Annotated in this window: 56 protein-coding genes, 1 tRNA gene and 1 pseudogene (1 of these 58 running past the window's edge); 26 read left to right on the top strand and 32 right to left on the bottom strand. The window is 66.1% G+C overall.

What is annotated here, in order from left to right; translation table 11 throughout:
• The 3 genes in view from B7L05_RS08985 to B7L05_RS08975 are tightly spaced (at most 39 nt apart) and all read right to left on the bottom strand, a layout consistent with a single transcriptional unit that may run on beyond the window.
• Nucleotides 1-192: the 5' portion of a twin transmembrane helix small protein gene (locus B7L05_RS08985; protein ID WP_085809936.1), read on the bottom strand. Its footprint begins 45 nt before the window's first position; only the first 192 of its 237 coding nucleotides appear in the window; its start codon is at nt 190-192; the stop codon falls past the left edge of the window.
• Nucleotides 193-201: 9 nt separating this feature from the next.
• On the bottom strand, nt 202-1107 hold the full coding sequence (gluQRS, locus tag B7L05_RS08980; protein ID WP_085809935.1) for a tRNA glutamyl-Q(34) synthetase GluQRS: 906 nt from the start codon (nt 1105-1107) through the stop codon (nt 202-204).
• A gap of 39 nt (nt 1108-1146) precedes the next feature.
• Complete coding sequence (locus B7L05_RS08975; protein ID WP_085809934.1) at nt 1147-1962, bottom strand: enoyl-CoA hydratase/isomerase family protein; 816 nt, start codon at nt 1960-1962, stop codon at nt 1147-1149.
• Between the two features lie 100 nt (nt 1963-2062).
• On the opposite strand from B7L05_RS08975, the gene B7L05_RS08970 reads away from it, so the two are divergent.
• From B7L05_RS08970 to ppc, 3 genes are all read left to right on the top strand, one after another.
• Nucleotides 2063-2632, top strand: a complete 570-nt coding sequence (locus B7L05_RS08970) for an HNH endonuclease (protein WP_085809933.1) — start codon at nt 2063-2065, stop codon at nt 2630-2632.
• A 19-nt stretch (nt 2633-2651) separates the two neighbouring features.
• Complete coding sequence (locus B7L05_RS08965; protein WP_085809932.1) at nt 2652-3068, top strand: EF-hand domain-containing protein; 417 nt, start codon at nt 2652-2654, stop codon at nt 3066-3068.
• A gap of 62 nt (nt 3069-3130) precedes the next feature.
• Nucleotides 3131-5788: a phosphoenolpyruvate carboxylase gene (gene ppc, locus B7L05_RS08960; protein WP_085809931.1), complete on the top strand. Its 2658-nt coding sequence runs from the start codon at nt 3131-3133 to the stop codon at nt 5786-5788.
• 55 nt (nt 5789-5843) lie between these two features.
• Here the strand turns inward: ppc and B7L05_RS08955 are convergent, their stop codons facing one another.
• From B7L05_RS08955 to B7L05_RS08940, 4 genes are read right to left on the bottom strand one after another with little or no spacing between them, the layout of a single operon-like run.
• Entirely contained in the window at nt 5844-6236 is a 393-nt protein-coding gene (locus tag B7L05_RS08955; RefSeq protein ID WP_085810083.1) for a thioesterase family protein, read from the bottom strand.
• Nucleotides 6233-6793 (bottom strand): DedA family protein, encoded by a 561-nt coding sequence (locus tag B7L05_RS08950; RefSeq protein WP_085809930.1) that lies wholly within the window; start codon nt 6791-6793, stop codon nt 6233-6235. Before B7L05_RS08950 ends, B7L05_RS08955 begins: the two co-directional genes overlap by 4 nt.
• Nucleotides 6790-7287, bottom strand: a complete 498-nt coding sequence (locus B7L05_RS08945; RefSeq protein ID WP_085809929.1) for a hypothetical protein — start codon at nt 7285-7287, stop codon at nt 6790-6792. The genes B7L05_RS08950 and B7L05_RS08945 overlap by 4 nt, the downstream gene beginning before the upstream one ends.
• Nucleotides 7284-9356 carry a S9 family peptidase gene (locus B7L05_RS08940; protein ID WP_085809928.1) on the bottom strand — a complete coding sequence of 691 codons (2073 nt, stop codon included), beginning with the start codon at nt 9354-9356 and terminating at the stop codon, nt 7284-7286. Before B7L05_RS08940 ends, B7L05_RS08945 begins: the two co-directional genes overlap by 4 nt.
• Nucleotides 9357-9631: 275 nt before the next feature.
• Here B7L05_RS08940 and B7L05_RS08935 point away from each other — a divergent pair, with 275 nt between their 5' ends.
• A complete protein-coding gene (locus B7L05_RS08935) occupies nt 9632-10561 on the top strand; it encodes a DUF808 domain-containing protein (RefSeq protein WP_085809927.1) in 930 nt (309 codons plus the stop codon).
• A gap of 22 nt (nt 10562-10583) precedes the next feature.
• Here B7L05_RS08935 and B7L05_RS08930 read toward each other — a convergent pair whose 3' ends face one another.
• Complete coding sequence (locus tag B7L05_RS08930) at nt 10584-11504, bottom strand: ABC transporter ATP-binding protein (RefSeq protein WP_085809926.1); 921 nt, start codon at nt 11502-11504, stop codon at nt 10584-10586.
• A gap of 67 nt (nt 11505-11571) precedes the next feature.
• Here B7L05_RS08930 and B7L05_RS08925 point away from each other — a divergent pair, with 67 nt between their 5' ends.
• The 3 genes from B7L05_RS08925 to tldD all read left to right on the top strand — a co-directional run bounded on the left by B7L05_RS08925 (nt 11572) and on the right by tldD (nt 13615).
• Nucleotides 11572-11802, top strand: a complete 231-nt coding sequence (locus B7L05_RS08925) for a zinc-finger domain-containing protein (RefSeq protein WP_085809925.1) — start codon at nt 11572-11574, stop codon at nt 11800-11802.
• Nucleotides 11803-11941: 139 nt separating this feature from the next.
• Nucleotides 11942-12136 (top strand): hypothetical protein, encoded by a 195-nt coding sequence (locus B7L05_RS08920; RefSeq protein WP_144037207.1) that lies wholly within the window; start codon nt 11942-11944, stop codon nt 12134-12136.
• A 54-nt stretch (nt 12137-12190) separates the two neighbouring features.
• The gene (gene tldD, locus B7L05_RS08915) at nt 12191-13615 is read left to right on the top strand and encodes a metalloprotease TldD (protein ID WP_085809923.1); all 1425 of its coding nucleotides are present in this window, start codon (nt 12191-12193) and stop codon (nt 13613-13615) included.
• A 127-nt stretch (nt 13616-13742) separates the two neighbouring features.
• Here tldD and B7L05_RS08910 read toward each other — a convergent pair whose 3' ends face one another.
• Together B7L05_RS08910 and B7L05_RS08905 are read right to left on the bottom strand one after the other, a co-directional pair.
• Nucleotides 13743-14039 carry a CcdB family protein gene (locus B7L05_RS08910; protein ID WP_085809922.1) on the bottom strand — a complete coding sequence of 99 codons (297 nt, stop codon included), beginning with the start codon at nt 14037-14039 and terminating at the stop codon, nt 13743-13745.
• Nucleotides 14039-14284: a type II toxin-antitoxin system CcdA family antitoxin gene (locus B7L05_RS08905; protein WP_085809921.1), complete on the bottom strand. Its 246-nt coding sequence runs from the start codon at nt 14282-14284 to the stop codon at nt 14039-14041. The genes B7L05_RS08910 and B7L05_RS08905 overlap by 1 nt, the downstream gene beginning before the upstream one ends.
• A gap of 52 nt (nt 14285-14336) precedes the next feature.
• Here B7L05_RS08905 and B7L05_RS08900 point away from each other — a divergent pair, with 52 nt between their 5' ends.
• From B7L05_RS08900 to B7L05_RS08885, 4 genes are all read left to right on the top strand, one after another.
• A complete protein-coding gene (locus B7L05_RS08900; RefSeq protein ID WP_085810082.1) occupies nt 14337-14891 on the top strand; it encodes a pyridoxamine 5'-phosphate oxidase family protein in 555 nt (184 codons plus the stop codon).
• 95 nt (nt 14892-14986) lie between these two features.
• Nucleotides 14987-15187, top strand: coding sequence for a DUF2007 domain-containing protein (locus B7L05_RS08895; protein ID WP_085809920.1), 201 nt, complete (start codon nt 14987-14989; stop codon nt 15185-15187).
• Nucleotides 15188-15328: 141 nt separating this feature from the next.
• Nucleotides 15329-15667, top strand: a complete 339-nt coding sequence (locus B7L05_RS08890; RefSeq protein WP_085809919.1) for a P-II family nitrogen regulator — start codon at nt 15329-15331, stop codon at nt 15665-15667.
• A gap of 11 nt (nt 15668-15678) precedes the next feature.
• The gene (locus B7L05_RS08885) at nt 15679-17148 is read left to right on the top strand and encodes an ammonium transporter (protein ID WP_085809918.1); all 1470 of its coding nucleotides are present in this window, start codon (nt 15679-15681) and stop codon (nt 17146-17148) included.
• A gap of 125 nt (nt 17149-17273) precedes the next feature.
• Here B7L05_RS08885 and B7L05_RS08880 read toward each other — a convergent pair whose 3' ends face one another.
• From B7L05_RS08880 to B7L05_RS08835, 10 genes are all read right to left on the bottom strand, one after another.
• Nucleotides 17274-18596 (bottom strand): cystathionine gamma-synthase family protein, encoded by a 1323-nt coding sequence (locus B7L05_RS08880; protein ID WP_085809917.1) that lies wholly within the window; start codon nt 18594-18596, stop codon nt 17274-17276.
• A 123-nt stretch (nt 18597-18719) separates the two neighbouring features.
• Nucleotides 18720-19136: a hypothetical protein gene (locus B7L05_RS08875; protein WP_144037206.1), complete on the bottom strand. Its 417-nt coding sequence runs from the start codon at nt 19134-19136 to the stop codon at nt 18720-18722.
• Nucleotides 19137-19174: 38 nt separating this feature from the next.
• Nucleotides 19175-19912, bottom strand: a complete 738-nt coding sequence (gloB, locus tag B7L05_RS08870) for a hydroxyacylglutathione hydrolase (RefSeq protein WP_085810080.1) — start codon at nt 19910-19912, stop codon at nt 19175-19177.
• Nucleotides 19896-20336 carry a VOC family protein gene (locus B7L05_RS08865; protein ID WP_218776001.1) on the bottom strand — a complete coding sequence of 147 codons (441 nt, stop codon included), beginning with the start codon at nt 20334-20336 and terminating at the stop codon, nt 19896-19898. The genes gloB and B7L05_RS08865 overlap by 17 nt, the downstream gene beginning before the upstream one ends.
• Nucleotides 20336-20791, bottom strand: coding sequence for a VOC family protein (locus tag B7L05_RS08860; protein WP_085809915.1), 456 nt, complete (start codon nt 20789-20791; stop codon nt 20336-20338). The genes B7L05_RS08865 and B7L05_RS08860 overlap by 1 nt, the downstream gene beginning before the upstream one ends.
• A 13-nt stretch (nt 20792-20804) precedes the next feature.
• Nucleotides 20805-21518, bottom strand: coding sequence for a tetratricopeptide repeat protein (locus tag B7L05_RS08855; protein ID WP_085809914.1), 714 nt, complete (start codon nt 21516-21518; stop codon nt 20805-20807).
• Complete coding sequence (locus B7L05_RS08850) at nt 21515-22273, bottom strand: alpha/beta hydrolase (RefSeq protein WP_085809913.1); 759 nt, start codon at nt 22271-22273, stop codon at nt 21515-21517. Before B7L05_RS08850 ends, B7L05_RS08855 begins: the two co-directional genes overlap by 4 nt.
• A gap of 60 nt (nt 22274-22333) precedes the next feature.
• Complete coding sequence (locus B7L05_RS08845; RefSeq protein ID WP_085809912.1) at nt 22334-22876, bottom strand: GNAT family N-acetyltransferase; 543 nt, start codon at nt 22874-22876, stop codon at nt 22334-22336.
• A gap of 16 nt (nt 22877-22892) precedes the next feature.
• The gene (locus B7L05_RS08840; protein WP_085809911.1) at nt 22893-23147 is read right to left on the bottom strand and encodes a DUF6356 family protein; all 255 of its coding nucleotides are present in this window, start codon (nt 23145-23147) and stop codon (nt 22893-22895) included.
• 22 nt (nt 23148-23169) lie between these two features.
• Complete coding sequence (locus B7L05_RS08835; RefSeq protein WP_085809910.1) at nt 23170-24579, bottom strand: glutamate ligase domain-containing protein; 1410 nt, start codon at nt 24577-24579, stop codon at nt 23170-23172.
• Nucleotides 24580-24664: 85 nt separating this feature from the next.
• On the opposite strand from B7L05_RS08835, the gene B7L05_RS08830 reads away from it, so the two are divergent.
• Complete coding sequence (locus tag B7L05_RS08830; RefSeq protein ID WP_179187172.1) at nt 24665-25492, top strand: LD-carboxypeptidase; 828 nt, start codon at nt 24665-24667, stop codon at nt 25490-25492.
• Here the strand turns inward: B7L05_RS08830 and B7L05_RS08825 are convergent.
• Nucleotides 25489-26244 carry a folate-binding protein YgfZ gene (locus tag B7L05_RS08825; RefSeq protein ID WP_085809909.1) on the bottom strand — a complete coding sequence of 252 codons (756 nt, stop codon included), beginning with the start codon at nt 26242-26244 and terminating at the stop codon, nt 25489-25491. The genes B7L05_RS08830 and B7L05_RS08825 overlap by 4 nt on opposite strands.
• Before the next feature lie 63 nt (nt 26245-26307).
• Here B7L05_RS08825 and pyrC point away from each other — a divergent pair, with 63 nt between their 5' ends.
• On the top strand, nt 26308-27345 hold the full coding sequence (gene pyrC, locus B7L05_RS08820) for a dihydroorotase (protein WP_085809908.1): 1038 nt from the start codon (nt 26308-26310) through the stop codon (nt 27343-27345).
• Between the two features lie 113 nt (nt 27346-27458).
• On the opposite strand, the gene B7L05_RS08815 is transcribed toward pyrC, so the two are convergent.
• Entirely contained in the window at nt 27459-28262 is an 804-nt protein-coding gene (locus B7L05_RS08815) for an EipA family protein (RefSeq protein WP_085809907.1), read from the bottom strand.
• A gap of 169 nt (nt 28263-28431) precedes the next feature.
• On the opposite strand from B7L05_RS08815, the gene B7L05_RS08810 reads away from it, so the two are divergent.
• The 3 genes from B7L05_RS08810 (at nt 28432) to terL (ending at nt 30985) form a co-directional block, all read left to right on the top strand.
• A tRNA-Ser gene (locus tag B7L05_RS08810) sits at nt 28432-28521 on the top strand.
• A gap of 581 nt (nt 28522-29102) precedes the next feature.
• Complete coding sequence (locus B7L05_RS08805; RefSeq protein WP_085809906.1) at nt 29103-29522, top strand: DUF5681 domain-containing protein; 420 nt, start codon at nt 29103-29105, stop codon at nt 29520-29522.
• Nucleotides 29519-30985 (top strand): phage terminase large subunit, encoded by a 1467-nt coding sequence (terL, locus tag B7L05_RS08800; protein WP_085809905.1) that lies wholly within the window; start codon nt 29519-29521, stop codon nt 30983-30985. The genes B7L05_RS08805 and terL overlap by 4 nt, the downstream gene beginning before the upstream one ends.
• 22 nt (nt 30986-31007) lie before the next feature.
• Here the strand turns inward: terL and B7L05_RS08795 are convergent, their stop codons facing one another.
• The gene (locus tag B7L05_RS08795) at nt 31008-32471 is read right to left on the bottom strand and encodes a DNA modification methylase (RefSeq protein WP_179187171.1); all 1464 of its coding nucleotides are present in this window, start codon (nt 32469-32471) and stop codon (nt 31008-31010) included.
• A gap of 182 nt (nt 32472-32653) precedes the next feature.
• Nucleotides 32654-33310: a hypothetical protein gene (locus B7L05_RS08790; RefSeq protein ID WP_144037205.1), complete on the bottom strand. Its 657-nt coding sequence runs from the start codon at nt 33308-33310 to the stop codon at nt 32654-32656.
• A 69-nt stretch (nt 33311-33379) separates the two neighbouring features.
• On the opposite strand from B7L05_RS08790, the gene B7L05_RS08785 reads away from it, so the two are divergent.
• The 3 genes from B7L05_RS08785 to B7L05_RS08775 are packed head-to-tail and all read left to right on the top strand — an operon-like array spanning nt 33380 to nt 34646.
• Nucleotides 33380-33583, top strand: a complete 204-nt coding sequence (locus B7L05_RS08785) for a helix-turn-helix domain-containing protein (RefSeq protein ID WP_085809902.1) — start codon at nt 33380-33382, stop codon at nt 33581-33583.
• Nucleotides 33584-33633: 50 nt separating this feature from the next.
• A complete protein-coding gene (locus tag B7L05_RS08780) occupies nt 33634-33831 on the top strand; it encodes a hypothetical protein (protein ID WP_085809901.1) in 198 nt (65 codons plus the stop codon).
• 38 nt (nt 33832-33869) lie between these two features.
• Nucleotides 33870-34646: a S1/P1 nuclease gene (locus tag B7L05_RS08775; protein WP_144037204.1), complete on the top strand. Its 777-nt coding sequence runs from the start codon at nt 33870-33872 to the stop codon at nt 34644-34646.
• Between the two features lie 651 nt (nt 34647-35297).
• On the opposite strand, the gene B7L05_RS16920 is transcribed toward B7L05_RS08775, so the two are convergent.
• The gene (locus tag B7L05_RS16920) at nt 35298-36872 is read right to left on the bottom strand and encodes a lipopolysaccharide biosynthesis protein (protein WP_179187170.1); all 1575 of its coding nucleotides are present in this window, start codon (nt 36870-36872) and stop codon (nt 35298-35300) included.
• 361 nt (nt 36873-37233) lie between these two features.
• Here B7L05_RS16920 and B7L05_RS08755 point away from each other — a divergent pair, with 361 nt between their 5' ends.
• On the top strand, nt 37234-39339 hold the full coding sequence (locus tag B7L05_RS08755; RefSeq protein WP_179187169.1) for an acyltransferase family protein: 2106 nt from the start codon (nt 37234-37236) through the stop codon (nt 39337-39339).
• Between the two features lie 3 nt (nt 39340-39342).
• On the opposite strand, the gene B7L05_RS08750 is transcribed toward B7L05_RS08755, so the two are convergent.
• Entirely contained in the window at nt 39343-41229 is a 1887-nt protein-coding gene (locus B7L05_RS08750) for an acyltransferase family protein (protein WP_179187168.1), read from the bottom strand.
• 295 nt (nt 41230-41524) lie between these two features.
• Here B7L05_RS08750 and B7L05_RS17425 point away from each other — a divergent pair, with 295 nt between their 5' ends.
• The 3 genes from B7L05_RS17425 to B7L05_RS08740 all read left to right on the top strand — a co-directional run bounded on the left by B7L05_RS17425 (nt 41525) and on the right by B7L05_RS08740 (nt 44339).
• A complete protein-coding gene (locus tag B7L05_RS17425; protein WP_179187167.1) occupies nt 41525-41680 on the top strand; it encodes a hypothetical protein in 156 nt (51 codons plus the stop codon).
• Complete coding sequence (locus tag B7L05_RS08745) at nt 41677-42867, top strand: glycosyltransferase (protein WP_085809896.1); 1191 nt, start codon at nt 41677-41679, stop codon at nt 42865-42867. The genes B7L05_RS17425 and B7L05_RS08745 overlap by 4 nt, the downstream gene beginning before the upstream one ends.
• A gap of 344 nt (nt 42868-43211) precedes the next feature.
• The gene (locus tag B7L05_RS08740; protein WP_179187166.1) at nt 43212-44339 is read left to right on the top strand and encodes an O-antigen ligase; all 1128 of its coding nucleotides are present in this window, start codon (nt 43212-43214) and stop codon (nt 44337-44339) included.
• Here the strand turns inward: B7L05_RS08740 and B7L05_RS08735 are convergent.
• Nucleotides 44260-45474, bottom strand: coding sequence for an acyltransferase (locus tag B7L05_RS08735; RefSeq protein WP_085809894.1), 1215 nt, complete (start codon nt 45472-45474; stop codon nt 44260-44262). The two genes, B7L05_RS08740 and B7L05_RS08735, sit on opposite strands and share 80 nt — an antisense overlap.
• 390 nt (nt 45475-45864) lie before the next feature.
• Here B7L05_RS08735 and B7L05_RS08730 point away from each other — a divergent pair, with 390 nt between their 5' ends.
• Nucleotides 45865-46971, top strand: a complete 1107-nt coding sequence (locus B7L05_RS08730) for a glycosyltransferase family 4 protein (RefSeq protein WP_256926681.1) — start codon at nt 45865-45867, stop codon at nt 46969-46971.
• A 98-nt stretch (nt 46972-47069) separates the two neighbouring features.
• Nucleotides 47070-48293 carry a polysaccharide lyase family 1 protein gene (locus B7L05_RS16915; RefSeq protein ID WP_179187165.1) on the top strand — a complete coding sequence of 408 codons (1224 nt, stop codon included), beginning with the start codon at nt 47070-47072 and terminating at the stop codon, nt 48291-48293.
• Nucleotides 48294-48816: 523 nt separating this feature from the next.
• On the opposite strand, the pseudogene B7L05_RS17870 reads toward B7L05_RS16915, so the two are convergent.
• Nucleotides 48817-49771 (bottom strand): annotated as a pseudogene (locus B7L05_RS17870) (transposase).
• 71 nt (nt 49772-49842) lie between these two features.
• Between B7L05_RS17870 and B7L05_RS08720 the strand changes: the two are divergent.
• Nucleotides 49843-50820: an NAD-dependent epimerase/dehydratase family protein gene (locus tag B7L05_RS08720; protein WP_085809893.1), complete on the top strand. Its 978-nt coding sequence runs from the start codon at nt 49843-49845 to the stop codon at nt 50818-50820.
• 36 nt (nt 50821-50856) lie between these two features.
• On the opposite strand, the gene B7L05_RS08715 is transcribed toward B7L05_RS08720, so the two are convergent.
• From B7L05_RS08715 to B7L05_RS08700, 4 genes are all read right to left on the bottom strand, one after another.
• Nucleotides 50857-52023, bottom strand: coding sequence for a nucleotide sugar dehydrogenase (locus B7L05_RS08715; RefSeq protein WP_085809892.1), 1167 nt, complete (start codon nt 52021-52023; stop codon nt 50857-50859).
• A gap of 327 nt (nt 52024-52350) precedes the next feature.
• Complete coding sequence (locus B7L05_RS08710; protein WP_375601255.1) at nt 52351-53763, bottom strand: L,D-transpeptidase family protein; 1413 nt, start codon at nt 53761-53763, stop codon at nt 52351-52353.
• Nucleotides 53764-53891: 128 nt separating this feature from the next.
• On the bottom strand, nt 53892-54392 hold the full coding sequence (locus B7L05_RS08705) for a ferritin-like domain-containing protein (RefSeq protein WP_085809890.1): 501 nt from the start codon (nt 54390-54392) through the stop codon (nt 53892-53894).
• A gap of 617 nt (nt 54393-55009) precedes the next feature.
• Nucleotides 55010-55447: an acetyltransferase gene (locus B7L05_RS08700; protein ID WP_085809889.1), complete on the bottom strand. Its 438-nt coding sequence runs from the start codon at nt 55445-55447 to the stop codon at nt 55010-55012.
• Nucleotides 55448-55775: the final 328 nt, after the last annotated feature.

The raw sequence follows: 55775 nt of genomic DNA, 5'->3' as shown, positions 1-55775 counted from the left end.
CGCCAGCGCCTGGAACAGAATGCGCTGCTGCATCATGCGGTTCGACTTGAGCTGGCTCGCGCTCGGGCCGCCGGTGTTGATACCGTGCGCCTCGTCGCTCGCGCTTTTCAGGAAAGCGACGATGCCGCGGATCAGGGCAACGAGCGTCGCGATCATGGCTGCGACGAGGAGGATCACCAGAAACGTCTGCATGCGCCCTATCTAGGCGTCGTCGACGGGGTTTGAAAGCCGTCCGCAGCGAAGATCGTCGGCGACCGCCCGGCCATCGACGCCGCGTGCGCGCAGGTCGGCGAGTGCGGGGGCGCCGTCGCGCTTGGCGAGCCGGCGCCCGTTGGGGCCGAGCAGCAGCGGATGATGATGGTAGGCCGGGGTCGGCAGGTCGAGCAGCGCCTGGAGCAGGCGATGGACGTGAGTGGCGGCGAACAGGTCCACACCGCGGATCACGTCGGTGACGCCCTGCCACGCATCGTCGATCGTGACGGCGAGGTGATAGCTCGCCGGCGCATCCTTGCGCGCGAGGACGACGTCGCCCGCCGCGAGCGGATCGGCGCGGATCGTTTCGCCGTGATCGGTCCAGGCGAGCGGGCCCGCCTGCGTGGCGGCAGCGGCCATGTCGAGCCGCCAGCAATACGGGCGTTCGGGGTCGTCGGCGCGCTTCCGGCACGTGCCCGGATAGACCGGCTCGGCACCGTGCGGGGCGGCAAGGCTGGCGGCGGCGATCTCTGCCCGCGTGCAATAGCAGCGGTACAGCAGCCCCGCGCCGCGCAGCCGGTCGAGCGCGGCGGCGTAAGCGGCGAGCCGCGCGGACTGGAACACGATCTCGCCATCCCACGCGAGTCCGAGCCAGGCGAGATCGTCGAGGATCGTTGCAACATGCTCGGGGCGGCTGCGCGTGCCGTCGATATCCTCGATCCGGACGAGGAAGCGCCCATCGTGCGTGCGCGCGTGATCGTGCGCCAGGATCGCGCTGTACGCGTGGCCGAGATGCAGCCGCCCGGTGGGCGAGGGAGCGAAGCGGGTGACGATCACGCCCACGATGTGCGGCCCGGCGGGGGTGGCGGCAAGAGGCGCGCGGGCTGTCTCGCGCCGCGCGCCCCGCAGCGTCATCGACGCGAAGCGGCGGGGAGCTGCCTCCGCCCTCGCCCGTCAGCGGCCGCTGAACCGCGGCTCGCGCTTCTCCATGAAGGCAGCGACCCCCTCCTGGTGGTCCTCGGTCGCCATCAGGCGGCGGATCGTCTCGATCGCCCAGCCGCCGAGCTCGCGCGCGTCGCCGTACGCCGCGCGGCGCAGCCCCTCCTTCATGTAGCGCAGCGCGAGCGGCGGGTTGGCGGCGATCCGCCCGGCAAGCTCGCGTGCGCGCGCCATCAGCGCGTCGTGCGGCACCACCTCGCGCACCAGCCCGACGCGCGCCGCTTCGGCCGCGTCGATCACGTCGCCGGTGAAGAGCAGCTCGGCGGCCTTCGCTGGCCCGACGATCGCGGGCAGGCGGTAGAAGCCGCCGACGTCGCACACCAGCCCGCGCTTGATGAACAGCTCGGCGAACTTCGCCCTGTCCGACGCGATGCGGATATCGGCGTAGAGCGCGAGCTCCATCCCCCAGCCGACCGCCGCGCCGTTGACTGCGGCAATCACCGGCTTGTCGCATTCGAGCGCGGCGATCGCCGCCGGCGTCGGCTGGTGGCGCACGACGGGCGGGGCCTTGCGGCTGGCAAAGGCATCGGGGCCGGCCATGATCTCGCCGACATCGTCGCCCGAGCAGAAGGCGGGATCGGCGCCGGTAACGATGACGCAGCGCGCGTCCTCGTCGGTCACGGCGCGGCGGAACGCGGCCTCGAGCTTGGCGTAAGCGTCCCAGTTCAGCGCGTTGCGGCGGTGCGGGCGGTTGAGCGTGATCGTCGCGACGTGATCGGCGACGGCGTAGGTCACGCTTTCGCCCGCGGCGCCCTGGCTCGTGTCGGTCATTGCATCCTCTCCCCTTGACCCGGCGTTTTGCCGGCTGTCATCATGGCGTCACCGCCGGGCGCGACATGCACCGGCGACACGGTATCGAAGGGGAGCGCGCTTGTTCCATCCCGATCTGATCCGCCACCCGGAGGCGTGCCCGACGCTCGTTCTCAACGCCGATTACACGCCCCTGTCCTATTATCCGCTCAGCATCTGGCCGTGGCAGACCGCGGTCAAGGCGGTGTTTCTCGATCGCGTCGATATCGTCGCGCATTACGAGCGCGAGGTGCGCAGTCCCACCCACGCGATGAAGCTGCCGTCGGTGATCGCGCTGAAGCAATATGTGAAGCCGTCGCAGTTCCCTGCGTTCACGCGCTTCAACCTGTTCCTGCGCGATCGCTTCGCCTGCCAATATTGCGGCACCGACCAGCGTGATCTGACGTTCGATCATGTCGTGCCGCGCGCGCAGGGCGGGCGCACGACGTGGGAGAACGTCGTCACCGCGTGCGCGCCGTGCAATCTTAAGAAGGGCGGGCGCACCCCCAGGCAGGCGGCGATGCCGCTGCACGTCGAGCCGATCCGCCCGACGAGCTGGCAGCTGCAGGAGCACGGGCGCAGCTTTCCGCCCAATTATCTCCACCAGACGTGGCACGATTGGCTGTATTGGGACGTTGAGCTGGACGCGTAACGACAGGAGGAATGCGTCCATGCGGGGGTTGATCGTGCTGGCGGGAATCGTGCCGCTGGTCGCCGGATGCGGCACGGGTACGACAAGCGCCGACGAGAATGCCGCCGCCGCCAATTACCGTCCCCCAACGGTCACCTCGCGGCTCGACTTCGGCGGCTCGATCGAGCGGCGGTTTCACCGGCTCGACAAAGATGGCGACGATCGGCTGGTGCGTGACGAGCTGCCGCCGCGGCTGCGCGGCGCGTTCGACCGCTACGATGCCGACGGCAACGGCAGCCTCAATTCGGACGAATGGGGCAAGCTGATGCTCGATCGCTTCGACCGCATGGACGCCAACCGCGACGGCACGGTGACGAGCGAAGAGCGCGATGCGGCGCGCGCCGCCGCGCGGGCTGCACGCGCCGCTACTGGCGGCGCTGCGTCGGCCGGCAGTTGACGGGCGGCGGGGCGCGCGGCGGGCGCGTTGACGATGCCTCTGGTGCGGTGCAGCATGACGCGATGAGCGCGCTTCCTCCAGTCACCAACAACGACGATATCCGCTATCTAGGTCGCATCCTGGGCGACGTGATCCGTGATCTGGGCAGCCCGCGATTGTTCGAGGCGACCGAGGCGATCCGTGCCGCGTCGGTCGAGCGGCACCGCGGCGGCGGCGCGCCCGTCGATCATCACCTCGACGCACTGAGCCTCGACGAAACGCTCGATTTCGTGCGCGGCTTCATGCTCTTCTCGATGCTCGCCAACCTCGCCGAGGACCGACAGGGGATCGCGGCGGAGGAGGGCGCGGACCTCGCGAGTGCGCTCGAGCGGCTGGCCGACGAGGGCATCGACAAAACGGCGGTCGCGAAGCTGCTCGATCACGCCCTCATCGCACCGGTGCTCACCGCGCATCCCACCGAGGTGCGCCGCAAAAGCATGATCGATCACCGCAACCGCATCGCCGCGCTGATGGCGCTGCGCGATGCCGGTGCGCGCGAGACGCCCGAGGGCGATCTGATCGACGAGGCGATCGTGCGGCAGGTCGCGCTGCTGTGGCAGACGCGCGTGCTGCGCCGCGAGCGGCTCTACGTCACCGACGAAGTGGAGACCGCGCTCAGTTATCTGCGCGACGTGTTCCTCCCCGTGATCCCCGCACTCTACCAGCGCTGGGACCGCGCGATGGGTGCGCGCGTCCCGGGCTTCCTCCGGCCCGGCAGCTGGATCGGCGGCGATCGCGACGGCAACCCGTTCGTCACCGCCGACTCGCTCAAGACCGCGCTCGCCAAGGCGTCCGCTGCCGCTATCGGCTTCTACCTCGATCAGCTCCACGCGCTCGGTGCCGAACTGTCGATCTCGGCCGATCACGCCGCGGTCGACGCGGCGGTGATCGCGCTGGCCGAGGCGAGCGGCGACGATGCCGAGAGCCGCCGCGACGAGCCGTACCGACGCGCGCTGTCGGGCATCTACGCGCGTACCGCCGCGACCTACGCCAAGCTGACCGGCACGCCGCCGCCGCGCCCGAGCCGCGCCGCCGAGCCCTATGCCAACCCAGACGATCTGCGCGCCGATCTCGTCACGATCGCGCGACCGCTCGGCAATGGCCCGCTGGCGAGCGGCGGCGCGATCGGCCGGCTAATTCGCGCGGTGGAGGTGTTCGGCTTCCACCTCGCGACGCTCGACCTCAGGCAGAACAGCGCGGTGCACGAGAGGGTCGTCGCCGAACTGCTCGTGCACGCCGGGGTGTGCAACGACTATGCCGCGCTCGACGAGGCGGCGCGCGTCGACCTGCTGACACGAGAACTCGCGACCGCGCGGCCGCTGACCAGCCGCTTCATCGACTATAGCGAGGAAACGGCGGGCGAGCTCGCGATCGTTGCGGCGGCGGCGGACGCGCATGCCGCCTACGGGCCGGCGTGTATCCGCCAGTATATCGTATCGATGTGCAAATCGGTCAGCGACCTGCTCGAGGTGCATCTGCTGCTCAAAGAGGTCGGCCTCTACGTACCCGGCGATCCGGCGACCGCGACGGTGATGGCAGTGCCGCTGTTCGAGACGATCGAGGATCTCGAAGCCGCGCCGAACATCATGACCGACTGGTTCGCACTGCCCGCGGTGGCGGCGATCGCCGGTGCGCGCGGCCATCAGGAAGTGATGATCGGCTATTCCGATTCGAACAAGGATGGCGGCTACCTAACCTCGACGTGGCAATTGTCGAAGGCGTCGACCGCACTGAAGCCGGTGTTCGAGGCAGCGGGCGTCGGCATGCAGTTGTTCCACGGGCGCGGCGGCGCGGTGGGGCGGGGCGGCGGATCGGCGTTCGCCGCGATCCGTGCGCAGCCGCCGGGCACGGTGCAGGGCCGCATCCGGATCACCGAGCAGGGTGAGGTGATCGCGGGGAAATACGGCACGCGCGAGAGTGCGACGACCAATCTCGAGGCAATCGCGTCCGCCACCCTGCTCGCCAGCCTGTCGCCCGCGCCGCTCTCCAATGCCGAGAACGAGAGCTTCGCAGCGGCGATGGACCAGCTGTCCGGCGCGGCGTTCCACGCCTATCGCGATCTCGTCTACGGCACGGAGGGGTTCCGCACCTTCTTCCGCCAGATGACGCCGATCGCGGAGATTTCGGGGCTCAAGATCGGCAGCCGCCCGGCTAGCCGCAAGAAATCGAACCGGATCGAGGATCTGCGCGCGATCCCCTGGGTATTCAGCTGGGCGCAGGCGCGCGTGATGCTGCCGGGATGGTATGGCGTCGGCCAGGCGATCGCCGGGTTCGCCGACAAGGGTCTCCTCGCCGAAATGGCGCAAGGCTGGCCGCTATTCGCCGCGACGCTCGCCAACATGGAGATGGTGCTCGCGAAATCGGACATGGGGATCGCCGAACGCTACGCAGGCCTGGTCGAGGACGAGAAGCTGGGCGCACGCATCTTCGGCCGGATCAGGGACGACTGGCAGCAGACGCACGACGGGCTACTCGCCGTCACCGGCCAGTCACGTCTGCTCGAAAAGCATCCCGCGCTCGACGCGTCGATCCGGCTGCGGCTGCCCTATATCGAGCCGCTCAACCTGCTGCAGATCGAGCTGATGCGGCGCCACCGCGCGGGCGAGGAGGATGCGCGGATCGGCGAGGGTATCCTCCTGTCGATCAACGCGATCGCGACGGGCCTGCGCAATTCGGGATAGCGCCGCCGCGACTGCGTCGATCCGATAATCGCGGTGCGACTAGCGTGTCGCGGGGCTAGCGTTCCAGGAACGGGGCCGCCACGTCGGGGCGGACGCGCAGAAGGCGGCCGGTGGCGCGATCGAGCAGCGCCCAGGTGGTGACGCCTTCGACCAGCGTCTTGCCGGCGGCATCGGTGAAGCGGAAGTGGCGATCGAAGCGCGCGCCGCGCGGCGCCTCCGGCACCCAGGTCTCGCCGGTCGCCGTCTCGCCGGGGCCGAGGTTGCCGCGATAGTCGATCGCATGGCGCGTCACGACCCAGACATAGGCGTCGCGATGCGCCGCCGGCGCGACATGCTCCCAATGCGCTACCGCCAGTTCCTGCACCCAGCGCACCCAAACGGCGTTGTTGACGTGGCCGAGCTCGTCGATGTCGTCCGGCGCGGCGGTGAACGGTTTGGTGAAGCTCATCGCGCGCGCCACCAGCGGATCAGCTGGAACAGCGCGAAGCCGCCGGCGAGAACGGCGACGCCAACGAGCAGCGTGTGGCGGCTGGGGCGCAGGCGGCCGGCGAATTCGGTCACCGCCTCGCCGAACCAATAGCCGAGCGCGGTGAACAGCGCGGCCCACAGCACCGCCGCGGCGGCGTTGATCGGGAGGAAGGTCGCGGTGGGGACTTGGCTGGTGCCGATCGCGACAGGACTGACGGTGCGGAAGCCGTAGAGGAAGCGGAACGCGAAGATGAAGCCGATCGGATAGCGTTCGAGCAGCTGCAGCGCCTTGGCGAAGGCGCGCTTCTTCACCCAGCGTTGGACGAACGCGCGGTCGCGGTAACGCCGCCCGGCGGCGAAGAACGCCTGATCGGCGAGGAACGAGCCGACCGCGGCGGCGACGAAGGCGAACGGCCAGGCGATCAGCCCCTGGTGAGCGAGCAATCCGCCGGCGACCACCGCAGTCTCGCCCTCCAGCATCGCGCCGGCGAACACGGCGGCGATGCCCCAGCGCGCGACGATCGCCTCAATGCTCATTTACACAGCTTGCCGGTATCGCGGCAGAAGGCGGCAGCGACGTCCTTCTTGAAGTCGAGCGTGCCGAGCGACGCGATCGCCTCCGCCATCACCATCGGCTGCACTGCGCGCAGCCGCTGCTGCTCATGGCGCTCGGCCGCGGCGACGAGCGCGGTGAGCTCGCCGGGCGTCAGCCGCTTGGCGTAGGCGGTGCCGAACGCTGTCTCGATCCGCGCCATGCCGGCGGCGAGCGTCGTGCGCGCCGTCGCGCGCAGCCGCGCCTGCTCGGTCGGCGACAGGTCGGGATGCGCCGCGACGAGATCGTCGGTGTCCTTGGCCGCGACGAGCGGCAGCAGCGCCATGATCGAGCCGGTACGTGCCAGCCTTGCCCCCATCACCACTGCCGCGGGTGATGGCGCGGACGTGACCGCTGGCGCCGGAGCCTGCGCCGGGGTGCGCGCAGAATCTGCGGCCGGTGCCGCCGCACCCTGCATGAGCAGGGTGAGCAGGATCATGCCTCGACGCCCAGCTGCCACAGCACGAAGGCGTGCTCCTCGGCCGCCTCGCGCAGGCTCTCGAACCGGCCCGACTTGCCGCCGTGGCCCGCGCCCATGTTGGTTTTGAGCAGCAGGACGTTATCGTCGGTCTTGGTCGCGCGCAGCTTGGCGGCCCATTTCGCCGGTTCCCAATAGGTGACGCGCGGATCGTTGAGCCCGCCCGAGATGAACAGCGGCGGATAATTCTGCGCGCGCACGTTGTCGTACGGGCTGTAGCTGCGGATCAGCTGGAACGCGGCGGGATCGGTGATCGGATTGCCCCATTCGGGCCACTCGCCCGGGGTGAGCGGCAGGCTTTCGTCGAGCATGGTGTTGAGCACGTCGACGAACGGCACGTCGGCGATCACCGCGCCCCACAATTCGGGATCGGAATTGACCACCGCGCCCATCAACTCGCCGCCCGCCGAGCGTCCGGCGATCGCGATCCGCCCCACGCTGGTCCAGCCCTGCGCGATCAGCCCGCGCGCAACGTCGACGAAATCGTTGAAGGTGTTGGTGCGCTTGTCGAGCTTGCCGTCGTGATACCATTGCTGGCCGAGATCGTCGCCGCCGCGGATATGCGCGATGGCATAGGCGAAGCCGCGGTCGAGCAGCGAGAGCCGCCCGGTCGAGAAGCCCGGCGGGATCGCGTGGCCGTACGCACCATAAGCGTAGAGGAACAGCGGGCGGCTGCCGTCGCGCGGGAAGTCTGCCGGATAGACGATCGAGACTGGGATCTGCGTGCCGTCGCGCGCGGCGATGTGCAGCCGTTCGGTGCGATACTTGGCCGCATCGTAGCCCGAGGGAATCTCCTGCACCTTGAGCGTCGCCAGCGTCTTCGTCGCAGTGTCATAATCGTAGACGGTGCCCGGCGTGACCATCGATTCGTAACCGAGCCGGATGACCGTCTGGTCGTATTCGGGATTGTCGCCGCTGCCGGCGGCGTAGCTCGCCTCAGGGAAGGCGATGCGCTCGGCGACCGTGGGCGCGTCGTAGCGGTGGATCGCGACCTGATCGAGCCCGTCCTCGCGCCCCTCGACGATGAAGAAGTCGCGGTAGCATTCGACGCCGGTCATGTAGAAATGCGCCGACGGGCCGATCAGCTCGGTCCACTCGCCCGGGGTGGCGATCGGCGCGGTGACGAGGCGCCACATCGGGTTCACGTCGTTGGTGTGGATGAACAGCGTGTCGCCGTGCGTGTCGACGTCATATTCGCGCCCCGGCTGGCGCGGCGCGACGAGAATCGGCGCCGCCTGCGGATCGTTCGCGGGGTAGAGGCGCACCTCACTCGTCACGTGATCGCCCGTCGCGATGACGATCCACCGCCGGTCGCTCGTTTCCGATACGGCGACGCGATAGCCCTCGTCGTCCTCGTGATAGAGTTCGACGTCGGTGGCGGGATCGGTGCCGAGCACGTGCAGCCGCGCATTGTCGGTGCGCCATTCCTTGTTGGCGAGGCCGTAGAGGAACGCCGAATCGTCCGCGGTCCACACGATGTCGGACAGCATGCCGGGGATCGTGTCGGGCAGCAGCGCGCCGGTGGCGAGATCCTTGACGTAGATGGTGAAACGCTCGGACCCGTTGTCGTCGATCGCATAGGCGAGCAGCCGCGCGTCGTTCGACACGGCGAACGCGCCGAGGCGGAAATACTCCTTACCCTCGGCGAGCGCCGGTTCGTCGAGCAGCAGCACATCGGCGCTACCGTCGTCGGGCGCGCCGACGGGGCGGCGCCACCATTTGCGATACTGGCCGCCAGTCTCGTACGCCGTCCAATACAGCCAATCGCCGTCCTTCTGCGGCACCGAGGATTCGTCCTCCTTGATGCGCGCCTTCATCTCCTCGTACAGCCGGTCGACGAGCGGGCGGTGCGGGGCCATCATCGCCTCGAAATAGGCGTTTTCCGCCTCGAGGTAGGCGAGCACGTCCCTGTCGCCAACGTCGGGGTAGTCGGGATCCTTCAGCCAGGCCCAGGGATCGGAGATGGAGACGCCGTGGCGTTCGAATTGGTGCGGACGGGTGGCGGCGATCGGCGGGGTCGGAAGCGTCATGACGCCCGTCTTACGTCCTGCTCCAGATAAGTCGATGCGCAGGCAAGATTGCACAAAATGCAATTCACTTCGTTTTTTTTGCAATTGCGGCGAATCATGCTGCGTCGCACAAGGATCAGGCCTTTCAGGCATCCTCTCCTAAAAACTTTTCCGGCCGATCCTTTTCGTAAGGGTCGGCCTTTTTTTCGTGTTCGGCCGCGGAACGCGTGCGCTTGCCCGCGCGCTCGGCGTCCAGCAAGGACGGTCTGCACCGTTCGCAATAGGGGAATGACCGCATGGCCGGAGGCCTAGTCGCGCTGCTCGACGATATCGCAGCGATCGCCAAGCTCGCCGCGGCGAGCCTCGACGATGTCGCGGCGGCCTCCGCGAAGGCGGGATCGAAGGCGGTCGGCGTGGTGATCGACGATACCGCCGTCACGCCGCGCTACGTCACCGGGCTCAGCCCCGCGCGCGAACTGCCGATCATCTGGAAGATCGCGCTCGGATCCCTTCGCAACAAGCTGCTGTTCCTGCTGCCCGCTGCGCTGCTCCTATCCGCGTTCGCGCCCTGGGCGATCACGCCGATCCTGATGATGGGTGGGGCCTATCTGTGTTTCGAGGCGAGCGAGAAGATCCTCGAAGCGTTCACCGGCGGCCACCACGACGAGGCGGCGGCCGAGATCACCGATCCCAAGCAACTGGAGGATCGCCAGGTCGCGGGCGCGATCCGCACCGATCTGATCCTGTCGGGCGAGATCATGGCGATCGCGCTCGCCGAACTCGCCGACCAGAGCCTCGTCAACCAAGCGATCGCGCTCGCGCTCGTCGGGGTCGCGATCACCGTCGGCGTCTATGGCGTCGTCGCGCTGATCGTGAAGATGGACGATATCGGACTGGCATTGGCGCAGCGCGAAGGCGCGGGCGCGCAGGCGTTCGGACGCGGGCTGGTCTCGGCGATGCCGGTTATCCTGAAGGCGCTCGGCATCATCGGGACGGTAGCGATGCTGTGGGTCGGCGGGCAGATCATCGTCCACGGGCTCGAGCATTTCCACCTGACGCCGCTGCCCGAATGGATCCACCACGCCTCGCTCGCTGCGCGCGCCGCGCTGCCGGCGATCGGCCCGGTGGCGGAGTGGGTCGTCTATGCCGCGCTGTCGGCGGTGGTCGGGATCGTCATCGGCGGCGTGATCGTCGGCCTGCTGCACCTCAAGCCAAAGAAGCATTGAGTGCGGGCGTGCGCCGCCGATCTCAGGCGGGGCTGCGCGTCAGGCTGAGGAACACGTCTTCGAGATCCGCTTCGCGCGTCGAGACGTCGACGATGCCAAACCCCGCCTGCTGCACCGCGGCGAGCACTTCGCCCGCGTTCACCTTGTCCTTCGAATAGGTGATCTCGAGCGTCCGCTCGCCCGCCAGCGTCACCTTCTCGAAACAGATCGCCTCCGGCGGCGCGGCGACGTCGCGGTCCACCGTCACCGCGACGACCTTCTCCTGCGCGCGGCTGAGCAGTTGGCGGGTCGGTTCGTTGGCGACGACTTGCCCGTGGTTGATGATCGCAATCCGGTCGCACAATTGCTCGGCTTCCTCGAGATAGTGCGTCGTGAGCACCACGGTGACGCCGCCTGCGTTGAGCTCGCGTACATAGGCCCACAATTGCTGGCGAAGCTCGATATCGACGCCCGCCGTCGGCTCGTCGAGAACCAGGACTGGCGGCGAGTGGACCATTGCCTTAGCCACCATCAGCCGCCGCTTCATGCCCCCCGAGAGCGTGCGCGCATAGGCGTTGGCCTTGTCCTCCAGATGCACCGCGCGCAACAGCTCGAGCGATCGCCGCTCGGCCTTGGGGATGCCGTAGAGCCCGGCCTGGATCTCCAGCGTCTCGATCGGGGTAAAGAAGGGGTCGAACAGGATCTCCTGATTGACGATGCCGATCGATGCCTTGGCGTTGCGCGGATGCGCATCGATGTCGAACCCCCAGATCGACGCCGTCCCACTGGTCTTGTTGACCAGCCCCGCGAGCGTGTTGATCAGTGTCGACTTGCCCGCGCCATTGGGGCCGAGCAGCCCGAAGATCGTGCCCTGCGGCACATCGAAGCTGACGCGATCGAGCGCGCGCTTGCCGCCCTCGTACGTCTTGCACAGGTCTTTGATCGAGATCGCCGCATCGCTCATGGGCCGGAGCGTTAGGCCGGTGCGCAGGCGATTGCTAGCGCCGGGCCGCGTTGCTAACGCGGGCCGCATGATTGCGCCTCCGCAGACCACCCGCGTTTCGCAGCACCGTGTCGCCTGTGACGGCGCACACGACGGGCTTCCCGCCGCGCTCGGCCATCCGCGCGTCTGGCTCGAGATCAGTGAGTTGGGCTATGTCGACTGCGGCTATTGCGACCGGCGCTTCGTACTGATCGGCGGCGCGGCGGACGGCGCGGACCAGGCGACGCTGCGCGATCACGGCGACGGCGCGGGGCGCTAAGCCGCCAGCGACGGGGCGTCAAAGCGGAAATTTGGCCGGTCGCTGAACGCCGTGTGACGAATTGTCACTGATGTTCGCTGCGCGAAACACCGCGGCGGTGATGGACGTTGGCCGCGCATCCTTTGCTCCGGAGACAAAGATGCGTGATCCTTCTTCAACCGCGTCGCGCCGCGCGCCGCTGCTCCTCGCCCTGGTAATCGGCCTGCTCGGCGTCGCGCTGCTCGTCGTCAATGAACATACCGACTGGCTCGAACTGCGCCCGGCGAGCGGCACGGCGACGGCGATGTCACTCGCCGCCGATCGGGCGCCGGCGGCCGAGACGGCACGGCGCTAAGGCACGCGGCAAGGATCGTTTGCGTTGGGCGGCGCACGCCCTACATTCATCGCCATGACCGTAACCGATCCCCGCTCGTTCCTGTACCGCGACGCGCTCGACCCCGAAGCGGCGAAGGCGCTGACCGCCGACGCTCTCGGGCGGGCTGACGACGGCGAACTGTACCTTCAGTATCGCAAGTCGGAGGCGTTCGGGTTCGACGACGGGCGGCTGAAGACGGCGAGCTACGACACGCATTCGGGCTTCGGCCTGCGCGCCGTGTCGGGTGAGATGACCGCCTTCGCGCACGCGAGCGAGGTGTCCGAAGCCGCGATCAAGCGCGCGGCGGAGACGATGCAGCTGATCGATCCGTCGACCGGGCCGAAGGCGGCGGCGCCCGCGGGCACCAACCAGCGGCTCTACACTGACGGCGATCCGCTCGATCTGGTGCCCTTCGCCGACAAAGTGAATCTGTGCCAGACGATCGACGCCGCCGCCCGCGCGCGCGACCCGCGCGTTGCGCAGGTATCGGTCGGCCTGTCGGGCACGTGGAGCGTGGTGGAGATCGTGCGGCCCGACGGGTTCGTCGCGACCGACGTGCGCCCGCTGGTGCGCCTGAACGTGCAGATCGTCGTTGAGCAGAACGGCCGGCGCGAGACCGGCACGTTCGGGATCGGCGGCCGCTACCTGTACGATTCGCTGTTCGACGCAGCGACGTGGAATCGCGCGATCGACGAGGCGCTGGCGCAGGCGCTGGTGAACCTCGACTCGGTTGCGGCGCCCGCCGGCGAGTTCACCGTGCTATTCGGCCCCGGCTGGCCCGGCATCCTGCTGCACGAGGCGATCGGCCACGGGCTGGAAGGCGACTTCAATCGCAAGGGGACGAGCGCTTTCTCGGGCCGGATCGGCGAGCAGGTCGCCGCGCGCGGCGTCACCGTCGTCGACGACGGATCGATCCGCGACCGCCGCGGGTCGCTGACGATCGACGACGAGGGCACGCCGACGCGTGAGACGATCCTGATCGAGGACGGCTTCCTCAAAGGCTATATGCAGGATCGCCTCAACGCCCGGCTGATGGGCGTTGAGGCGACGGGCAACGGTCGGCGCGAGAGCTTCGCGCACGCGCCGATGCCGCGCATGACCAACACCTTCATGAAGGGCGGCAACGACGATCCCGCCGAGCTGCTGAGCCGCGTGAAGAACGGCATCTTCGCCAAATCCTTCGGCGGCGGACAGGTCGACATCGTGTCGGGCAAGTTCGTCTTCTCGTGCACCGAGGCGTACAAGGTGGAGAACGGGAAGATCGGCGCGCCGATCAAGGGCGCGACATTGATCGGCGACGGCCCGACGGTGCTGACCAAGGTGCTCGGCGTCGGCAATGACTTCGCCCTCGACGAGGGGATCGGCATGTGCGGCAAGGGCGGGCAGAGCGTGCCTGCGGGCGTCGGCCAGCCGACGTTGCTGGTCGGCGGGCTGACGGTGGGCGGCACTGCCGCCTGACGTCAGCCCGCGGGTGGCGCCCGAGTGCTGATCGAGACGGTACCGACCTCGACTGTCGTTTGCAGCGCGGTGGGCAGCGGCGTCGCGGTGCTGCGAGAATGTCTTTTCCTCCGCTAGGTGGCAGCGCTCAGTAGCGGCCGATCAGTAGATCGAGGGCGCGGCCGATCTCATATTCATGCTCGACGAACGAGCTGACGGGATGCCGTAATATTTTGGCGGGGATCGCCGCGGCGAAGTGGGTCAGCATCACCATTTCCCGACCGTCCAGCACGAAGCGCGGATTGAGCCGCTGGTCGCTGGCGTCGTGCGCCTGTGCGTTGCGGAGCGGGACGACGAACCGGCTGTTGAGCGCCGAAAGCATGTCCGACTGGCAATCGAGCAGATATTCGCCCTCGCCGTCGGGATAGACGTCGAACTTAGCCATCAGAAGAGACGGAGCTTGTCGAGCGGCAGCCCGTTCTGCTCGACCCACGCGTTGTTCGCGTCGATCCAAGCACGATGATCATGTTGCCACCGTAGCTCCTGCGCTTTCCGGGCAGCCTCCCTGATTGCCGTCTCGCTGACCTTGGAAAGATTGACGCCCGCCTCGCGCGCTGCCGCGATCACTCCGGCGTCGATCGACAGGTTGACCGATTTGCGCTTGCTGCCGGTGACGCGATCATGTTTCATGCGCAAAAGCTATGCGCACCTGCAGTGCGCGTCAACGCGCGGAGCATCGATCATGGCCGAGTTCTTTCCCGCCCTCACCCCCGCGCATCGCGATTTCGTCGCGCGTCAGCCGGTTTTCTTCGTCGCGACCGCCGCGGCGGGGGTGCGGATCAACCTCAGCCCCAAGGGGATGGACAGTTTCCGCATCCTCGACGAGCGTACCGTTGCCTATCTCGACGTGGCGGGATCGGGGAACGAGACTAATGCGCACCTGCTCGCCGACGGGCGGATCACGATCATGTTCTGCGCCTTCGACCAACCGGCGCTGATCTTTCGCATCTACGGCCACGGTCGCGCGGTGCTGCCGCAGGATGCCGAGTGGCAAGATTTGCACGCGCAGTTCACGCCGCTGCCCGGCACGCGGCAGATCTTCGTCGTCGCGATCGACGAGGTGCAAACGTCGTGCGGCTGGGGCGTGCCACAGATGACGCTCGATCATCCGCGTGAGACGCTCAACAAGTACAACGCCAAATATTCGGACGACGAACGCCTCGCCTATTGGCGCGGGCATGAGGGGGTGAGCATTGACGGGCTGCCGACGCGCGTGCCCGACGCCCTGCCTGCCTGATCGCCGGGGCCTGCCTGAATGCCGACGATTGCCGATGCGCCATCGCCGCGCGCCGTGCGTTGCGCCCTCATGCCCCGTAACCTGCTGATCGCATCATGAGCCTGGTCGAACTCGGGCGGTACGACCGCAACCTCGCCAACATTATCGTCGCGCGACTCGACAGCGAGGGGATCGACGCGATTGCCTTCGATGGAGCCACCTCAATCGTCGAGGGGAGCTGGCTGCTCATCCCGGTGCGCGTGATGGTCGACGAGGGTGATTTGCCGGCCGCACGGGCGATCGTCGACGCTGCTTAAATTTAAGGCAGTTTCCCGCGGCTGCACAAAAACTAACGTGTCTTAACCTTTTTCCGCGCCGCTGCGGCTGCTGACAGCGGCGGCGTGCGGGTTGGCACGGGCATTGCAAAGCATCCTTGCGGGTAACGCGAAGGGGGCGCGATGAAACTGATCATTGCCATCATCAAGCCATTCAAGCTCGACGAGGTGCGCGAGGCGCTGACCGCGATCGGCGTGGCGGGGATGACGGTCAGCGAGGTCAAGGGTTTCGGTCGCCAGAAGGGGCAGACCGAAATCTACCGCGGGGCCGAATACAGCACCAACATGGTGCCCAAGATCAAGATCGAGGTCGTCTGCGCGGCGAACCTCGCGGACCGGGTGGTCGAGGCGATCCAGTCCTCCGCCAACACCGGCGCGATCGGCGACGGCAAGATCTTCGTCCTCGACGTGGGCCAGGCGGTGCGCATCCGCACCGGCGAAACCGACGACACGGCGCTTTGAGAGGGGTGGGTATGAAGCTTAGCAATATCGCGGGCGCTGCCCGCATCGCGGCCGGGACGGGGGCGGCGCTGTTCGCCGCGCTGCCCGCGTGGGCGCAGGACGCCGCGGGCAACGTCGCCGATGCCGCAGCACCCGCCGCCGCGGCCGCGGCGCCGTTCGTTCCGACTGCCGAGATGGTCAACAAGGGCGATGTCGCCTGGATGCTCGTCGCGTCGGCCTTTGTGCTGATGATGTCGGTGCCCGCACTGGCGCTGTTCTACGGCGGGCTGGTGCGCACCAAGAACATGCTGTCGGTGCTGATGCAGGTGCTGACGATCGTGTGCGTCGCAGCGCTGGTGTGGTTCGGCTGGGGCTATTCGATGGCCTTCACCTCCACTGGCACGCCGTTCCCCAAGCTGTTCGGCGGGCTCGACAAGGCGTTCCTCGCGGGCGTCTCGCCATCGACGTATGCCGCCACCTTCTCCAACGGCGTCTACCTGCCCGAATATGTCTTCGTCATCTTCCAAATGACGTTCGCGTGCATCACCCCGGCGCTGATCGTCGGCGCGTTCGCGGAGCGGGTGAAGTTCACGCCGCTGATCCTGTTCGTCGTCGGCTGGCTGACGCTCGCCTATTTCCCGCTCGCGCACATGGTGTGGTATTGGGCCGGACCGGACTTCCTGCCGGCAGCGCCCGACGACAGCGGGCTGCTGTGGGGCTGGGGCGCGCTCGACTTCGCGGGCGGCACCGTGGTGCACATCAACGCCGGCATCGCCGGGCTGGTCGGCTGCATCATCATCGGCCCGCGCCGCGGCTACAAGGCCGAGCCGATGCCGCCGCACTCGCTGACGATGACGATGATCGGCGCGTCGCTGCTGTGGATCGGCTGGTTCGGCTTCAATGCGGGCTCCGGGCTCGAGGCGAATGCGTTCGGCGCGCTGGCCTTCATCAACACCTTCACCGCCACCGCCGCCGCCGGCGTCACCTGGGCGGTGATCGAGCAGGTGGTGCACAAGAAGCCGTCGCTGCTCGGCGCCGCCTCGGGCGTCGTCGCCGGGCTCGTCGCGATTACTCCGGCTGCGGGCTTCGCCCATCCGGGCACCGCGATCATCCTGGGCGCGGTCGCCTCGGGCGTGTGCTTCGTCTTCGTCACCACCGTGAAGAACGCGCTGAAGTACGACGACACGCTCGACGTGTTCGGCATCCACTGCGTCGGCGGCATCGTCGGTGCGATCGGCACCGGCATCGTCGCGGACCCCGCGCTCGGCGGCCAGGGCTGGATCGACTATACCGCGCCCGTCGCCAAGGCCGGCGTCTACGATCTCGGCGGTCAGGTGATGACGCAGATCTGGGCGGTCGGCACCACCGTGCTGTGGACAGGCGTCGTCAGCGCCGTCCTGTTCCTCGCGCTCAAGGCCACGATCGGCCTGCGACCCTCCGCCGAAGTCGAAGCCGAGGGCCTCGACATCAACGAGCACGGCGAGCGCGCCTACAATTATTGACCCGATCGGGTGCCGGCCGCGGCCGGCGCCCCACGATGTTCCTCCTGCGGACGCACTAAGGCCCGGTACGAAAGTACCGGGCCCTTTTTTGTCGCTCAGGCCGGGATCGCTTAGGCCGGGATCGCTCAGGCTGGGATCGCGTCGAGCGCCTGCGCGAAGTCGGCAATCAGATCGTCGGCATCCTCGACCCCGATCGAGATCCGCACGAGATTGTCGGTGATGCCCAGCGCCGCCTTGCGCGCGTCCGCCACCGACAGATGCGTCATCGCCGCTGGATGGCTTGCGAGCGTCTCGGTACCGCCCAGGCTGACCGCGAGCTTGGCGATCTTGAGCGCATCGAGGAACGCGAACGCCTCCGCCTCGCCGCCCTTCAGATACAGTGAGAAGGTCGATCCCGCGCCGCTGCAGTGGCGGCGATAGATATCCGCCTGCCGCTTGTCCTCGCCCCGCTCGAGAAAGCCGAGATAGCCGACCTTCTCCACCTTGGGATGCGCGGCGAGGAACTCGCATACCTTGACGGCATTTTCACCCGCGCGGCTCATCCGCAGTTCGAGCGTCTCGAGGCTGCGCAGCAGCATCCAGGCGGTGTTGGGATCGCAGATCGTGCCGATCGTGTTGCGCATCAGCCGGATGGTGTTGATGTGCTCCTTCGACCCAAGCACGCCGCCGGCGACGAGATCGCTGTGCCCACCGGCATATTTGGTGAGGCTGTAGACGACGATGTCCGCACCGTGGCGCAGCGGCTTGTGCCACAGCGGCCCGAGGAACGTGTTGTCGATCGCGATCGGCGGCTTGTTTTCGCCGGTGAAGATCGCGTCGCGGCTGGCCGCCACCGCCTCTACGTCGACCAGTGCGTTGGTTGGGTTGGCGGGGCTTTCGAGGTAGATCAGCGCGACGTTGCCGGTCGCCGCCTCGGTCAGCACCGCGTCGATCTCCGCACGCGTTGCGCCGGCGGGGAAATCGAGCCACTTCACGCCGAACTTGCCCAGAATGCGCGCGATCAGCGTCTCGGTCGCGGCGTAGAGCGGGCCCGAATGCACGATCGTGTCGCCCGGCTTGGTCATCGACAGGAACAGGGTGGCGATCGCCGACATGCCGCTAGAGAAGGTGAGCGCGTCCTCCGCATCTTCCCACACGCCGAGGCGGTCCTCAAGGATCTCCTGATTGGGGCCGTTGAAGCGCGAGTAGACGAGCCCCTCGGCGCCGCCCGGCCGCTTGCCCGTCACGCCTTCGAAATGGCGCTTGCCGGCAGCGGCATTGGGAAAGACGAACGTCGAGGTGAGGAAGATCGGCGGCTTGAGCGAGCCTTCGGACAGCGCGGGATCGAAGCCGTGCCCCATCATCAGCGTGGCTGGCTTGAGCTTGCGGCCGCCGATCTGCTCGACTTCCGCCTTGGGCGACACGCGCGGTTCGACGCCGGTCAGATCGGCTTCGGTTGGGTTGGGCATGGTGCACTCCGATTGATCGTCCGCCTCACGGGGCGGCAATCGCAGCGGCCTAGCACCAAGTCCCGCCCCGGGCGATGCGGGCCGGGATCGTAGGAGGCGGGTCCGGCGGGGACGGGGACGCCGTCAGCGCTTGGTATAGGGGGTGAACCGCCCGATCGCGCAACTGCCCGTCGGGAAGCCGACGGTGCGATCGACCGTCTGCGCGATATCGCCCTGGCACAGCCGCGTGCCGAACTGCCGCGTCACCAGCACGTCGCCGCGCGCCACGCCCTCACACCCGCCGGCGGTGTTGCTGACAAAGATCGTGTTGCGGTTCTGGCGGTAGATCAGCTGGCGGCCGACCGCGCGGAGCGACCCGTCGTTGCGGCGCGTGTCGATACAATCGACATCGGGTTGCGGCGTCAGTCGGGCGAGATCGCTGGCGACGCGCGCCTGCTCGCGCGCGAGCGGCCCGGGGCGGCTGTCGGTCGCGGTCGCAGCGGTCATCGCCGCACCGCCGGCTAGCGCGGGAATAGCAAAGTAGATCAACATCTTGCGCATCGTCGTCACTCCTGCCCCGCCATGGTCAATATAAGCGGTCAGCCGCGAAAAACATCCTTCGCCTGGCGTCGCTCGGCGAGCTCCTCGACGCTGCGCGCGCGCAGGAACGGGTTGGTGGCGAGCTCGGCGCCGATCGTCGTCGGCACGGTCGGTTCGCCCGCCGCGCGGCGCGCCTCGACCTCCACCATCCGCTCCCGGATCGCAGCGTTGTCGGGCTCGGCGACCAGTGCGTAGCGGCCGTTCGACAGCGTGTACTCGTGCCCGCAGTAGACGCGCGTTTCGGGCGGCAGCGCGGCGTAGCGCTGCATGTTGCCGAACATGTCGGACGGCGTGCCTTCGAACAGGCGGCCGCAGCCCATCGCGAACAGCGTGTCGCCGGTGAAGATCGCCCCGTCGCCAGCGAAGTGGAACGCGATATGCCCCTGCGTGTGGCCGGGCACGGTCATCACAGCGGCGACGTGATCGCCGAGCGTCGCGCTGTCGCCCTCGCCCAGCCCGACGTCGAGCTGCCCGATCTTGCCGCGTTCCGCCTCAGGGCCGACGACCCGCGCGCCGGTCGCCGCGACGATCGCCGCGTTGCCGCCGACGTGATCGGGGTGCCAGTGCGTGTTCCACACCTCGCCGATCGCCAAGCCGCGTGCCGCCGCGGCATCGAGCAGCGGCTGCGCCTCACCCGGATCGAGCGCCATCGTCGTCCCGCTGCCGGGATCGTGCACTAGCCAGGCGTAATTGTCACTGAGAACGGGGACACGGACGATCTCAAGTGGCGATGGCATCATAGCCCCTTTCGTTGAACTGGATCAGGCAGAAACCGTGGCCGAACGGGTCGGCGAAGCTGGCGATGCGGCCATAGGCAGCCTCGCGAATCCCGCCCTCGTCGCGCGCGCCCGCCGCGATCGCCGCGGCGCGTGCGCGGTCGAGATCGTCGACCGCGACGTCGAGGTGGACCGGGGTCCAGTGGCGGCGATAGTCGCGTTGCGCCGGCGACTGGTCGCTCGCACGGCTGCCGTCGTCCATCTCGAGCAGGTAGATCGGCGCATCCAGCCCGACGAGCTCGAGCACGCCGGGCGCGAGCCGCCGTGCCGGGGCAAGGCCGAACACGCCGCAGTAGAAGGCCTGCGCCCGCGCCAGGTCGGGAACGTCGATGTTGACGATCAACCGTCCCGTCCCCGTCGACATTGCGGGCGCGGGCGCCGCCATCACCAGCTGCCGGTGTTGGGCATCGAGGCCCAGGGCTCCTGCGGCGGCTTGCGGCCGTTCAATTGCAGCAGCTCGATCGAGATGCCGTCGGGCGTCTTGACGAACGCCATGTGCCCGTCGCGCGGCGGACGGTGGACGGTGTACCCTGCGTCGAGCACCGCCTGGCACGTCGCGTAGATATCGTCGCAATCATAGGCGAGGTGCCCGAAATTGCGGCCGCCGGTATATTCCTCGGGCGCGCTGCCGTCCTCGGGCGGCCAGTTGTAGGTCAGCTCCACCTCGGCGCGCCCGCGCTCGCCCGGGCCGTTCATGTCGTCGGGGCTGGCGAGAAAGATCAGCGTGAAGCGCCCCGCCTCGCTCTCGGTGCGGCGGACTTCCTTGAGGCCGAGCACCTCGAAGAAGCGGATCGTCTTTTCCGGATCGGCGACCCGGATCATGGTGTGGAGATAGCGCATTGGTCCTCCGTGGTTACTTGGTCGCGGCTGCGGCGAATTGCGTCAACGCGCGAGCCGCGGATTGGCCCGCCGGTCGATCGGGGGCGATCCGCGCCGCCGCCTGCCACGCGGCGCGAGCACCCGCCTCGTCGCCTGCCAGCGCGGCGATGTTGCCGGCCTCAAGCTGCACCTGCGCGTCGTCGGGCGAGCGACGCAGCGCTTCCGCAATATGGTTCTTCGCCAGCGTCATGTCGCCGGTGCGCCGCGCGAGCGTCGCGGAGAGGAGCCAAGCGAGCGGATCGTCGGCCGCATCGACCAGCGCAAGGTCGAGGTCAGCGCGTGCCGCCTTGGTATCGCCCGCGGCGACGAGCGCGCGCGCGCGATCGAGCGCCGCCTCGCCGCGCTCCAGCCCATCGAGCGTGCCCGCCGCCAGCGCCGCGTCGAGCGCCGCGCGCGCCTTTGCCGGGTTCTGCCCCGCGAGCCACGCATTGCCGGCCTGCGCCCAATAGCGGGCAGCGTTGCCGTCGCGCTTCAGCTCGGCGGCCTTGGCGGCCTCCTCGAAGGCGGGGGCGGCGTCGGCAAAGCGCTGCTGCGCGACGAGCGCGAGACCAAGGCAGGCGCGCCCGTCGACGCTGCGGTTCGTGGCCGCGCGCCGTTCCGCCGCGATGGCGTCGGTCGAAATCAGCGCGGCGCAGCTCTCACCCGGCGGCAGCGCCGCGGCTTGCAGGGCGAGCGCGATCAGCATCATGGCAATACCTCCTCCACCGTGCGGATCAGCAGCGCGAGATCGGCGTCGCGCGACAGGCGGTGGTCCCCGTCCTTGACGAGCGTCAGCTGAACGTCGCCGGTACGCAGCAGTTCAGCGAGCCGTATCGACTGCGCCCAAGGCACGTCGGGATCGCGCTGGCCGTGGAGCAGCCGCACGGGGCAGTCGATCGCGATCGGGCCGTGCATCACGCGGCTCGCCTCGCCCGCCTGCCAGAAGCGGCGGGTGTAGACGGTGGGGGCGGGGCCGTAGGGATTGGGCCGCTCTAGTCGCCCATGCTGGAGGATGTAGAGCTTCTCGTCCTGGCTGAAGCCCCAGTCGGTGAAATCGGGCGCGGGCGCGATGCCGACAAGCGCCGTGACGCGATCCGGCCGGGCGAGCGCGGCGAGCAGCATGATCCACCCGCCCATCGACGAGCCGACGAGCACGACCGGCCCCGTCACCGCCTGATCGATCATCGCCAGCGCATCGTCGCGCCAGTCGGCGAGCGACTGGTCCTCGAACTTGCCCTCACTCGCGCCGCAGCCGGCATAGTCGAAACGCAGGAAGGCGCGGCCGCTCGCCTTCGCCCAGCGCTCGAGCGCGAGCGCCTTGGTGCCTTCCATGTCGGAGGCATAGCCGGGCAGGAAGACGATCGTCGGCCCGGCGCCTTCGGTGAGATGATAGGCGAGGCGAGGGCGGGCTTGGGGGCGAGCTTGGGGGCGGGGCGCGCTGGCGGCGCGAGGGGCGTCGGTCATCGACGCGCGATGTAGGGGAGCGGGCGCGGTGGCGAAACCCCGGCGAGCGGTTGAGTAACGTCAGGCGAGGCCGTCGGGATGGCTGGCTAGGCCGATCGCTCGCGTCATCCACCGGGCGTGCGGGCCGTAGCCGGCGACCTTGGCGGCAAGCGCGGGGCTGGTCGGCGCCTGCGCGAAGCCCATCCCGGCCCAGAAGGCGCTCGCCCCCTCGACCGCGATCAGTTCCGCCGCCGTGATCCCGTCGGCCGTCGCGGCAGCGATGCCCTGCGCCACCAGCGCGCGGCCGATACCCGTGCCGCGTTCCGCTGACGCGACCGCCAGGTCATGGATGAACAGCACGTCGCGCGCGCCGTCGTCGATCAGAGCGGCGCCGACCGGCGGGGGCGCTTCACGCTGCCAGCCGTGCGCGAGGAGATATCCCGCGAGCACGCCGTCGATATGCGCCGCAAAGCAGTAGCTCGCACCGAGCGCGAGGCGGCTGGCGAAGGCAGTCGCCGGCTCGCGCAGGAAAGCGGGATAGGTTGCGTCCTGGATCGCCACCGCCGCGGCGAGATCGGTGGCTGCGAGCGGACGGATTTCGATCGATCGTGCCGCGCCGCTCATCACCGCGCGCCCACGCTCAGATGACGTATTCGACCGTCTTGAGCTGCGTTTCGGCGTCGCGCTTCGCCGTCCGCTTGGCGACCATCTCGGCGTGGAGCGTCGCGATCGTGCGGCTGCCGGTCGATTTGCAGGCGAAGGGCAGGATGCCGTGGACCAGCGCGCCGAGCCCACCCGCCACCATCCGCACGCCGAAGCGCGACGCGACGCCGAGATGCTCGACGTAGCTCTCGCCGACCGAGGCGGGGTGGTCGAGGAACAGGCGGCGGATCATCGGTGCGCTCCTTGGTGGCTGGTCATGCGACCTTATCACGTGCGGCGAGCTGCGCCACCATCTCCGCGGCGAGCAGCGGCAGCGTATCGTCGCGCGCGCCCATCACCACGATGCGATCGCCGCTGCGCGCCTGAGCGGTGAGATGCGCGGCGGCGGCGGCGCGATCGGGGACGTGGCGCGCGGCAGCGCCCGCCGCTGCGACGTCGGCGACGATATCGGCGCTCGTCACCTCGCGTGAGACCGTGCCGCCCTGGTAAACGGGATCGGGGAGGACGAGCAGGTCGTCGCGATCGAGCCCGCGGACGAAGGTGTCGACGAGCTCGCGCCGCATCGCCTTCAAGGGCCCGTAGCCGTGCGGCTGGAACAGCACGAGGAGCCGGCCGGGAAAGGCGTGCAGCGTCGCCAGCGTCGCGGCGATCTTGTCCGGATTGTGCCCGAAATCGTCGATCACCGCGACGCCGCCCGCCGTGCCGACGAGATCGAAGCGGCGCTTCAGCCCGGTGTAAGCGGCGAGGGCGGCGATCGCCGCATCGAACGGCACGCCCGCGGCGAGCGCGGCCCCGATCGCGGCAAGCGCGTTCGACACGTTGTGCCGCCCGGGCACCTGCAGCCGCACGCGCGCGTCGCGCAGCGTGAAGGCGATCGCGAACGGTTCCTCGGCGATGTCGCGCGCGACGAGATCGGCGTCGCCGCCGAGCGAGAAGGTCGTCACCCGGTCACGCGGCAGTTGCATCGCGAGCGCGGCGGCATCGGGATTGTCGACGTTAACGATCGCCATCCCCGCCGCGGCGATGAAGGCGGCGAACAGCGCGTTCAGTTCGTCAAGCGACTTGTGGTCGAGGCTGACGTTGTTGAGCACCGCGATCTGCGGGCGGTAGAGCGCGATCGATCCATCGCTCTCGTCCACTTCGCTAACATAGGCGTCGCCGCTGCCGACGAGCGCGCTGGCGAAAGGGCGATCGGCGCGCGCGAAATCCTTCATCACCGCGCCGTTCATCACCGTGGGATCGCGGCCCGCATCGTGGAGGATGCGCGCAATCATGCCGGTGACGGTCGATTTGCCGCTGGTCCCCGCGACACCGATCGGCACTCGGCTGGCATTGAACAGCGCGGCATTGAGCTCGGCGCGCGTCATGCGGCGGCAGCCGAGTCGGTCGGCGGCGACGATATCCGCGACGCTCGCCTCAACCGCCGCGGAGGCGACGACGATCTGGTCGGGCGAGACGATGCCGCTGCCGTCCTGTGGGAACAGCGCGACGCCTTTGGTCGCGAGATCGTCGAACTTCGCGGGCACGCGCCCCTGATCGAGCCCGCGATCCGAGCCGGCGACGATCGCCCCGCGCCCGGCGAGGATCATCGCCAGCGGCATCATCCCCGAGCCGCCGACCCCGACGAAGAAGAAGCGGGCGTTCGCGATGTTGCCGTCGTGCATGGCGGCGCGCTATCGCCGCGGGCGGGATCGGGCAAGGTGAAGGCGCCGGAACAGATGACAAAGGCGCCAGCATGAGCATCGCAGCGTGAAGATCGGCATCGTCGCGCCGGCGAACACCGCCAACCCCGACATGGTCGCGCCGCTGACCGCGCTTGCCGCGATCGCCTATCCCGAGGTCGAGCTCGTCTTCCATCCGCAATGCTGGGAGAATGACGGGCATTTTGCCGGCCGCGATGCGCGGCGCGCGGCGGCGTTCCTCGAATTCGCCAACGATGCCGCATTCGGCGCGATCTGGTTCGCGCGTGGCGGCTACGGATCGAACCGGATCCTGGCGCGCGTGATGCCGCAGCTCAACGCCGCGGCGCGCGCCAAGAAATACGTCGGCTATTCGGATATGGGGTTCCTGCTCGGCGCGCTCTATGCTCGGCGGATCGGGCAGGTGGCGCACGGACCGATGCCGATCGATATCATGCGCCGCTCGGGCGGCGGCGATGCGACGGTGGCGCGTGCATTGGGCTGGATCGCGCGCGGCGAGCGGCAGGGGCTCGAGCCGGGCCTCGGCAAGCGGCCGGCGGCGGCGTTCAACCTCGCGATCCTCGGCGCGCTGATCGGGACACCGTGGCTGCCCGACCTAACCGACCACGAGTTGCTGATCGAGGAAGTGTCCGAGCCGCTGTACAACGTCGACCGGCTGTTGTTCACGATGGCCAACGCGACGCAGCTGCGCGGCATCGCCGGCGTGCGGCTCGGCGCCGTGACCGACGTCAAGGACAACACGCCGCGCTGGGGCGAGACACTGGCGGTGATGATCGCGCGGTGGTGCGCCGACATGGGTGTGCCCTATTTGGGGCCGGCGGAGATCGGGCACACGCAGACGAACCGCGTCGTGCCCTTCGGGATGATCGCGGGTTAATCAGCCGGTTGTTCGGTCGCCAGCGCCGCTTCGAGCCACGCCGGGTGCAGCGCATCGCCGAGCGATTCGACGCGGCGATGCTCCACCATCAGCCCGAGATCGGGATAGCGCGCGCGCGTCCGCGGGCCGGCTTCGGCGAGCGGCGCGACGACCAGCCGGCGATTGACCGTCGAGCGATAGTTCATCCGCGCGGTATTCTCCTGCCCGACGTAGCAGCCCTTCGCGAAGCTGACGCCGCCCAGCTCGCGCGCGTTGCATTCGAGCCATAGCGTCTCGCCGCTGCCGAGCTCGGCCACGCCCTCGGTGACGCCGAGCGACAGGCGATGCGCGTGCCAGCCCGCCGCCGGGGCGCCCGCGGGGGCGATCCAGCGCCGCCCGAGCTCGGCAAGGCGTGGATCGGGCACGCCGGAGTCCCCGCCGGGCGACCAGTGCACCGCCAGCGTATCGTCGCGCGCGATGGTGATCGGGCGGCGCAGGCGATAGAGCGTCAGCCGCTTGGCGAGTGCGTCTGCCTGATTCCCTTCGGCATCGAGTAGCAGATCGTCGCTGTCGGCCCAGACGATGAAGTCGAACAGCGCCTTGCCCTGCGGTGACAGCAGCGCCGCCCACACCGGCAGCGGCCCGGCGACGTCGTTGGTGACGAGCCCCTGGAGGAAGCCGCGCACGTCCTCGCCCGACAGGCGGATCAGCGCGCGATCGGCCAGCGTCGTCGTGGGTGTCTCGGCAGGCGGGGCAGGGGCGGCATCGGTCATCCCGCCAAGCTAGGCGCGCGGTCGTCATTCACAAGCCGGCGGGTGCCGGCTATCGCGCGTGGCATGACCGAGCGCCTCACGATCCGCCGCCCCGACGATTGGCACGTCCACCTGCGCGACGGCGCGATGCTGCAGGCGGTGGCCGCGCATACCGCGCGCCAGTTCGCCCGCGCGATCATCATGCCCAATCTCACCCCTCCGGTGACCGACGCGGCGGCGGCGCGCGCCTATCGCGATCGGATCGTCGCGGCGCTGCCCGCTGGCTGCGACTTCACCCCGCTGATGACCTGCTATCTTACCGACGGCGCCGACGCGGACGCGATCGCCGTGGGCCATGCCGAGGGCGTGTTCACCGCGTGCAAGCTCTATCCCGCGCACGCGACGACCAATTCCGCGCATGGCGTGACCGGTATCTTCGCGCTTGCCCCCGTGCTCGAGCGGATGCAGGCGATCGGCATGCCGCTGCTGATCCACGGCGAGGTGACCGATCGCGACGTCGACATCTTCGATCGCGAGGCGGTGTTCATCGATCGCACGTTGCAGCGGCTGGTGCGCGACTTTCCCGCGCTCCGGATCGTGCTCGAGCATATCACCACCGCCGATGCGGCGGATTACGTGACCGCCGCGCCCGACACCGTGGCTGCGACGATTACGCCGCAGCACCTCATCATCAACCGCAACGCGATCTTCGACGGCGGCCTGCGCCCGCACGCCTATTGCCTGCCGGTGGCGAAGCGCGAGCGCCACCGCCTCGCCGTGCGCGCCGCGGCGGTATCGGGCTCGCCCAAGTTCTTCCTCGGGACCGACAGCGCGCCGCACGTGGTGGGCGCAAAGGAATCGGGCTGTGGATGCGCGGGCATCTTCAACGCGCCGTTCGCGCTCGAAAGCTACCTGTCGGTGTTCGAGGCGGAAGGCGCGCTCGACCGGTTCGAGGGGTTCGCGAGTGAGCACGGCGCGCGCTTCTACGGCCTGCCGCTTAATACGGGGACGGTGACGCTGGAGCGGGTGGCGACGCCGGTACCCGCGCTGGTGGGCGAGGGCGATACCGCGGTTGTGCCGTTCCATGCCGGCGAGACGCTGGAGTGGCAGTTGGTCGCTTAGGAGCGGGTAGGCGGGCACGCGCCGTGGTGAAGCCGCGTCGTCGAACGGGCGCCGGGCGCCCGCCGGCCGGGCTTGCGCGAGTTAGCGCCGACGCGGCGCTTGCCGCGCTTCGCCTAGAACGGCAGCCAGGTCGATTTGGGCGTGAACTTCATGTAGCCGACGTTGACGCCCGCACGGTAGCCCACGCCGAGCCGCACCGGGATCAGCACCACATTGCCGCGCCGCAGATACGTCGCGGCGAACCCGCCGATGAAATAGAGCCGCCCCTCCGCCGCCGGGAAGCGGCGGAACAGCTCGGCGGTGTCGTAGAGGTTGTAGACGAGGACAAAGACCTTGTTGGCATCGCCGCCGACATCGAAGCCCACTGAAGGCCCGGTCCAGTAGACGGGCATCTGCCCCTCCACCTTGTGCGTCATGATCCCCGATCCGTAGCGCAGCCCGACGACGAACGCGCCCGCCGCCTCGCGTCCGGCGATATAGGCGTTGGGCTCACCCTGCTCGCTCAGGATCTTCTCGATGATCGAGGCGAAGCCTTCAGCGCCCTTGCCGAACACGCCCTCGCCCGCGCCGATCAGATCGTCGCGCTTGAAGGTGGTGGCGGCCTGCGTCGTCGCCTCGGCGCGCTGTTCCTGCGCCGGCGTGCGCTCGCTCTGCTGCGCGGGGGCGGTGGGCGCCGGCGGGCGGGTCGCGTCAGGCGCGCTGTCGTCCGTATAGGTCGGCTCGCGATAGGTCGGCGCTGTCGCCCGCGGCGGGGGCGTCATTGCGCGGGGCTGCGGTGTGCGCGGCGGCGGGGCCACACGCGTGCCCTGCAGGTCGCCGTCGATCGTCTGGTTTGGATCGATCGTGCGCACCTGCGCCGGTGCCGCTCCGCCCAGCATCGTCGCGACCAGCCCCAGGGCGACCATCAACTTGCGCATCACTCGAAAACTCCCCCGGGCGCACCCCGTTCGCCTATCTTAACCGTAGCATGGCTGTCACGGCAATGAACGCGTGCGACGGCGCGCATGGGCGGCGCGCCGATCCGAACCGGGGCGGCGGTGTTGATCGCCCCGAAAGACGCCGCTATAGCCGCGCCTCTGCCGGCCCGGAGACGTGGGTGAGTGGCTGAAACCAACGCTTTGCTAAAGCGTCGTACGGGAAACTGTACCGAGGGTTCGAATCCCTCCGTCTCCGCCAGTCAGTCTAAGAACATCTGCTATTTATCGTTCTCTGCAGCTGAAAGCGCGCAGTTCTGCGCCTTTTTCGTCGCCATGCAGTACCGCAGAGAACCCACTTCACCCCTGAATCGCCAAAAAACGTGAGCCGATTCTCCGGAGAAAGTGCCGGTGGTACGGTTGTGAAATGCTGCCGCTTTCACTTCCGACGATTGGCGAGCATCTATCCCGATTTAAAACGCCGGATAACGGGAAAAGCGTTGTCTGGTCGTTCGCGAACGCACTTCGCGGAGGGTGTCGAACCTCACTAATAGCTTCTCGGAGCGCGACGTTTCCCGGCAGAGCTAAACGGGAAAAGCCGAAAAGAAACGGGAAAGCGGCCTGAAATTACTGCCGGCTCTCTTGACCTACCGTGCGGGCGGTTGTTTGTAGCGTATGGCTTTCAAGGCCCGTGACCATCAGTGTGACGGGCGAGGCTTTGCCTCCTTGGAATGCAGGTACCCACATCGTTGACGGTAACTGACCAAGGGGGACGTATGTCCAGCAGGGGCAGCCGGCGGAGCCGGCAGGTAATGACAGCTACGAGCATGGGAGGCGCATTCCATGCCGGTTAGGTTCAACAGCGAGGGCAGCCGCAGCACGGTGCCGGACGCGCCAGCGGACGTGCCGCTCGAAACGCTCGGCTATGAGGTCGGGAAGAACAAGCCGCCGGTGCACAGCCGGTTCAAACCGGGTGGCCGCGGTGGACCGGGGCGGCCGAAGGGCGCGAAGGACCGCAAGACGCTGCTGCGCGAAGCGCTCGACACGCCGCGGCCGGTGACGCTCGGCGGTCGCAAGTGCCGCAAGACGCCGACCGAGATTGGTTATCACCAGCTCGCCACCAAGGTCGCCAGCGGCGATCTCAAAGCGCTGGTGATAGCCGAGGCGCTGCGCGACCGCCTGCTGAACGACGAAGATCGCGTAGCGGTGGTGGTCGAACCGCTGAGCGCGGCCGAGCTCGCCATCCTGAGGCGCCGGTCGTGACTGAAGATCCCAACAGCGCCCGCGCAGCGATGCGCGCGCGGGTGTACGAGTACGCCCGCAAAAGCCTTATCGACTATATGCAGCTCATCTTCAGCGAGGCGGTGCCGTCGGGTGAGTTCCTGCCCGCCAACCACACCAAGCTCCTCGCGCGTACCTTTGAGCGGGTGGCCTCGGGCGAGGTGAAGCGGCTGCTCGTCGCCATCCCGCCGCGCTTCGGCAAATCGTTCGCGGGCTCCGTGGCACTGCCGACGTGGCTGCTTGGCCGTGACCCGTCGCTCAAGATCATCTGCGCCTCCTATGGCGACGAATTGTCGCGCGACTTTGCAGTGCAGAGCCGCAAGATCATGCAGTCGCCGCTCTACCGTGCGCTGTTTCCCAAGACGCAGATCGCCGCCGATGGCGGCGCGCTGCATCGGCTCGAGACGACGGCGGGTGGCTATCGCCGCGCAACCTCGGTCGACGGCTCGGTCACCGGCAAGGGCGCCGACATCATCATCGTCGATGATCCGCTCAAGGCAAAGGACGCGGTCGTGTCGGAAGCTGCGCGCAACGAGGCGCATGGCTGGATCACCAACACGCTGATGTCGCGGTTCGACAAGCCCGCCGACGGCCGGATGATCGTCATCTCGCAGCGGCTGCACACCGAGGATCTCATCGGCAAGCTGCGCGACGACGGTGGATGGACCATGCTGTCTGTACCGGCAGAAGCCTTGAAGCCGATGAGCTTCGACATCGGCGAGAAAGAGCGCTGGCAACTCGAGCCGGGTGACCTCCTCTATCCCGAGCGCTTCGACCATGCAGCGCTCGAGCAGCTCAAGCTCGACCTTGGCGAGGCGGCCTATGCCGCGCAGATCCTCCAGGACCCAAAGGCGCTCGGCGGCAATATCTTCAAGCTGAAGGACTTCCGCCCCATCCCCGAGGTGAAGCTCCCCTACGATTATTTCGAAGCCAAGTATCAGAGCTGGGACACCGCCATCAGCGAGGAAGCGACGGCCGCCTGGTCGGTCTGCACGACGTGGGGCGTTCGCGGAAAGAGCTTCGTGCTGCTCGATGTCTTTCGCGAGCGGCTGAGCTATCCCCAGCTCCTCAAAGCGGTGCGGGCGCAATATGCCAAGCACAAGCCCAAAACGGTCATCGTCGAGAAGGCGTCGAGCGGCATCGCGCTAATTCAGCAGTTAAGTCAGGAGGGCGTTACCTGGTTGGAATGGATGCCGCCCAAGGGCTCGAAGATCGAGCGTGCGATGCACCAGGCGCCCAAGATCGAAGCCGGACGCGTCTTCTATGTCGCTGACCAGCCGTGGGAGGCTACCTTCTTCAACGAGATCGCGGCGTTTCCGATGGGCCGCAACGACCAAGTCGATTCAATGACGCAGTTCCTGCGCGCGTTTGATCTTGGGCGTAACCACCAAGCCTTCTGGGAACTCAGCTACTGGAAGGAAGAGCGGGAGAAGCAGGGCTATTAGCCCTGCTTCGCCTGGCTTCCGCTCACCGCTTCCCTGGCACAGGCTCGCGCTCGCGCGCGGTGTCGGCGAAGCTGCTGCTGGTAGCAGCGAGCAATGCCGTCCCCCCGTTCGCCGCTTCCCAGCGCCGCACGATGAGGTCGCAGTAGCGCGGTTCGTATTCGATGACGCGCGCGCGCCGCTTGGTGCGCTCGGCGGCAATCAGCGTGCTCCCGGATCCGCCGAAGGCGTCGATGACGATGTCGCCCGGGTCGGTTACGTCTAGCATCGCGTCGACGAGCAGCTGCACCGGCTTCGAGGTCGGATGTTCTTTCAGGAACGCGCGCGCGTCGCTGCCGGCGGTACCAGCACCTGGCGCGAACCAGACGTTGGAGCGGTTGCGACCGCGCTTGCCGAGCTGGATCCGGTTCTTGTGCTCGCCGTGCGTCTTGAACATCGCGACGAGCTCGTGCTGTGAGCGGTAGAGGCTGCCGCGGCCGGCATTGGCCTTGACCCAGGTGATGATGTTGAGGAGCTCGAGCCCTGTGCCGCGACCGGCTCGCAGCAGCAGCTCGATCTGCCGCCAGTCCATGAACGCGAAGACCACCGCGCCCTTGACCAGCACCGGCAGCGCTGCACTGATGAAGCCAGTGAGAAAGGCTGCGAACTCATCATCGCTCATCTCGCCGGAGGCAAAGGCGAACTCGGCGTGCTGCGTCGAGACGATGTCGCTGACGGCGATATTGTACGGCGGGTCGGTGAGAATGAGCTGCGCCTGTTCCCCCGGCATCAGCACATCGTAGTTCGTCGCCTCACGCGCGTCGCCGCACAGGAGGCGGTGGTCGCCCAGGATCCACAGGTCACCTGCACGGGTAACCGCAGGCCCCTCGGCGATATCGACGGTCTCCTCATCATCCGCTTGCTCCTCGACCATGATCTGGTCGAGCTCGACCGCATCGAAGCCGAGCAGCTCGATGGGCTGCTCCTCGATCAGCAGCTCTTCGATCTCGACGCGCAGCGCATCCATGTCCCAGCTGCGGCGCTGCCCGAGCCGGTTGAGCGCGAGCCGCAGCGCACGCTCCTCGCTGCGGCTGTGGTTGGCAAGGAGGATACAGGGCACCTGCTCGAGCCCGAGCCAGCGCGCGCCCTCGAGCCTCAGCTCACCATCGACGATGGTGCGGCCATCGCGTCCGATGACGATAGGCTGGACGAAGCCGAACGCCGAGAGATGATTACCCATCTCCATCACGTCGCCTGCGTCGTATTTGCGCGTGCGGCGGGTGGGCGCGATGAGCTCGGTGACAGACCGCATGACAATAACGAGCTCGGGCACGAGGTCGTTGCGGCGTATCACGGTTTCTGCCCGCCGCTCATGGGCGCCGACCCGCTTCTCGCGCGCCGCGCGGGCACGCGACGTGTGGGCGACCGCCTCCTTCAGCGTATCGCCGAGCATTCCCGACTGCCGCTTGCCGCCGCGCTTTGCCGGCGTTGCGGTCTCAACATTCGTCATCGTCATTCTCCCACAGTGAACACCGACGCCAGCGCAGGTGTTGCCGTGAGAATGACGAGCAGCCGGACCACGCACGCGGACAGGCTGCTCGACAACCGAGCAACACCTGCCCTCCTTGGCGTGGTGGTCTGATCAACAGACGCCTACTATCGTGAAGCGTCCGTTTGGGGTGTCAATAGTCGTCAGTGGATGACGCAGGCATCGGCGTCGGGCGAGACGTACATCCAGCCAACCTGCTGCTCGGCCGCCCGGGCAGCGCAATAGTCGACATCCTTCGCGCGCATCCGCTCGCGTGCATCGCTCGCGACATCGATGACCATCATCACCGGCGTCATCGCATGGCCGCGATGCTCGATCTCCTCGCGGTGAGCGGCGAGCTTGGCGATGTCGCGGACGATTTCGGCGACCGACAAACGACCATTGGCACGTTCCGACGCTTTGACCTCAATGGCCATCAGCATGTTGGCGATGGTCGCTTCCGCGTTACGGCGCTGCCAGTTCCCCGCGACCTCGGGCTTGAAGAGCACGATATCGGGCACCGGCTCGAAGCCGCCGCGAAAAGCCTCTTTCTTCTTCTGGTCCCACGCCTGGAACAGCGAGGATATCGGCGCATCGATCCACTGTTTGACGTTCATGCCCATTTGCCGGGCGGGAACGCCCGCCTGGCGCAGGCAGTGATACGCAACCGCCTGATAGTGCAGCTCGCCGCCAAGCTGCTCGCGTGTCTCCGCCACGATCTGCGGCCAGGCGCGTACCACCAGTTGCTTTGCTTGCGTCACGTCCATCTCATCCCTCCTGTCGACGATGAGTCTCGGGAGGTGACACACGCTCTGCTGCAACTGACAGTCAACTCGAATGTCACTGATCGTCTGTAGATCGATGAGATACGGGCGCGTCTTTGGCGGGTTGTGGAAATCCGTAGCCGCCTTGCCCGCAACGTCCGCCGCCTGCGCGAGGCAAAGGGCTGGAGCCAGGAGGATTACGCCGACCGTGCCGGCATCCACCGCACCTATGTCAGCGACATCGAACGTGCCAAGCGCAACCCGACGATAACGGTGGTCGAGAAGCTTGCTGTTCCACTCGAGGTTACTGCCAGCGAGCTTCTCGCCTGACGCTGAAAGCTGCGGGTCGACTTCAGCGGTGACCTCGGCATCGTGTCGCTATGAACGCCAACGATGAGGATCTGGTCGAGCAGCTGCTGGCGCGGGTGGCGGCGTTGCTCGAGGATGCGAGCGCTGTCGCGGTGCTGCAGGGTCAAGGCACCGTTTCGGAGCGCGTGACTAGCGTTGCCGCCGCGATAGATCAGGCGCGTCGGCTGGCGGAGGCCGCCGCAACGTTATCGCAGCCTGGCGTCACATAGCTGGTTCCGGTTCAGCTTTGGCGGGCTACTGGCCCGGCATGCTGATCCGCTCGCTTCTCACCGCTGCTGCTATCCTGGCCGCGAGTCCCGCGCTCGCCTGGGGCCCAAACGGCCACCGCATCACCGGCGCCATCGCCGACGAGAATCTCAGTGGCCTCGCGCGGGCGAATATCGCGCTGCTCATCGGCAATGAGACGCTTGCCGAAGCGTCGACCTACCCCGACGAGCAAAAGTCGAACCCGGAACCGTTCTGGCAGAAGACAGCCAGCCCGTGGCATTACGTTACCGTCGCCTCGGGCATTACGTATAAGCCGAGCATGGCGCCGCCGGAGGGTGACGCGATGACCGCGCTCACGAAGTTCACCGCGACGCTTCGGGATCCCAAGGCACCTATCAAGGACCGGCGGGTTGCTTTGCGGTTCATTGTCCACATCATCGGTGACCTGCACCAACCGCTTCACGTCGGCCGCGGCAACGACCGGGGTGGCAATGAGACGCCAGTCTCGTTCTTCAACCGTCCCACCAATCTACACTCGCTGTGGGATACAGGGCTAATCGACAACGAGAAGCTGTCGTACAGCGAGTACGCGCGCTTTCTGTCGCGCACGATAACGCCTCGCGACATCGTTACGTGGAGCGACGTACGTCCAGCCACGTGGATGACCGAAAGCATCAAACTTCGCGAGGCAATCTACCCCGCAGATCCAAAGCTTAGCTGGGGATACGCTTATCAGCAGCACGATGCGCTCGAAGGGCGCCTCAAGCGGGCAGGTATTCGTATTGCAGCTTATTTGAACTGGGTGTTTGCTACGTAAGTCACCAGTGTTTTCGCATTCGTGGCGGCGTTTAGCTATGGGTTATCGCTATTCACTCAAACGGATACAATCGCGGCCCCGCGAAACATAGATCGCTGGTGACCGCCGTTTGACAAACCTGACCGCAAAAAAACGGTACGGAGAAGCGTACAAAACATTCTAGTTTATATCTCCTTGCCACCCAGTCATAAAATCGTAAATTCCGCCTCAGCTGCCGCCGTAGAACGACCCGGTTCTGCGCGTTTTTTGGCCAAATTGACCGTGATAATCATCCTCCGTGGATAGGGCGTCTAGATCGCTGCTGATGCAGAAGGGATGGACGTATGCAGCGCTTCGGAGCAGGGGTCGTCCATCCCATCACGCCAGAGGACGTCAATGGGAAATCTAAGTTACCGCGCCAGCGCAACCAGCGGCAGGGGATGCCGAATCGATAGCGGCTTTGTGCTCGGCAACATACCGGCCTTCTTGAAAGCACCGGCCGGAAAATTTTTCTCGCAGCGTCCTGTCGCATTTCAAGGCAGCCAGACTCGGTCTTGAACGCGGGCCTGTGCTTTCGGCGGGGTCGCTCGCTCATCTTGTGTCCTGCGCGCAGCATGGCCGCTAGCATATCGGCAATTCGCTCTTCCCCCCTGTCAATATTTGCTTAAGCGATCACTGTTTTGTCCTCTTGAATCTGCGACTGAAAAATCGCGCTTGCGGCAGCAACAGGACAATTCCGATGCCGAACACCGTAGCTCCTAGAATAACTGCGGCTATTAGCCCCAGCGCGGTGGACGGTACCGGCAAGGCGAGCACTGCAAAGCACATTGCCGCTGATACGATCAGAATACGCGCGAAATCACCGAGTGGAGCATGAAAGCCGAAGCGGACGCGTGAAAGTACGAAGCTGGCGGTAAGCGTGCACAGGCCGGAAATCATTGGTCCAAGAGCCGCTCCCGTTATCCCCATCACTTTAAGACCTACCCAAACCGACGGCGCCGCAATCAAGATGTCGATCACAGCAATCCAAGTGGCATAGCGAGGCTTCAAGCAAATGAGAAATACTTGATCCGAGGTATGGGCCCGCAGATAGCGGAACAACCCCCCAATCGTGGCTAACGGCAGCACGGTATAGGTGATGGCGCGATATTTCTCGTCTACCAGAACGTCCACCACTAACTGGTTGACGCCCAATAATCCAAACGCGACCGGCATAACCGCCAGGGCCACCAGCACCATGTTCTGGCGCAGTTGCTGGAAAGCTGCGTCAATCCCCTCCTCCTCCATTCGCTTGACGACCAGCGGATAGGCGCCCGCCGTCACTAACGTCACTGCGAAGGACGAGGCGCGCAGCCCTAGGCTGTAGCCAACCGCGAACGCACCCATCGCTGCAAGGCCCAGCGTGCCGCTGACGATGAAACGCGGGAGGTTGAGCGCCAATGTCGCCAGCAGCGTCGCCATCATCACCGAGCCGCCGAAGATGATCGCGGTTCGGAAGATCGCGCGATCGATGCGTGGCCCCCGCTTCAGGAAGTCACTCATCGCGATCGCGGCGCCGAGCCCGACGAGCTGCGCCAAAACGAATCCCGCGAACACTGCGTTGGGCGATGAGCCGTAGCGCCACAGCAGCGGCACGCCAACGAGGAACCCGAACACCGGGCCGCAGATCTGGATCAGGCTGTAGAGCCCGATCTGCGCATTGGCGCGCGCGCGGTCGGCAAGATAGTTGCTGATCGAGCGCGTTACCATGAACGTGGTGACGAGAACGAGCAGCAACAGCGGCGCGCGTGCATCACCTGCCTGCCTCAAGAGCACGGGGGTGATGACTAGCGTCTGAGCGAGCGTGGAGAGCAGCACGGCCGCCGTCTCCGAGCGTAGGAAATCGACCCGCCGGTCGCCGTCGTCGAAGCTGCGCAGGAAACGCAGCGTGTAACGTTGCCACCAGCCAAAGAAGAGAGCGAAGCACACCTCCTGCGACGCGATCACCAGTGTCACGATGCCGAGATCAGTCGGCGACATAAGGTGCGTCCAAACCAGGATCGAGGCGAACTGGATCACCGGCGCCAGCACCTGCGCGGGCAGGTACAGCAACGTCTGGCGCATCACCGACGCGCCGGTGCCAGCGCGGGCGGATGATGACCCGGCAGCGGGCGGGGGGACGGGCGCGGCCATTGTCAGGCGGAACCAATCGCCGATGATGCCGCCGCTGCCGGTACCGATGTCCACGCCGCGGGCATTGCTCGCCACCCCGTCGCCAGCCCTGTAGACGGAATCGCCGCGACCGTCACGGCGCCTGTCCGTCCGCCGTTTGCCACCAGCTCGCCTCGCATGCCGTCTCACTCCCGAGGCCGCCACGAACCATAAGCGCAAAGGCCTGGATGCCCGCGTGCCCGATACCCCGGCCCCGATGCGGCGCGATAGCCAGCCGGGGCAGTGCGCACCAGCGGTTTTGGACGACGCAGCATGTCTACAGCCAGCGTGCCACTCGGACAGCGCACATCTGCTCATTGCCGCGGGCGCACCGTCCGCGCGGCTGCGGCATGCGCCGCGTTGCAACATCGGCGCCCCTTCGGTAGGCGGGGGTCCGCGGGGCGTGGGGGACGACATCGTGAGCGACACTGTGCCAGCGCCCAATCGAGCAGTTCCCGGCCCGGCGCGGGCGTCGCCTGCCTCGCAGCTCGCGAACCACGCAGACGCCACCGCCGAGCGCGGCTTCCGCAACGACATCAACGCACTGCGTGCGCTCGCGGCGAGTGTCGTAGTGCTGTTTCACTTTCACGTCGCGGGATTCCGTGGCGGGTTCGTCGGCGTCGACGTATTCTTCGTCATCTCCGGGCTGCTGATGACGCAGATCGTGGAGCGCGGAGTGTCGCGCGGGTCGTTCTCGATCCTCGGCTTCTATGCGGCGCGGGTACGTCGGATCGTGCCCGCGCTGGCGACGCTGTGCGTCTTCCTGGTGCTCGTCGGACTGGTCGCGCTTGACCCGCTAACGCTGGCGGAGACCGCACGCAACGCCGCCGCCTCGGTGCTGTTTGTCTCAAACATCCTCTACGCGCGCCAATCGGGCTATTTCGCCGATGCGTCGGAGGCGAACTGGCTGCTTCACACTTGGACGCTGTCGGCCGAATGGCAGTTCTACATGCTCTATCCCATCGTGCTGGCGCTGGTGGCGCGCTGGGAGTGGCTGTGGCGGCGGCGGCTGGCGTTCGTGGCGATCGGTTGTGCGGTGGGGCTGCTCGCAACGCTGTGGATCGCGAGTCGCTCGACTCACCTGCGCGATTATGCCTTTTTCCTGCTGCCGACGCGCGCGTGGGAGATGCTGGCAGGGGGCGTTCTGGCGCTGTGGGCGCCGCGGCCTTCGCGCGCGGGCTCGGCGGCGCTGGCAATTGGGGGCTTCGTGCTCATCCTGCTGTCGGTTTTTTGGCTCGACGATGCGGTGCCCTGGCCCTCGATCTGGACGCTAATGCCTGTGCTGGGGGCGGTGGCGGTGCTGGCCGCGGACCAGCGGCAGGCGCGCTGGGCGACGCTGCCGGGGATGCGGTCGCTAGGCGTGTGGTCCTATTCGCTGTACCTGTGGCACTGGCCGATCGTCGTCGCCTTTGTCTATGCCGGGTGCGCGCTGATCGCGCCGGTGATCGCGATCGGGGTCGCGCTGTCGGTAGTGGCGGCGGTGCTGTCCTACACCCTAATCGAGACGCGGTTGCGCGACGCGGTGTTCGGCACCGCGCGCACCACGCCGCGACGGCGCTGGGGGGTGATTGCGGCTAGCGCCGCTCTGGTCGCGGCGGGGCTGATCGCGACACTCCAAACGACCGGATTCGAGGCGTGGCGCACACGCGGCTTCTCGCCTGCGGCACGCGCGCAGCTCGCAGACTTTCGCGCCGCGTCGAACGACTGGGTGGGTTTTGCCCCGTGCGAGCGACGTTGGCGGATTGGTGCGGCGCAGGGGTGCCAGCTTGGTACCGGCAACCCGGTACGGGTCGCGGTGGTCGGCGATTCGCACGCCGAGCAGATGATCCCGCGCCTAAAGCGGCTGGCAGATGGCGGGCGGGTGGAGGTGACGCTGCTGCGCAACTCCGGCTGCGCGCCACTGTCGAGGTTGACTTGGACTCGCGGCGAGGGCGAATGCGCCGCCTTCGCCGACCGAGTCTTCCCACTCGTCGCTGAGGGGCGCTACGCGCGCGTCCTCGTCGTTTCGGCTTGGGCGCTGTATTTCGGCGATGCGGGCGGCCGCTGGACGCCCGGCGCGCTATGCTCGCGCGGGTGGCGCGGGTGCCGGGCCGAGCATGACGAGGCGGTGAACGCGGCCAACGTAGACGTCGCCTTCGCGCAGCTCGCCACGCGCCTCGCAAAAATTCGCGCTGGGGGCGCTGAGGTCGCGATCCTGCTGCCTGAGCCGTTCAACTTCGACCAGCTGCCGCGCCATTATTATCGCCGTGTCTTCGCGACTGCGCGCCCGGTTGCGCCGCCTGCGATCGACAGAACCGCTTTTTATGCGCGCACCGCATGGGTGCGCGCCAAGCTTGCCTCGGTCGCCTCCGCTGCCGGCGTGCGGACGATCGACCCGCTGCCGTTCCTGTGTGACGCTGTGCGCTGTCCGCTGACGAGCGACGGCCACTTCCTGTACAAGGATAAGCATCACATCCGGGCATCGTTGGCGGCGGATGCGCCGCGCTTCGGCTATCTCGACGCCTTCGTGCTCGGCACGCTCTAACGCTCAGCGGAAGGCGGCGAGGCGGCGCCAGTGCTCCGCTATTGCGATCGACCCCTCCGGCGTTAGATGACCATAGTCGAACTGAAGCGGCGCGCCGTCCGCAGTCTCGGTCTGGCAATCCCCGCCGCGGCACAGCGCGTCGTAAATCGAGATATACTCGCCACCCGCACCCCGCACCGCTGCCGCCAGTTTCCTGTCCAGCGCGCGATCGAGCGGCCGGCGCCGCGCCGCGATCAACGCCGTGCGCCCGGACCAAGCCGCGTTGGCCAGCAGCCGCGGCAGCGGATCGTCATATTGCACGATCGGGCCAAATACGATCACGCGCCCTGTCTGGCCGCGAAGCGCCCGCACCGTCGCCACCAACTGCGGCAGCTCGTCCGCGCGCCACCGCGCCGCCAGCAGCACCGCGTCGGGGCGCAGCGACGGCAGTAGCCGGTACACCGCCGCCCGCTCGCCCACGCAATGTGGCAGCCCCGGCGCGCCGATCAGCGGGCGACAGCCGGAGGCGGTCGCCTGCATTACGTTAATCTGCGGAAAGACGTGGGCCAGCCCCCACCACAGGTGCGCGCCGTGACTATCCCCCAGCAGCAGGTAGTTGCGCGTCCCCGGCCGCGGGGTTAGGCACGCAGCGCGGTCGATCGTCGCGGTGCTGCCCTCCTCATTCGACAGAAAGCAACGACCCTGCCGGTATTGCGCGGTGATGTCGAGGTTCAGATAGCTCGCCAGCTTCGCCACCCGCGGCGACAGGCGCGAGGCGAAGCCGTCCGTCGCAATCAGCGCCGCGCCCGTCGCCAGCGACGCCGCGATCACGAACGCTCCCCCGGCGAAGATCGCGCGCCGTGTCGCCAGCAGCGCGCGGGTGCGGAACGGCCGCTCCACCACGCGCCAGCTGAACCAGGCTAGCGCGATCATCACGGCGAGCAGCGCCAGCTTCTCGGCCACGCCCAACACCGAATGGACGCCCAGGCGATAGAACACGATTGTCGGCCAGTGCCACAGGTATAGCGAATAGGAGATCAAGCCGACCCATACGAACGGCGTCCAAGCGAGGAACCGTGCGCTAAGCGTCGGCAGCGCGGCACCCGGATCGGGTCGGCCGGAATGTATAAGCAGCGCGGTGCCCAGGCAGGGCGGCAGCGCGGCGAGCCCAGGAAAGGGCGTCGCATGGGTATAGAGGATGACCGGCGCCACCACGAGCAGGAGGCCGAGCCCCCCCCCCGCCTCACGTGCCATCCCGCGCAGCCGCGGCACGACGTCGAGGGCCAGGAGGCTCCCGATCAGCAGCTCCCACGCGCGCAGCGGCGCGAGGTAGAAGACGGCGGAAGGGTAGGACGCGAGCAGCGCCGCGCTCAGCCCCAGCGTTGCCACCGCGCACACCGCCATCACTACGGCCGCGACCCCGCGTCCCCAGCGCCGCATCAGCACCCACAACAGTGGCGGGAAGACGATGTAGAACTGTTCCTCCACCGCAAGCGACCAAGTGTGGATCAGCGGCTTCGTCTCGCCGCCCATTGCGAAATAGTTGGTCGTCGCCAAGAAGTAGTTGTTCGACATGAACAGCGCGTTCCACAACATGCTGTGCCCGTAGGAAACCAGCTCCAGCGGATAGAGGATCGCGAACGCCGCGATCGTCGCCGCGGCCAGCACGAAGAACATCGCCGGGAAGATGCGCCGGATGCGCCGTTCGTAGAAGCGCCCGATCGAGAAGCGCCGCTCCTCCACTTCGCGCGCGAGGATCCCGGTGATGAGGAACCCCGAAATCACAAAGAAGATGTCGACCCCGACATAGCCGCCGGTGATGAAGCGCAGCTGTAGGTGATAGGCCACCACCGGCAGCACAGCGAAGGCGCGCAGCCCGTCGATGTCGCGGCGGTACGTGGCGGCGTGCATCCCGGGCGGCGCCGCGGGCGAAGGGGCGGCAGGCGACGAAGCACCGGAGGACGGGGCGCCGAGCGCAGATGGGTGGGCGGCGTCTGTCATCGTCGGCGCGGATCGTCCCCCAGGGCCGGCCGCAACCCCCGCGCGCGGCCGTCCATAGCGCGGTCTAGGACGGTGCGCGGGCACGGCAACCCCCTTTTTTGCAGCCCACACGGGAACCGCACCCTTCTCGGCAGGGCTTGCCCCTTTCCGCAAGGGCCTGCGTGTGCCACGGATCGCTCAGGCCTGGGAGGCATGAGCGCTGGCGGTGAGGATCAACTCAATTCAGGACCTGCGCGGGCTCGCCGCCGTGCTGGTGCTGATCGCGCAGGCGTTCGAGCATCAGATCGCGCATCCGCCGCTCCGGCTCGCGCGGTTTGACACTCTCGGCGTCAAGATGACTCTGACGAGGACCCTGGCTTGAACGATATCGATCTTCAGAGCGCTCGCGAGCCTTCGATCGCGAACGCCTTGCGACTGGCGGACGAAGTGCCGATTCTGCTCTACATGCCCGCCTTTCACGGCGGTGGTGCGGAGAATGCAGTCGTGCGGCTGGCCAATCACTGGCATGCCGAGGGGCGCCAGGTGACGATCATCGTCAACAAGGTGCGCGGGCCCGTGATCGACCGCGTGGCGCTGGGGATTGAGGTGGTTGACCTCGGCTCGCCGCTCACGGTGCGCGCTTGGCCGCGGCTCGGCCGGCTGCTGAACGAACGGCGCCCGCCGCTGCTCGTCACCGCGCTGCTCGGCCCGAACGTCGCCGGGCTCACTGCGGCGCGGCGCTGGTCGCCGGAGACGGCGGTGGTCTCGCTGGTGCGCAACTTTACTACGGAGGAAATCGCGGGGCGCGACCTGGTCCGCCGCATACTGTTCCCGCCGCTGCTGCGCTATGCCTATCGCCGTACCGATGCGATCGGCTGTGTCGCGGCGCGCGTGTCGGAGGATATCGTCGCCTTCGCCGGCATACCGGCGGCGAAGGTCGCAACCACAATGAACCCGGTGCCGCTGCCCGATCCGGCGAAGGAGCGCCCGCGTCCCGACGATTGGCCGGTGGGCGGGCCGGTGATCGTCGCCATGGGGCGGCTGGTGCCGCAGAAGGATTATCCGACACTTTTCTCCGCCTTCGCGAAGCTGGCGGGCACACCCGTGCTGATGGTGCTGGGCGAGGGGCCGCTCCGGCCCGAGCTGGAGGCGCAGGCGCGCGCGCTGCGGATCGCGGACCGCGTCCACCTGATCGGTTTCTGTGCCCATCCCGACGATTATTTGGCGCATGCCGACCTGTTCGTGCTGGCATCGCGGTTCGAAGGCTTCCCGAACGTGCTTGCGGAGGCGCTGGCGCTGGGGCGTACCACAGTGGCGACCGACGCCCCGGGGGGCGCGGGGGAGATCCTCGCGGGCGGCAAATACGGCTATCTGACCCCTGTGGGTGACGCGTTGGCGCTGGCCGCGGCGCTCCAGCGCGGGCTCGACGCGCCAATTCCTCCAACGATCGCTCGCGGGCGCGCGGAGCAGTTCGCGGTCGCAAACGTTGCTCGCCTGTACGAGGCGCTGTTCGCCTCGGCGATGGCGTCGCACCGAGCGTCGACGACAGATGGGCATCGGACGGCGTGAACGAGATTGGCACCAGCATATCCGCCGGCCCTACAGCGGACACAGAGCGTCCCGGCCTCGGCGCGCCCCTCCCACGCCGCCGCGGACGTCATCGTCGCGAGCCGGGCGAGACCGGCTGGCCGATGCGGCTGTATCTCTATGCGGCGCTGATCTTCTTCAGCGGCGCGCTGACCCGCCCGTTCTCCGGCAATGCCGATAGTTTCGTGGACAGTGGTGAATCGCCGATCATCCAGTATCTGGGCATCCTACTCTACGCGCTCGCGCTGCCGATCCTGGCATTCACCGCCTTTGAGGGCATGCGCCGGCGCCGCCGTCCCGCACCGATCATGTGGTGCGCGATCGCGGTGGCGCTGTGGATCGGCGCATCGATCCTGTGGTCCGCTGATCCGGCGATCTCGACGCGGCGCGCAATCGCCTATGCTGGGTCGCTGATGATCATCGTCACGCTCGCGTTCGCGACCCCCCCGCGCGAGGTAATCCGTGCACTGGTCTGGATCACGATCGGAATTCTCATCGTGACAGCGATCCTCTTTTTCGTGGATCCTACCTATGCGGTTCATCAGGCGGGACAGATCGGCGTAGCCGAACATGCCGGCCGGCTACGCGGCACATTCAGTCACAAGAACGAATTCGCTCGCATGGTTGCAGCGGGTTTTGCCGTGCTGCTGCTGTTTGGTCGCGCGGTGCTACCTTTCCGGAAGCTCTGGTTCGCGATGCTGGCACTTGGCGTCGCGCTCCTGCTGCTGGCCGGCTCGGCGAAGATCGTCATTGCCTTTCCCGTTGCCTTAGTTGCTGTATGGCTCGTGCGGGTTCCCATAGCGCCGCCGTACCGGTTCCTTGTTCTGGTGCTGTTGGGTGGACCGCTGATGCTCGTGTATGCCTCGGGCATGCTCGACGCGGCGATCGAAGCCGTGTTCGGTTCGCTCGGTCGCACTGCGGGAATGTCCGGGCGAGACGAGATCTGGGCTGCGGCTTGGCACTCTATTGCGCGGCACCCCGTGTTCGGCCAAGGCTATTACGCCGGCTGGGCAAATGAGGCGCAGGCCGAAATCCTCGGGCGGAAGTACATCTCGCTCGGCCATGCACACAACGGGTTCCTGGAGACGCTGCTCGATCTGGGGGCGATCGGGCTTGCGCTGGCGCTGATCCCGCTGATCTATCTCGCGCTGCGCGCGGTGGCAGTGCCGCCGGGGCAGGTGGAGCGGCTACAGGGGCTGGCGGCGATGTGGATCGTGTTAGATCTGACCCTGAATTTCGCGGGTAGCTATCTCATCAACTACAACGATCTCTATCCAACGATGACGCTGCTGCTGTGCCTCTGGTTCGTCCGGCTCGATCGCGGAACAATCGATGAGCGCAGCCTCGCGCTGCTCAGCGCCCCGCCGGCGCGCGTCAAGCGGCGTCCTCGCCTCGCGCCCGGTCCGCTTCCCGCTTCGGAACCGGGGGTGGCGCACCCGTCAGCCGACGTGTGACCGCGTCGCCCGCGCGCACCAGCGCTCGCTCGAACGGGCGACGCAGCGGCGGCTCGATACGGTAGTTCACCGCGAACGCGCCAAGCAGCACCACTCCAAAAGCAAGCAACGCACGCAACACGAATGGGTCGATCGCAGGCCAGGTCGTGCGCATCACTACCAACCCGATGTTTTGGTGTAGCAGGTACAGCGGATAGCTGACCAGCCCCACCGACAGCACCACCCGCGGCACGCGCAGCCCTTGCGTGCGCAAAAGCCCGTACGTCAGCGGAAAGAAGCACAGGCACACGATCTTGTCGCCGACGCCGTAATCGGAACACAGCACGCCAGCGACGAACAGCGCGACATCGGTCGCCCGCCCGCGCGCGGTTACCCGCTCCCACCGAAACAGCGTGATGCCCAGCAGAAAATAGCCCGCGAATGGATGCAGGAACAGGTTCGCTGCCACCGGACGCAGTACCCCCGCGGCTGGTGTGCCCGCGCTCGCCTTCGCCACAAAATACAACGCGATGCCGACTAAGGTCAGCACGCGCCAGAACAGCGTCACGCGATCATAGTCGCGGCGCAGTGCGAAGTAGAGCAGCCCGATCACCGCGTAGAAGCGCAGCTCGACCAACAGTGTCCAATAGGCGCCGTCGACATGCCGCAACGGTAGCACCATGTTGACCCAAACGAGGTTCCCCAGCAGCACCGCGGTTGACACCTCGCGCCCAGGCAGGCCGAACGCCGCCACCGCGGCGAAGGTGACGAGCACGCAGAACACATAGGCGGGGTAGAGCCGCGCTACCCGCTTCGCGAAGAACTGCACTGCCGAACGCGAGCGGTCGAGCGAGCCCGAAATGCAGAAGGCGCTGATGATGAAGAACAGATTCACCCCTAGCCGGCCGTAGGCGAATGCCTCCACATGCGTGCCGCCGTGAAGATAGTCGGGCGGGAAACGGTAGCTGTAGTGATAGAAGACGACCGCCAGTACGCCGAGCGCACGCACTATGTCGATGCTGGCTTGCCGCCCGGTGAGGCTGTGCTCCGGCCCAGGAATCACGCCGTGTGCCGCGGCGTCAAGCGTGCTGTCGGTCTCCCCATGCGTCTGCACCGTTGCGGTTGGCGCTGCTTCTTCGCCCGGGCGTTCGCCCATCCGATCGCCCGCCACTCGCCCGTCCCCGCTGCCGCCCCGGTGCCATGCCTTTGCACGCGTAGCGAGGCGTGCGCAACGTCCACCTGTCGTGCGCCCGGCACGGGAGGTGGCGGATATCCGACGGTCGCCGCCCCAGGGGCTGACGCACCTCGCAGATAGTCTTCGGCGCCATGCGACGGCGGTAGCGCAGCACACAATCGGCCGATAAGAGTGGCGATGCCCAGGGCAACCCGGGCGCAGTTGCGTAAAGACTGACTTCTCCGCCAGGTCGCAGGGAGAGTGCCGCGTTGCCGTGCTCCCCAACCCATATCATGCTTTTATCGAGGGACAGTGCCAGCAACGCAAGCCACCGCCAGCGTAGGGCCGCGAGCAAGCGGGCGCCTCGACGTGATGATGATCGGGCTGCGCAGCGTCGGTGCCGGGCAGGGCGGCGTGGAGGCGCATGTCGACAATCTGGCGCGCGAGCTCGACGCGCTGGGCCTTGCGGTGGAGATCGTCACCCGCTCTCCATATCAGAACGAACATGAAGTCCGTGGCGTGGCGACGCGCATCGTTCCGGTCTGGTCGCCGCGCACTACCTCGTTGGAAGCGATCGTCCACTCCATTCTGGCGACGCTTCGAGCGGGGTGGCGCCGTCCGCGCATCCTTCACATCCATGCGATCGGGCCGGCGCTTGTCGCACCACTAGCGCGGCTGCTTGGGCTGAACGTGGTCGTGACTCATCACGGCGAAGATTACGAGCGCGAGAAGTGGGGCGTGCTCGGCAAGCGGATGTTGCGGTTCGGCGAGTGGTGCGGCGCAAAGTTTTCGGCGCGGCGGATTATCGTCTCGCGCTCGCTAGCCGAGCGGCTGACGCTTCATTTTGGTGTGCCGTTCGTTTGGATACCTAATGGCGTGAAAATGGCGCAGCCGGTGTTTAGCGTGGGCGTGCTGAAACGCTTCGGGCTCAGTCCAGGAGGTTATATCCTAAACGTCGGCCGCATCGTTCCCGAAAAGCGTCAGCTTGATCTTATCGATGCGCTCGACCGGATTGAACGTCCGGAGATCAAGCTGGTGTTGGTAGGCGCGGCGGATCATGAAAGCGACTATAGCCGAACTGTCGTCGCACGCGCCGCTGCTGATCCGCGGGTTGTGCTGGCCGGATTCCAAACTGGCTTGTCGCTTGCCGAGTTCTTTAGTCATGCTGGCGTGTTCGCACTGCCTTCCAGTCATGAGGGACTGCCGATCGCGTTGCTTGAGGCTATGGCCTATGGCAATCCGATCGTGGCGAGCGCGATTGAAGCGAACCGCAATGTCGGCCTGCCAGAAAGCAGCTACGTACCGTGTGGGGAAATAGCGTCGCTCGCCGATGCGTTGAATCGCGCACTCGATCACAGTGCCAAGGAAGCGCGGATCGATTGGAGCGGGCTGATGAAGGATTATCAATGGCCCGATATCGCATCGCGTACATTGGCGCTTTATCGTGACGTGGCGCCGGAGGTTGGCCGCGCCAGCTGAGCCCCAGACCGCTGGTTCTGCTGCAGGAGTGTGCATCGATGGCTGACTGCCGCCCGCCTGATCGACGGTTGGTCCTCATCGGGTTGGCGGCTGCCGCCGTGCCTGCGATCTTGCGGGCCGAGCTTAAACCGTTGGCCTTCGAAGGAGCGCAAGGTTGGGCGGCGCGCGTCAGCGGTGGCCGCGGCGGGCAGATCATCCGCGTGACGACACTCGCTCCCACAGGGCTTGGCTCGCTTCACGCGGCCGTGTCGACTAAGGGGCCGCGCATCATAGTTTTTGAGGTCGGCGGGGTGATTGATCTCGGCGGCAAAGTCCTGACGATTCACGAACCGCTATGCACCATCGCCGGGCAAACCGCGCCCGATCCGGGAATTACCTTAATTCGAGGCGGCCTGGTGATTGAAGGCGACGATGTGGTCATCCGCCACATCCGGATTCGCCCTGGCAGTGCTGGTTTCGTTGAAGGAAGCGGCTGGGAATGTGACGCTATAAACGTTTATAAAGCGAGGGGCGTTATAGTCGATCATTGTTCTCTAAGCTGGGGAACAGACGAAAACCTTTCTGCATCAGGTCCTAGATTCACTGGCGCCACGCCGAGCCAGTGGCGTGGCGGTACTTCACGCGACATCACATTTTCGAACAACATCGTCGCCGAAGGGTTGTCTAAATCGACTCATGGCCACGGGGAGCACTCGAAGGGTAGTCTATTCAATTACAATGTTAGTGATGTACTAGTTACAAGAAACCTTTATGCCAGCAACCGGCAACGCAACCCTCTATTCGGAGGTGGCACACGCGGAGCAGTCGTGAACAACCTGATTCACAATCCCGGGACTCAGGCATTGATGCTATCGTCGCAACCCGCAGATGTCGGCGGTCACTTGGTGCCGGAAGGATTGATCGCGGTAATCGCCAATGTCCTACAGCCTGGACCCGCGACCATCAAACGCTTGGCGCTATTGCGTGCCAGCGGTGGGACTTGGAGAGTGCTGCTCCACCAGAACCTGCTGCTTGGAGGAGCACAACTGGCTGCGCCACCGCTCGCGGGAGTGGCTCTAGTGTGCGAGTCGCCACTGCTGATACCCAACCTCAACGTATTGCCAAACGTACAGGTGCGCGAGCATGTGTTGACGAATGCTGGTGCGCGGCCTTGGGCACGTGACCGTGTTGATGCGCGTATTGTCGCCGAAGCGCGCTCCGGCACGGGTAGAATCATTGACGATCAAGCACAGGTCGGCGGGTATCCGGTTTATCCCGAGGTGCGTCGTAGATTTGACCTAACAAAATTCAATTCCGACATGTTTGAACGTGAACGGATCTAAGATTAAAACCCAGTTAGTATGTTGCGCAAGGATGGTTTTCCTGCTTCGCTGGCGCGTGGGTTAGAAGATTGAGACATTGCGTTTCTCTGGTGGTCAGATGAAGCTTCGGCGGCGATCGAGCCGCATCTGCCCAAGGACCAGCTTGTTGGGCGGGGGGTAGACAACCGGCAGGTGATCTCCGGGGTCGCTTGTGCTGACATCATAAGGTGACAGCCCTGTACCAGCATAGCTGTACAATGATCTGATCATAGGGTCATGTGTGTGGACGACCCGTAGAGTGCAAGAGCTTTCGTGCGGCGATGAGCAACGGTCGGGTGCATCCATCTGTTCGGCCTGTTAGCGCCCCGCCGCGTGGCTGCTGGCCCTAATGTAGTCCGCGGATCGGAATCCTAATCACGTCATCGCGCTCGAAGCGCTCTGCTCCTTTGGGTTCGTTCGATCTCCGGTCTGACCGGTCTGTCATCTAACTCAGCTGCCCTTACGCCGTCATGCCGCTCGCTTCAGTGACCGGCAAGGATAGCGGTCAAGCGGCGGCAGCCGCCGCGTGGACCTCTTTGCGCGCCATCACCGCCCACGCGATGCGCGCTGTCTCGTTGGCAAGCGCGATGATCGAGATCTTCGCCGGTCTGCCTTCGAGGAGTTGCGCGATCCATGGCTGGCGCGCCGCAGCTTGCGCGCCATGCGCATCACTGCGGTCGCAAATACAACGAGCAGCTTGCGGAGATCTCCGTCGCCCTCCTTGCCGCCCCAGCTGTGGGGACGCGGCGTGAGCCCAAGCATGCAGCGGACTGCCGTCCCGAGCGGAACATCGATGCATTGGGACAGCTGCAGCGATTGCCGACGCAGGCGTCGGATCGTTACGGGGCATCCTTTCGACCCGGCGGCTGGTATCATCGGCTTTGTGCCCGGTACAGATCTGTGCCTCCAGGCGGTCAAACTCACGTGATAGGGAGGTAAGCTGAGCACCGATGGGGTGCGGCGCCGATCGCGCATGTGTTGGCAGCTTGTCCTGTCCTTCACGGAGCAGCTTCATCAGTGATGCGACACCTCCGGGTCCTTAACCGGCGACGATGTCGTATTCCGAGGGGTCCGCAAGCCGTTGAGCAGTGCGGTTCGCTGTCGCACCAGTAGACACAGGTTTTGTGGAGCAACAGCTCCGCCTGCTGATCGAAGCTCTTCACCCCCACGAACCTCATCGTCGGTCGGGTCACCGCTTCATGGATAGCCTTCGCTTCCGCGGCGTCGAAATTCTCGCGCGTCACTTACGGCTTCACGTGGGCGGTGACATAAGCCGCACATCGTGGCCTAAAGTCAGAAGATTGTGGCCCCCATGTTGCGGGGACACAAGTACCTATCCTTAAACGAGGCACGGCGGCGATGAAAAGAAGAACTTCAGAACCTTGTCGCACCAACACCTTTCCATCAGCGCCAATCCTAATTTTCCGAAAAACGTTCCTCGGTGAATAGGTCTGCCTCAAGCGCCAATTGACAGTCTAACCATATCCGGAGTCTAGGTTACTTTCCTGTGCAAGCGGAGATTAATAACACTATGGTATATCTCGTCACCGGTGCGGCCGGGTTCATCGGGGCGGCGGTGGCGCGCCGGCTGCTCGATCGCGGCGAGCGCGTCGTCGGGATCGACGATCTCAACGACTATTATCCCGTGCAGCTGAAGCGCGATCGCCTCGCGACGCTGGCGCACCCGAACTTCACCTTCGCGCACGTCGACATCGCCGACAATGCGGCGCTGACCGCCGCGCTCGCGCCGCACGCGATCACGCACATCGTCCACCTCGCCGCGCAGGCGGGTGTGCGCTACTCGATCACCAACCCGCACGCCTACGTTCAGTCGAACCTCGTCGGGCAGGTCAACATGCTCGAATATGCCCGCCGGCTCGATGGCCTCGTGTCGATGAGCTACGCCTCGTCGAGCTCGGTCTACGGTGGCAACGTCAAGCAGCCGTTCGCCGAAGACGACCGCGTCGACGCGCCGATCTCGCTCTACGCCGCGACCAAGAAGGCCGACGAGCTGATGGGCAACGTCTACGCCCACCTCTACCGCCTGCCGCTGACGGGCTTGCGCTTCTTCACCGTCTACGGCCCGTGGGGGCGACCCGACATGGCGCTGTGGCTGTTCACCGACGCGATCCTCAAGGGCGAGCCGATCCGCGTCTTCAACAACGGCGACATGCGGCGCGACTTCACCTATATCGACGATATCGTCGCGGGCGTCCTTGCCGTCACCGATGCGCCCCCCGCCGACGACGGCGCCACTCCGCCGCACCGCGTCTACAACATCGGCAACAACAAGCCCGAGCAGCTCCTGCGCATGATCGACGTGCTCGAGGACGCGATCGGGGTGAAGGCGATCCGCCAACTCGAACCGATGCAGCCCGGCGACGTCCCCGCCACCTACGCCGACATCACCGCCATCCACCGCGACCACGGCTTCGCGCCGACAACGCCGATCGAAATAGGCATTCCGCGCTTCGTCGAGTGGTTTCGCGGCTACCACGCACCGAATTGAGGAAGCTTAGGTTATAGAAGGTTGGGCTAGATCAGCTCAATCCGATCCGAACAGGTCGCGGGTGAAGACCTTGTCGGCGACGTCGGCGAGTTCGTCGGTGTTGCGGTTGGCGATGATGACGTCGGCCTCGCGCTTGAACGCGTCGATATCGCGCATCACGCGCGAGCCGAAGAACTCGTCGTCGGACATCGCGGGCTCGAAGATCACCACTTCGATCCCCTTCGCCTTGATCCGCTTCATGATCCCCTGGATCGACGACTGGCGGAAATTGTCCGACCCGGCCTTCATCACAAGACGGAACACGCCGACCTTGCGCGGGCGCAGCGCGATGATGCGATCGGCGAGGAAGTCTTTGCGCGTGCGGTTGGCGTCGACGATCGCGCGGATCAGGTTCTGCGGCACCTCCGAATAATTGGCGAGCAGCTGCTTGGTGTCCTTGGGCAGGCAGTAGCCGCCGTAGCCGAAGCTGGGATTGTTGTAGTGCGTGCCGATCCGCGGATCGAGGCCGACGCCGTCGATGATCTGGCGCGAATCCATGCCGCCGGCGATCGCGTAGCTGTCGAGTTCGTTGAAGAAGGCGACACGCATCGCGAGGTAGGTGTTGGCGAACAGTTTGATCGCCTCCGCCTCGCGCGCGTCGGTGAACAGGATCTCGACATCCTTCTTCACCGCGCCGCCGAGCAGCAGGTCGGCGAAAACGCGCGCGCGCTCCGACCGCTCGCCGACGATGATGCGCGAGGGGTGGAGATTGTCGTGCAGCGCGCGGCCTTCGCGCAGGAACTCGGGGCTGAAGATCACCTGATCGGTGCCGAGCCGCGCGCGCACGTCGTCGACGAAGCCGACGGGGATGGTCGACTTGACGACGATTGTCGCAGTCCGGTTGTGCGCGATCGCGGTGGCGATCACCGCCTCGACCGACGAGGTGTCGAACTTGTTGGTGTCGACGTCGTAGTTGGTCGGCGTCGCGACGATGACATAGTTGGCGCCGGCGAGCGCGGTAGCGGGATCGAGTGTCGCGGTGAGATTGAGCGGCTTTTCCGCGAGGAACGCCTCGAGCTCGTGGTCCACGATCGGCGAGCGGCGCGCGTTGAGCATCTCGACGCGCTCGGGCGTGATGTCGACCGCGGCGACCTCGTTGTGCTGCGCTAGCAGCACCGCATTCGACAGGCCGACATAGCCAAGCCCGAAAACCGCTATCTTCATCGTCTGTTGCCCCTGACGTTTCTCATGGAAGCCGCCATGCCGCTTCCTCTGCCCTCGTCTCGAGCGCTAGTCAGCGAATGTTGAGGCTACGTCAATTCTGAGTTCAAAGCGCTAAGCCTGCTGGAAGCAGGTTTTGTGCCCGCTTTACGGAGATGCGAAGTTATTTCCCTCAGCGAACTATATGACGCATCAGTTGGTCGTTGGCCTATTCAGCCGCGGTACGCGCGAGAGTGCCAGGCAACGAAACTATACCTAGGTGGGAGCCGCTGTGATTTGGTGCCGGAGGGCTGAGCGCCAACACGGAATAGCGCTCTAAATCGCCGCGCATCACGGACCCGTGTCCTGCGCGCCCGATTTCACGCGCGCTGATGAGGCGCCTTTGAAGCCAAGAGCCGCTGCCACCCTATCGTTCCATCCGTATGGATCATTGCGGACGATCGGTTCGCCTCGTTCGTCGAAGAGCACGGTTTGATAAAGCATTCTAACCGGAATTTGTCGCGGAAGCTTAACGAAGGTCTCTTCGCCCGTTGCGCGCGCCTGCACCCATTGGTCTAACACACCGCCGTCGCGCGCCAGCAACTCAGCAAACCCCAGCGCATCCTCAACCCTCACGCAGCCATGGCTGCGCTGCCGTTGAACCATCGCGAACAGCGGTTTCGCCGGCGTGTCGTGCAGATAGATCGCATGATCGTTCTGCATGTCGAACTTGACGAATCCCAGCGAGTTCATTGGGCCCGGCTGCTGCACGATCCAGCCGTCCTTCCAAACCATGTTGTTGGCTCTGAGGTATCTCGATCCCTTCCTCGCGATCTCCTTCTCCTGGATCGACCGCGGTACGGTCCACGTCGGGTTCGCTACCAGCCTGAAGATCGGCGACCCGAGCTGCGGCGTTGCGGTGTCCGGCTCGCCGACAACTACGCGCCGGCTGTCAACCAATTGGCCATCACGCCAGTAGCTAAGGCGGGCAGCGGCTACATTGACGTCGATCCGCGTTGCTGGCGGATCACGTTCGAGCCAGCGAAGTCGTTCCATGTTGATGGCGATGGCTCGGGCGCGATCGGCATCCGACATGTTGAGGATGGCGAGTGCGTCGCTACCGATCACGCCATCGGCCTCCATCCCGTAATCCGCCTGCATCGCCTTCACGGCCGCAACTATCGCGGGCGAGTAGCGGGTGTCCGAAGCTGCCGCACGATCAAGATAATCAAGGATCACCAATTGACGCGCGATGGCCGGTAGGCGCGGATCTGATGCGCCCGGTTTGATCAACTTACCGGTTTCCGGGACGGCCGAGTTCGCTCCCGCCGGCTGACGACGTAGATCGAGATACGCTTTGGACAAGCGCTTGTAATTCGCGTCCTGGGGGGCGAGGCTCTCGAGCCACTTTCCAACTTCGCCTGCTGCTAGTGCGCGCTTCAAGCCTGTCCTCAAGTCAGGAGTAGGCCGCGGCACGTTATATACGTCGTAGAGTTTGGCCGGATCGGTCGCGCCACGCGCGAGCGCTGCGGCAAAGGTCAGTGCGGACTGGCTCAATGCCGCCGGATCGTCCGCGGTCAGATCAAACGACATGCCGTCGAGTCCGTGAGCCGCCCGGTTCGCCATGGCGGCACGGAGTTGATCCGTAATTTCCCTGCTCCACACAGCGGCACGTTGCGGCTGGTTTGTGTTAACCGCTGCCTCGTTGGCGCCTTGCTCCTGCACACTGCATCCTGCGAGGATGATGAGTGCCACAGTTGTCAGCAGCCTGGTTTTACGCACACGATACTCCACTTAAATTGCCGCCGTGCGCACCCACGCAGGAGTGGCACAGCAGCTAATACAATCGGGAAGCAGAGCCTCCCGGCCTCAATAGGCAGGCTAGCCGTATGTTACTCCGCCCCCTCCAGCGCCTCGGCGTTTACGGTGGCATCGGCAATGGCGGTAAGGTCCTCGTCGGTTCGCGCTTCTTCCTGAAGCGTTTCGTCGAGCAACTTGGCTGCGTCATCAAGCTTAAGCACGGTGGCCCAGCGCTTCAGCGTGCCGTAGCGCGTGATCTCGTAATGCTCGACCGCTTGGGCGGCAGCGAGCAGGCCCGCATCGAGCGCCGGCGAGTCCTTGTACTCGTCCATGATCTCCTCGCCCTCGGCGAGGATCCCTTCGATGGCATCGCAGGTCTTGCCGCGTGCCGGCTTGCCGATGATCTCGAATACCTGCTGTAGGCGCTCGATCTGTCCTTCGGTTTGCTCCTTGTGCTTCTGAAACGCAGCCTTCAGCTCATCCGACTGTGCTGCACGTTGCATCTTCGGCAATGACTTAAGGATCTTCCGTTCGGCGTAGTAGATGTCTCTCAACGTGTCGTGGAACAGCGTTTCAAGTGTCTTGGTAGCCATGAACCAACTCCCTGATGTCAAAAAAGCGGTATCAGCACGCAGTCGCGTGCCTGCCCCTGCACAATGACAGAACGCGGCGGAACGCATCCGGCTCATCGGAATATGGCTGATTGACATCAACGCATTGGATCAAACCTTGAAGACGACCGGCATCTGTTCGCTGCGGGCGGCTAGCAGATTGGTACGGCGACGGAGGTACTTATACCCGTTGAATGAGCCACGGTTGCTACCAAAACAACATGCCCGGGTTCGGTGGATTATCGGGAACATCGCGCGTCTCGGGGTGCTTCTGGCATTCGCCAGCCATGTACCAAGACAAAAAAGACGGGGAAGAATGAGTATGAGCGAAGTTGAAAGGACTAGATCATCCGCTACACCGCGCTCCCGAGGTAAGCAGGAATCTCCGCTATGCCGCTACGAGGAGCTTGCCAGGCGCGAGGATCACTTGAGGTTGCAGGCTAAGCAAAAGGACCTTCGGGAACACGATCACTAAACACTGATCTCGGACATTGACATGTCGTCGGCTTTCTCCGGCTCCTAACGGTACACCGCTTTATGACCACGTTTGAATGCCGAGGCTATATTTCACTGTGATCGCTTCGCTCGCGCGACAGCCGCTAAGCGCTGTAAGCTAAATGGATCAGGGGGTAGGGTCGGCCCTGACCATCGAGATCTGACCGACCAACGCGACGAAAGCCCATCCGTTCGTAGAAGCCGATCGCCTGCCCGTTCTGCTCGTTCACGTCCGTCGTCATGCGTGGATGTAGAGCGACCCCGTGTCGAACAAGAGCGGCGCCGATGCCGGTTCCGCGAACGGTTGGATCCACAAAGAGAGCTTCCATGTGGTTATCCTCGACCAGCATGAAGGCAATCGGACGATCGTCATCATCAACGGCTAACCAAGACGGAGCGTTCGGCAGAAACCCGCTTACTAGCTCGTCGAGCGCGGCACGATCATTCGGCGTCAAGAAGTCGTGTGTGGCGTCAACGGCGTCACGCCAGATCTCGACAATCCGATCACCGTCGGCGTTATTCGACAATCGGATCGCAACCATTCTATTCTTCCTATATCGTTGCGAGGGGGCGCTATAGTCTGCGCTATACAACCTTACGATCCCGATCTGCCCGAACTATATTGTTGCCAGCGCGGCCTTTAGACTGGGGACGGCGCCAGTTTGGCTGCAAGCCGATGTTGATCGCGAATGCCACGGTTGCATGAGGGTGGTCCAGCCGGTGGAACCGCTCGATCTCTCGGCAAGCTCCCGCAACGCCGTCTTGTGCACCTTGCTGCGCAGAGCTTGCGTAAGTGCAGGTCACTGTCTAGGGTCAGGACCCATTGATGTGAGTGTCGCGATCTGATTCAGGCTTCGCGAGGAGACCCCG

The organism is Sphingomonas sp. TZW2008, from assembly GCF_002117915.1.
In the GTDB taxonomy this organism is placed as follows: Bacteria; Pseudomonadota; Alphaproteobacteria; order Sphingomonadales; family Sphingomonadaceae; genus Sphingomonas.
This window is presented reverse-complemented; position numbering and strand designations above follow the sequence as displayed.

Coding starts and splice junctions, on each gene's coding strand:
- B7L05_RS08815 (WP_085809907.1), bottom strand. CDS start 28,262: ATGCGCAAGTTGATGGTCGCCCTGGGGCTGGTCGCGACGATGCTGGGC.
- B7L05_RS08850 (WP_085809913.1), bottom strand. CDS start 22,273: ATGACCGACGCCCCTCGCGCCGCCAGCGCGCCCCGCCCCCAAGCTCGC.
- B7L05_RS08805 (WP_085809906.1), top strand. CDS start 29,103: ATGCCGGTTAGGTTCAACAGCGAGGGCAGCCGCAGCACGGTGCCGGAC.
- B7L05_RS08945 (WP_085809929.1), bottom strand. CDS start 7,287: ATGATCCTGCTCACCCTGCTCATGCAGGGTGCGGCGGCACCGGCCGCA.
- B7L05_RS08705 (WP_085809890.1), bottom strand. CDS start 54,392: ATGGCTACCAAGACACTTGAAACGCTGTTCCACGACACGTTGAGAGAC.
- B7L05_RS08825 (WP_085809909.1), bottom strand. CDS start 26,244: ATGACCGATGCCGCCCCTGCCCCGCCTGCCGAGACACCCACGACGACG.
- B7L05_RS08900 (WP_085810082.1), top strand. CDS start 14,337: ATGGCCGAGTTCTTTCCCGCCCTCACCCCCGCGCATCGCGATTTCGTC.
- B7L05_RS08975 (WP_085809934.1), bottom strand. CDS start 1,962: ATGACCGACACGAGCCAGGGCGCCGCGGGCGAAAGCGTGACCTACGCC.
- B7L05_RS08840 (WP_085809911.1), bottom strand. CDS start 23,147: ATGATCCGCCGCCTGTTCCTCGACCACCCCGCCTCGGTCGGCGAGAGC.
- B7L05_RS08835 (WP_085809910.1), bottom strand. CDS start 24,579: ATGCACGACGGCAACATCGCGAACGCCCGCTTCTTCTTCGTCGGGGTC.
- B7L05_RS08795 (WP_179187171.1), bottom strand. CDS start 32,471: ATGACGAATGTTGAGACCGCAACGCCGGCAAAGCGCGGCGGCAAGCGG.
- B7L05_RS08750 (WP_179187168.1), bottom strand. CDS start 41,229: ATGCACGCCGCCACGTACCGCCGCGACATCGACGGGCTGCGCGCCTTC.
- B7L05_RS08885 (WP_085809918.1), top strand. CDS start 15,679: ATGAAGCTTAGCAATATCGCGGGCGCTGCCCGCATCGCGGCCGGGACG.
- B7L05_RS08930 (WP_085809926.1), bottom strand. CDS start 11,504: ATGAGCGATGCGGCGATCTCGATCAAAGACCTGTGCAAGACGTACGAG.
- B7L05_RS08875 (WP_144037206.1), bottom strand. CDS start 19,136: ATGCGCAAGATGTTGATCTACTTTGCTATTCCCGCGCTAGCCGGCGGT.
- B7L05_RS08965 (WP_085809932.1), top strand. CDS start 2,652: ATGCGGGGGTTGATCGTGCTGGCGGGAATCGTGCCGCTGGTCGCCGGA.
- B7L05_RS08720 (WP_085809893.1), top strand. CDS start 49,843: ATGGTATATCTCGTCACCGGTGCGGCCGGGTTCATCGGGGCGGCGGTG.
- B7L05_RS08890 (WP_085809919.1), top strand. CDS start 15,329: ATGAAACTGATCATTGCCATCATCAAGCCATTCAAGCTCGACGAGGTG.
- B7L05_RS08905 (WP_085809921.1), bottom strand. CDS start 14,284: ATGAAACATGATCGCGTCACCGGCAGCAAGCGCAAATCGGTCAACCTG.
- B7L05_RS08910 (WP_085809922.1), bottom strand. CDS start 14,039: ATGGCTAAGTTCGACGTCTATCCCGACGGCGAGGGCGAATATCTGCTC.
- B7L05_RS08920 (WP_144037207.1), top strand. CDS start 11,942: ATGCGTGATCCTTCTTCAACCGCGTCGCGCCGCGCGCCGCTGCTCCTC.
- B7L05_RS08895 (WP_085809920.1), top strand. CDS start 14,987: ATGAGCCTGGTCGAACTCGGGCGGTACGACCGCAACCTCGCCAACATT.
- B7L05_RS08715 (WP_085809892.1), bottom strand. CDS start 52,023: ATGAAGATAGCGGTTTTCGGGCTTGGCTATGTCGGCCTGTCGAATGCG.
- B7L05_RS08780 (WP_085809901.1), top strand. CDS start 33,634: ATGAACGCCAACGATGAGGATCTGGTCGAGCAGCTGCTGGCGCGGGTG.
- B7L05_RS08855 (WP_085809914.1), bottom strand. CDS start 21,518: ATGATGCTGATCGCGCTCGCCCTGCAAGCCGCGGCGCTGCCGCCGGGT.
- B7L05_RS08935 (WP_085809927.1), top strand. CDS start 9,632: ATGGCCGGAGGCCTAGTCGCGCTGCTCGACGATATCGCAGCGATCGCC.
- B7L05_RS08955 (WP_085810083.1), bottom strand. CDS start 6,236: ATGAGCTTCACCAAACCGTTCACCGCCGCGCCGGACGACATCGACGAG.
- gloB (WP_085810080.1), bottom strand. CDS start 19,912: ATGCCATCGCCACTTGAGATCGTCCGTGTCCCCGTTCTCAGTGACAAT.
- B7L05_RS08735 (WP_085809894.1), bottom strand. CDS start 45,474: ATGGGCGAACGCCCGGGCGAAGAAGCAGCGCCAACCGCAACGGTGCAG.
- B7L05_RS08845 (WP_085809912.1), bottom strand. CDS start 22,876: ATGAGCGGCGCGGCACGATCGATCGAAATCCGTCCGCTCGCAGCCACC.
- B7L05_RS08880 (WP_085809917.1), bottom strand. CDS start 18,596: ATGCCCAACCCAACCGAAGCCGATCTGACCGGCGTCGAACCGCGCGTG.
- B7L05_RS08950 (WP_085809930.1), bottom strand. CDS start 6,793: ATGAGCATTGAGGCGATCGTCGCGCGCTGGGGCATCGCCGCCGTGTTC.
- B7L05_RS08865 (WP_218776001.1), bottom strand. CDS start 20,336: ATGGCGGCGCCCGCGCCCGCAATGTCGACGGGGACGGGACGGTTGATC.
- B7L05_RS08730 (WP_256926681.1), top strand. CDS start 45,865: ATGATGATCGGGCTGCGCAGCGTCGGTGCCGGGCAGGGCGGCGTGGAG.
- B7L05_RS08700 (WP_085809889.1), bottom strand. CDS start 55,447: ATGGTTGCGATCCGATTGTCGAATAACGCCGACGGTGATCGGATTGTC.
- tldD (WP_085809923.1), top strand. CDS start 12,191: ATGACCGTAACCGATCCCCGCTCGTTCCTGTACCGCGACGCGCTCGAC.
- gluQRS (WP_085809935.1), bottom strand. CDS start 1,107: ATGACGCTGCGGGGCGCGCGGCGCGAGACAGCCCGCGCGCCTCTTGCC.
- B7L05_RS08940 (WP_085809928.1), bottom strand. CDS start 9,356: ATGACGCTTCCGACCCCGCCGATCGCCGCCACCCGTCCGCACCAATTC.
- pyrC (WP_085809908.1), top strand. CDS start 26,308: ATGACCGAGCGCCTCACGATCCGCCGCCCCGACGATTGGCACGTCCAC.
- B7L05_RS08925 (WP_085809925.1), top strand. CDS start 11,572: ATGATTGCGCCTCCGCAGACCACCCGCGTTTCGCAGCACCGTGTCGCC.
- B7L05_RS08775 (WP_144037204.1), top strand. CDS start 33,870: ATGCTGATCCGCTCGCTTCTCACCGCTGCTGCTATCCTGGCCGCGAGT.
- B7L05_RS08860 (WP_085809915.1), bottom strand. CDS start 20,791: ATGCGCTATCTCCACACCATGATCCGGGTCGCCGATCCGGAAAAGACG.
- ppc (WP_085809931.1), top strand. CDS start 3,131: ATGAGCGCGCTTCCTCCAGTCACCAACAACGACGATATCCGCTATCTA.